The sequence below is a fragment of the Kribbella alba genome (assembly GCF_039529635.1).
Taxonomy (GTDB): Bacteria; Actinomycetota; Actinomycetes; order Propionibacteriales; family Kribbellaceae; genus Kribbella; species Kribbella alba.
In genome coordinates, this window is sequence record NZ_BAAANE010000002.1 from 338,260 (window position 1) to 394,516 (window position 56,257).

Annotated in this window: 54 protein-coding genes (2 of these 54 running past the window's edge); 25 read left to right on the top strand and 29 right to left on the bottom strand. The window is 66.8% G+C overall.

What is annotated here, in order from left to right:
- On the top strand, window positions 1–1,384 hold the 3' portion of the coding sequence (locus tag ABD210_RS03525) for a coiled-coil domain-containing protein (protein ID WP_344108608.1). It extends 266 nt beyond the left edge of the window; only the last 1,384 of its 1,650 coding nucleotides appear in the window; its start codon lies off the left edge, out of view; its stop codon occupies window positions 1,382–1,384.
- Window positions 1,381–2,697, top strand: a complete 1,317-nt coding sequence (locus tag ABD210_RS03530) for an AI-2E family transporter (RefSeq protein WP_344108610.1) — start codon at window positions 1,381–1,383, stop codon at window positions 2,695–2,697. The genes ABD210_RS03525 and ABD210_RS03530 overlap by 4 nt, the downstream gene beginning before the upstream one ends.
- A gap of 64 nt (window positions 2,698–2,761) precedes the next feature.
- Here ABD210_RS03530 and ABD210_RS03535 read toward each other — a convergent pair whose 3' ends face one another.
- The 4 genes from ABD210_RS03535 to ABD210_RS03550 form a co-directional block, all read right to left on the bottom strand.
- The gene (locus ABD210_RS03535; protein WP_344108613.1) at window positions 2,762–3,526 is read right to left on the bottom strand and encodes an alpha/beta fold hydrolase; all 765 of its coding nucleotides are present in this window, start codon (window positions 3,524–3,526) and stop codon (window positions 2,762–2,764) included.
- 31 nt (window positions 3,527–3,557) lie between these two features.
- Window positions 3,558–3,857, bottom strand: a complete 300-nt coding sequence (locus ABD210_RS03540; protein ID WP_344108616.1) for a hypothetical protein — start codon at window positions 3,855–3,857, stop codon at window positions 3,558–3,560.
- A 63-nt stretch (window positions 3,858–3,920) separates the two neighbouring features.
- A complete protein-coding gene (locus ABD210_RS03545) occupies window positions 3,921–5,312 on the bottom strand; it encodes a M28 family peptidase (RefSeq protein ID WP_344108618.1) in 1,392 nt (463 codons plus the stop codon).
- A 96-nt stretch (window positions 5,313–5,408) separates the two neighbouring features.
- Entirely contained in the window at window positions 5,409–6,473 is a 1,065-nt protein-coding gene (locus ABD210_RS03550; RefSeq protein ID WP_344108621.1) for a fatty acid desaturase family protein, read from the bottom strand.
- Between the two features lie 232 nt (window positions 6,474–6,705).
- Between ABD210_RS03550 and ABD210_RS03555 the strand changes: the two genes are divergently transcribed.
- From ABD210_RS03555 to ABD210_RS03565, 3 genes are all read left to right on the top strand, one after another.
- Window positions 6,706–8,004 carry a sensor histidine kinase gene (locus ABD210_RS03555; protein WP_344108623.1) on the top strand — a complete coding sequence of 433 codons (1,299 nt, stop codon included), beginning with the start codon at window positions 6,706–6,708 and terminating at the stop codon, window positions 8,002–8,004.
- The gene (locus tag ABD210_RS03560) at window positions 7,956–8,603 is read left to right on the top strand and encodes a response regulator (protein ID WP_344108625.1); all 648 of its coding nucleotides are present in this window, start codon (window positions 7,956–7,958) and stop codon (window positions 8,601–8,603) included. Before ABD210_RS03555 ends, ABD210_RS03560 begins: the two co-directional genes overlap by 49 nt.
- A gap of 79 nt (window positions 8,604–8,682) precedes the next feature.
- Complete coding sequence (locus ABD210_RS03565) at window positions 8,683–9,099, top strand: YciI family protein (protein WP_344108627.1); 417 nt, start codon at window positions 8,683–8,685, stop codon at window positions 9,097–9,099.
- 28 nt (window positions 9,100–9,127) lie between these two features.
- On the opposite strand, the gene ABD210_RS03570 is transcribed toward ABD210_RS03565, so the two are convergent.
- From ABD210_RS03570 to ABD210_RS03585, 4 genes are read right to left on the bottom strand one after another with little or no spacing between them, the layout of a single operon-like run.
- The gene (locus ABD210_RS03570) at window positions 9,128–9,859 is read right to left on the bottom strand and encodes an amino acid ABC transporter ATP-binding protein (protein ID WP_344108629.1); all 732 of its coding nucleotides are present in this window, start codon (window positions 9,857–9,859) and stop codon (window positions 9,128–9,130) included.
- Complete coding sequence (locus tag ABD210_RS03575) at window positions 9,856–10,707, bottom strand: amino acid ABC transporter permease (RefSeq protein ID WP_344108632.1); 852 nt, start codon at window positions 10,705–10,707, stop codon at window positions 9,856–9,858. The genes ABD210_RS03570 and ABD210_RS03575 overlap by 4 nt, the downstream gene beginning before the upstream one ends.
- Window positions 10,704–11,564 carry an ABC transporter substrate-binding protein gene (locus ABD210_RS03580; protein ID WP_344108634.1) on the bottom strand — a complete coding sequence of 287 codons (861 nt, stop codon included), beginning with the start codon at window positions 11,562–11,564 and terminating at the stop codon, window positions 10,704–10,706. The genes ABD210_RS03575 and ABD210_RS03580 overlap by 4 nt, the downstream gene beginning before the upstream one ends.
- Before the next feature lie 42 nt (window positions 11,565–11,606).
- Window positions 11,607–12,425 (bottom strand): helix-turn-helix domain-containing protein, encoded by an 819-nt coding sequence (locus ABD210_RS03585; RefSeq protein ID WP_344108637.1) that lies wholly within the window; start codon window positions 12,423–12,425, stop codon window positions 11,607–11,609.
- A gap of 50 nt (window positions 12,426–12,475) precedes the next feature.
- On the opposite strand from ABD210_RS03585, the gene ABD210_RS03590 reads away from it, so the two are divergent.
- Window positions 12,476–13,264, top strand: a complete 789-nt coding sequence (locus ABD210_RS03590) for a phytanoyl-CoA dioxygenase family protein (RefSeq protein ID WP_344108639.1) — start codon at window positions 12,476–12,478, stop codon at window positions 13,262–13,264.
- 152 nt (window positions 13,265–13,416) lie between these two features.
- Window positions 13,417–14,772 (top strand): sensor histidine kinase, encoded by a 1,356-nt coding sequence (locus ABD210_RS03595; protein WP_344108642.1) that lies wholly within the window; start codon window positions 13,417–13,419, stop codon window positions 14,770–14,772.
- Here ABD210_RS03595 and ABD210_RS03600 read toward each other — a convergent pair.
- Complete coding sequence (locus tag ABD210_RS03600) at window positions 14,769–15,446, bottom strand: response regulator transcription factor (protein WP_344108644.1); 678 nt, start codon at window positions 15,444–15,446, stop codon at window positions 14,769–14,771. The two genes, ABD210_RS03595 and ABD210_RS03600, sit on opposite strands and share 4 nt — an antisense overlap.
- A gap of 7 nt (window positions 15,447–15,453) precedes the next feature.
- A complete protein-coding gene (locus ABD210_RS03605) occupies window positions 15,454–16,137 on the bottom strand; it encodes a DedA family protein (protein WP_344108646.1) in 684 nt (227 codons plus the stop codon).
- Between the two features lie 226 nt (window positions 16,138–16,363).
- On the opposite strand from ABD210_RS03605, the gene ABD210_RS03610 reads away from it, so the two are divergent.
- Complete coding sequence (locus ABD210_RS03610; RefSeq protein WP_344108648.1) at window positions 16,364–16,750, top strand: hypothetical protein; 387 nt, start codon at window positions 16,364–16,366, stop codon at window positions 16,748–16,750.
- A 102-nt stretch (window positions 16,751–16,852) separates the two neighbouring features.
- Here the strand turns inward: ABD210_RS03610 and ABD210_RS03615 are convergent, their stop codons facing one another.
- The 4 genes from ABD210_RS03615 to ABD210_RS03630 form a co-directional block, all read right to left on the bottom strand.
- On the bottom strand, window positions 16,853–18,631 hold the full coding sequence (locus ABD210_RS03615; protein ID WP_344108650.1) for a 3-hydroxyacyl-CoA dehydrogenase family protein: 1,779 nt from the start codon (window positions 18,629–18,631) through the stop codon (window positions 16,853–16,855).
- Window positions 18,632–18,754: 123 nt separating this feature from the next.
- Complete coding sequence (locus ABD210_RS03620) at window positions 18,755–19,006, bottom strand: hypothetical protein (protein ID WP_344108652.1); 252 nt, start codon at window positions 19,004–19,006, stop codon at window positions 18,755–18,757.
- Window positions 19,007–19,178: 172 nt separating this feature from the next.
- Window positions 19,179–20,090, bottom strand: coding sequence for a class I SAM-dependent methyltransferase (locus ABD210_RS03625; RefSeq protein WP_344108655.1), 912 nt, complete (start codon window positions 20,088–20,090; stop codon window positions 19,179–19,181).
- Entirely contained in the window at window positions 20,087–20,410 is a 324-nt protein-coding gene (locus ABD210_RS03630) for a hypothetical protein (protein ID WP_344108658.1), read from the bottom strand. The genes ABD210_RS03625 and ABD210_RS03630 overlap by 4 nt, the downstream gene beginning before the upstream one ends.
- A gap of 230 nt (window positions 20,411–20,640) precedes the next feature.
- On the opposite strand from ABD210_RS03630, the gene ABD210_RS03635 reads away from it, so the two are divergent.
- From ABD210_RS03635 to ABD210_RS03645, 3 genes are read left to right on the top strand one after another with little or no spacing between them, the layout of a single operon-like run.
- On the top strand, window positions 20,641–20,835 hold the full coding sequence (locus ABD210_RS03635; protein ID WP_344108660.1) for a hypothetical protein: 195 nt from the start codon (window positions 20,641–20,643) through the stop codon (window positions 20,833–20,835).
- A 9-nt stretch (window positions 20,836–20,844) separates the two neighbouring features.
- Window positions 20,845–21,360: a DUF6879 family protein gene (locus tag ABD210_RS03640; protein ID WP_344108662.1), complete on the top strand. Its 516-nt coding sequence runs from the start codon at window positions 20,845–20,847 to the stop codon at window positions 21,358–21,360.
- A 28-nt stretch (window positions 21,361–21,388) separates the two neighbouring features.
- Entirely contained in the window at window positions 21,389–22,189 is an 801-nt protein-coding gene (locus ABD210_RS03645; RefSeq protein ID WP_344108664.1) for a helix-turn-helix domain-containing protein, read from the top strand.
- A gap of 330 nt (window positions 22,190–22,519) precedes the next feature.
- Here ABD210_RS03645 and ABD210_RS03650 read toward each other — a convergent pair whose 3' ends face one another.
- The 5 genes from ABD210_RS03650 to ABD210_RS03670 all read right to left on the bottom strand — a co-directional run bounded on the left by ABD210_RS03650 (window position 22,520) and on the right by ABD210_RS03670 (window position 29,585).
- On the bottom strand, window positions 22,520–23,392 hold the full coding sequence (locus ABD210_RS03650) for a COG1361 family protein (protein WP_344108666.1): 873 nt from the start codon (window positions 23,390–23,392) through the stop codon (window positions 22,520–22,522).
- A 36-nt stretch (window positions 23,393–23,428) separates the two neighbouring features.
- Entirely contained in the window at window positions 23,429–23,773 is a 345-nt protein-coding gene (locus tag ABD210_RS03655) for an HNH endonuclease (protein ID WP_344108668.1), read from the bottom strand.
- 281 nt (window positions 23,774–24,054) lie between these two features.
- Window positions 24,055–25,293 carry a phage major capsid protein gene (locus ABD210_RS03660; protein WP_344108671.1) on the bottom strand — a complete coding sequence of 413 codons (1,239 nt, stop codon included), beginning with the start codon at window positions 25,291–25,293 and terminating at the stop codon, window positions 24,055–24,057.
- Window positions 25,294–27,647: 2,354 nt separating this feature from the next.
- Window positions 27,648–27,857 carry a hypothetical protein gene (locus tag ABD210_RS03665; protein ID WP_344108674.1) on the bottom strand — a complete coding sequence of 70 codons (210 nt, stop codon included), beginning with the start codon at window positions 27,855–27,857 and terminating at the stop codon, window positions 27,648–27,650.
- A 315-nt stretch (window positions 27,858–28,172) separates the two neighbouring features.
- The gene (locus tag ABD210_RS03670) at window positions 28,173–29,585 is read right to left on the bottom strand and encodes a recombinase family protein (protein ID WP_344108676.1); all 1,413 of its coding nucleotides are present in this window, start codon (window positions 29,583–29,585) and stop codon (window positions 28,173–28,175) included.
- Between the two features lie 33 nt (window positions 29,586–29,618).
- On the opposite strand from ABD210_RS03670, the gene nucS reads away from it, so the two are divergent.
- Complete coding sequence (gene nucS, locus ABD210_RS03675) at window positions 29,619–30,278, top strand: endonuclease NucS (RefSeq protein WP_344108679.1); 660 nt, start codon at window positions 29,619–29,621, stop codon at window positions 30,276–30,278.
- 31 nt (window positions 30,279–30,309) lie between these two features.
- Here the strand turns inward: nucS and ABD210_RS03680 are convergent, their stop codons facing one another.
- The gene (locus ABD210_RS03680; RefSeq protein ID WP_344108681.1) at window positions 30,310–32,208 is read right to left on the bottom strand and encodes a M4 family metallopeptidase; all 1,899 of its coding nucleotides are present in this window, start codon (window positions 32,206–32,208) and stop codon (window positions 30,310–30,312) included.
- 259 nt (window positions 32,209–32,467) lie between these two features.
- Here ABD210_RS03680 and ABD210_RS03685 point away from each other — a divergent pair, with 259 nt between their 5' ends.
- From ABD210_RS03685 to mmuM, 6 genes are all read left to right on the top strand, one after another.
- Entirely contained in the window at window positions 32,468–32,743 is a 276-nt protein-coding gene (locus tag ABD210_RS03685; RefSeq protein ID WP_344108683.1) for an HU family DNA-binding protein, read from the top strand.
- Between the two features lie 29 nt (window positions 32,744–32,772).
- Window positions 32,773–34,593, top strand: coding sequence for a glutamine--fructose-6-phosphate transaminase (isomerizing) (gene glmS, locus ABD210_RS03690; RefSeq protein WP_344108685.1), 1,821 nt, complete (start codon window positions 32,773–32,775; stop codon window positions 34,591–34,593).
- Between the two features lie 202 nt (window positions 34,594–34,795).
- Complete coding sequence (locus ABD210_RS03695; protein ID WP_344108687.1) at window positions 34,796–36,589, top strand: hypothetical protein; 1,794 nt, start codon at window positions 34,796–34,798, stop codon at window positions 36,587–36,589.
- Between the two features lie 82 nt (window positions 36,590–36,671).
- The gene (locus ABD210_RS03700; RefSeq protein WP_344108689.1) at window positions 36,672–37,781 is read left to right on the top strand and encodes an esterase-like activity of phytase family protein; all 1,110 of its coding nucleotides are present in this window, start codon (window positions 36,672–36,674) and stop codon (window positions 37,779–37,781) included.
- A 116-nt stretch (window positions 37,782–37,897) separates the two neighbouring features.
- Entirely contained in the window at window positions 37,898–38,827 is a 930-nt protein-coding gene (locus tag ABD210_RS03705) for an FAD-dependent oxidoreductase (protein WP_344108692.1), read from the top strand.
- Between the two features lie 22 nt (window positions 38,828–38,849).
- Complete coding sequence (gene mmuM, locus ABD210_RS03710; protein WP_344108963.1) at window positions 38,850–39,731, top strand: homocysteine S-methyltransferase; 882 nt, start codon at window positions 38,850–38,852, stop codon at window positions 39,729–39,731.
- Here the strand turns inward: mmuM and pdxR are convergent.
- A complete protein-coding gene (gene pdxR, locus ABD210_RS03715; RefSeq protein ID WP_344108694.1) occupies window positions 39,717–41,111 on the bottom strand; it encodes a MocR-like pyridoxine biosynthesis transcription factor PdxR in 1,395 nt (464 codons plus the stop codon). The genes mmuM and pdxR overlap by 15 nt on opposite strands.
- A 47-nt stretch (window positions 41,112–41,158) precedes the next feature.
- On the opposite strand from pdxR, the gene ABD210_RS03720 reads away from it, so the two are divergent.
- Together ABD210_RS03720 and ABD210_RS03725 are read left to right on the top strand one after the other, a co-directional pair.
- A complete protein-coding gene (locus ABD210_RS03720; RefSeq protein ID WP_344108696.1) occupies window positions 41,159–41,623 on the top strand; it encodes a carboxymuconolactone decarboxylase family protein in 465 nt (154 codons plus the stop codon).
- Between the two features lie 14 nt (window positions 41,624–41,637).
- On the top strand, window positions 41,638–42,354 hold the full coding sequence (locus ABD210_RS03725; RefSeq protein WP_344108698.1) for an isocitrate lyase/PEP mutase family protein: 717 nt from the start codon (window positions 41,638–41,640) through the stop codon (window positions 42,352–42,354).
- Window positions 42,355–42,368: 14 nt separating this feature from the next.
- Here ABD210_RS03725 and ABD210_RS03730 read toward each other — a convergent pair whose 3' ends face one another.
- The 4 genes from ABD210_RS03730 to ABD210_RS03745 all read right to left on the bottom strand — a co-directional run bounded on the left by ABD210_RS03730 (window position 42,369) and on the right by ABD210_RS03745 (window position 46,441).
- Window positions 42,369–42,977: a CGNR zinc finger domain-containing protein gene (locus tag ABD210_RS03730; protein WP_344108700.1), complete on the bottom strand. Its 609-nt coding sequence runs from the start codon at window positions 42,975–42,977 to the stop codon at window positions 42,369–42,371.
- 450 nt (window positions 42,978–43,427) lie between these two features.
- The gene (locus tag ABD210_RS03735) at window positions 43,428–43,901 is read right to left on the bottom strand and encodes a pyridoxamine 5'-phosphate oxidase family protein (RefSeq protein ID WP_344108702.1); all 474 of its coding nucleotides are present in this window, start codon (window positions 43,899–43,901) and stop codon (window positions 43,428–43,430) included.
- Window positions 43,902–44,041: 140 nt separating this feature from the next.
- Window positions 44,042–46,021, bottom strand: coding sequence for a protein meaA (locus ABD210_RS03740; RefSeq protein ID WP_344108704.1), 1,980 nt, complete (start codon window positions 46,019–46,021; stop codon window positions 44,042–44,044).
- Window positions 46,022–46,108: 87 nt separating this feature from the next.
- Window positions 46,109–46,441, bottom strand: a complete 333-nt coding sequence (locus ABD210_RS03745; RefSeq protein WP_344108706.1) for an STAS domain-containing protein — start codon at window positions 46,439–46,441, stop codon at window positions 46,109–46,111.
- 121 nt (window positions 46,442–46,562) lie between these two features.
- On the opposite strand from ABD210_RS03745, the gene ABD210_RS03750 reads away from it, so the two are divergent.
- Both ABD210_RS03750 and ABD210_RS03755 read left to right on the top strand, forming a co-directional pair.
- On the top strand, window positions 46,563–46,895 hold the full coding sequence (locus tag ABD210_RS03750; RefSeq protein WP_344108708.1) for a hypothetical protein: 333 nt from the start codon (window positions 46,563–46,565) through the stop codon (window positions 46,893–46,895).
- A 45-nt stretch (window positions 46,896–46,940) separates the two neighbouring features.
- Window positions 46,941–49,442 carry a DEAD/DEAH box helicase gene (locus ABD210_RS03755; RefSeq protein ID WP_344108710.1) on the top strand — a complete coding sequence of 834 codons (2,502 nt, stop codon included), beginning with the start codon at window positions 46,941–46,943 and terminating at the stop codon, window positions 49,440–49,442.
- Here the strand turns inward: ABD210_RS03755 and fabV are convergent.
- Both fabV and murA read right to left on the bottom strand, forming a co-directional pair.
- Complete coding sequence (gene fabV / locus ABD210_RS03760) at window positions 49,439–50,632, bottom strand: enoyl-[acyl-carrier-protein] reductase FabV (RefSeq protein ID WP_344108712.1); 1,194 nt, start codon at window positions 50,630–50,632, stop codon at window positions 49,439–49,441. The genes ABD210_RS03755 and fabV overlap by 4 nt on opposite strands.
- Before the next feature lie 19 nt (window positions 50,633–50,651).
- Window positions 50,652–51,938, bottom strand: a complete 1,287-nt coding sequence (murA, locus tag ABD210_RS03765; protein WP_344108714.1) for a UDP-N-acetylglucosamine 1-carboxyvinyltransferase — start codon at window positions 51,936–51,938, stop codon at window positions 50,652–50,654.
- Between the two features lie 50 nt (window positions 51,939–51,988).
- On the opposite strand from murA, the gene ABD210_RS03770 reads away from it, so the two are divergent.
- The gene (locus tag ABD210_RS03770; RefSeq protein WP_344108716.1) at window positions 51,989–52,579 is read left to right on the top strand and encodes a cob(I)yrinic acid a,c-diamide adenosyltransferase; all 591 of its coding nucleotides are present in this window, start codon (window positions 51,989–51,991) and stop codon (window positions 52,577–52,579) included.
- A gap of 110 nt (window positions 52,580–52,689) precedes the next feature.
- Entirely contained in the window at window positions 52,690–54,381 is a 1,692-nt protein-coding gene (locus ABD210_RS03775; protein WP_344108718.1) for an HNH endonuclease signature motif containing protein, read from the top strand.
- A 15-nt stretch (window positions 54,382–54,396) separates the two neighbouring features.
- On the opposite strand, the gene ABD210_RS03780 is transcribed toward ABD210_RS03775, so the two are convergent.
- A complete protein-coding gene (locus tag ABD210_RS03780; protein ID WP_344108720.1) occupies window positions 54,397–55,260 on the bottom strand; it encodes an AraC family transcriptional regulator in 864 nt (287 codons plus the stop codon).
- Window positions 55,261–55,363: 103 nt separating this feature from the next.
- Here ABD210_RS03780 and ABD210_RS03785 point away from each other — a divergent pair, with 103 nt between their 5' ends.
- Window positions 55,364–56,191 carry a phytanoyl-CoA dioxygenase family protein gene (locus tag ABD210_RS03785; protein WP_344108723.1) on the top strand — a complete coding sequence of 276 codons (828 nt, stop codon included), beginning with the start codon at window positions 55,364–55,366 and terminating at the stop codon, window positions 56,189–56,191.
- An 11-nt stretch (window positions 56,192–56,202) separates the two neighbouring features.
- On the opposite strand, the gene sppA is transcribed toward ABD210_RS03785, so the two are convergent.
- A protein-coding gene (gene sppA / locus ABD210_RS03790) for a signal peptide peptidase SppA (RefSeq protein WP_344108726.1) crosses the window boundary here: on the bottom strand, window positions 56,203–56,257 show its 3' end. 1,604 nt of this gene lie beyond the right edge of the window; 55 of the gene's 1,659 nt are visible here — the last part of the coding sequence; its start codon lies beyond the right edge, outside the window; it ends in the stop codon at window positions 56,203–56,205.

The following is a 56,257-nucleotide window of genomic DNA, read 5'->3' on the forward strand; positions in this document are numbered from 1 at the left end:
CCTCCGGCTGGCACAGGACCAGGCCTCCGAGGCGCTCGAGGAGGCCAAGCGCGAGGCCGATGAGCAACGCGCCGCCGCCACCAAGGAAGCCGCGTCCACCCGGGCGACCGGCGAGCGCGAGGCGCAGGACATCCGGACAGTCGCGCTGAACGAGGCGGACAGCCTGCGCCGTACGGCCGAAGGCGACGCGGCCGAGATCCGTCGTACCGCGGAGACCGAGGCCGCCGAGGTGCTCGCGGCCGCGCGGCGCAAGGCCGAGCAGCTGCAGCTGACGGCCGAGTCGCAGTCCAGCACGCTGAAGAACGGCGCCCTGCACGAGGCCGAGAAGATCCGCACGGCGATCCAGCGCGAGTCCGCGGCACTGCGGGCGCGACTCGCCGACGAGCGCGAGCAGCAGGCCAAGGAGCTCGCCGACAAGCACCAGCAGATCGCGGCCGACACCGAGAACCTGACCACCCAGATGCGCGAGGCCGCTGAGGCATCCGAGCGCCGGGTCGCGGAGGCCACCGAGCAGGCACGCAAGATCCGTGCGGAGGCGGAGGAGTCTGCCGAGCGCACGCTGACCCGGGCCCGTCGCGAGGCCGAGCAACTGCTCACCACCGCGCGCACCCGGTCCGACTCGGAACTGGCCAACGCGGCCGACGAGGCCGAGCGCTCGCGCACGCTGATCGCCCGTGAGACCGAACGACTGGCCAAGCGCCGGGACGGGATCCTCGCGCAGATCGCCGGGCTGAACGACATCGCCAGCAACATCGCGCGCCAGGCGGCCGAGCTCGACGTGGAGACCGCCGCGCCGACGTACAGCCCGTTCGGAGCGCCCGGCGGCAACCGCGGCGCCGGTGGGAACAGCGCAGTGGGCAACAGCGCACTGGGGAACGAGAGCCCGTTCGCCAGGTCCGCCGGCGAGAGCCCGTTCAACGCGCCCGCGCCGGTCACGGACAACTCCTCGTACTCGACCGGAAGCTCCTACCGCAGCCCGAGCCCGAGCGCTCCGGCTGAGACGACGGCATCCGCGCGGACCGGACGCCGGTACGGCGGGGACAGCCCGTTCGTCGGCGCCGGGGCCGGTGAGGCGCGGGTCGACGAGACCCGCATCGACACCAACCTCAAGGTCGACGTGGCACGTCTCGACGGGGCGCGCACCGAGGAGCCGCGCGACGAGACCCGGATCGACGAGTTCCGGCTCGAGGACCTGACGGCGGACACGGACAAGTCGGACCGGACAGACCAGGACAAGGCCGAGCACAGGGCCGACGACAGGGCCGAGGACAGGGCCGACGACACCGGCACGGCCAAGGCGACAGACGACACGGTGCAGCTGGCCGCCTCGGACAAGGCGGACGACGCCGAGGTGACCACGCGCGCCTCCAAGGACAAGATGTGACGCCTTCTGGCGACGACAACTCCAGAGGGAAGGTCGCCGAGATCGAGCAGGCGACCCGGGAGGCGAAGGCCGCCGCGGCTGAGGCTGGCGCCGCGGCGGACGACGCCGAGCAGTCCGCGGAGAGCGCCGAGACCTCCGCCGAGCATGCGGAGGATTCGGCCGAGTCGGCCGATGCCTCCGCCGACCGGGCCCGCGTCGAGGTCGGCGAGTCGGACGACCTGGTCGGCGAGCTGCTGATCGAGGAGCGGCACCCGTCGGTCGGCATGGGTCCGGTCGGTCCGCCGCTGCGCCGGTCGCACCCGTTCGTCTTCGGGTTCTTCGCCGCGCTCGGCGTGCTGGTCGCGTGGGGGCTGTGGAATGCGCTGGGCCAGGCCCGATCCGTGCTGATCCTGCTGATCGTGTCGATGTTCATCGCGGTCGGCCTGAACCCGCTGGTCGAGTGGTTCATGCGTCGCGGACTGAAGCGCGGACTGGCCGTCGCCGTCGTGTTCCTGCTGATGATCCTGGCCGTGCTGGGAGTCGGCTTCGCGATCGTTCCGGTGGTGACCGAGCAGATCAACAATCTGATCACCAACGCGCCCGACTGGCTCAACCTGCTGAACAAGTCGAAGACGGTCGACCAGCTGAACAAGCGCTACGACTTCATCCAGAAGGCGCAGAACTACATCCAGGACCCGGCGCTGGCACAGAAGGCCTTCGGCGGCATCCTCGGCGTCGGCAAGGTGGTCGCGAACGCGCTCTTCTCGGCGTTCACCATCCTGATCCTGACCCTGTACTTCCTGGCCTCGCTGCCGTCGGTCAAGCGCGCGGCGTACAGCCTGGTGCCGGCCAGCCGGCGGACGCGGGTCTCGATCCTGGGCGACGAGGTCCTCAGCCGCGTCGGCGGGTACGTCAGCGGCCAGTTCCTCGTAGCGGCATGTGCCGGGTTCTCCATGTTCGTGTTCCTGGAGATCGTCGGCCTCGGGCAGTACGCATTGGCGCTGGCGATCGTGGTCATGTTCACCGCGTTCATCCCGATGGTCGGTGGGCTGATCGGAGTCGTGCTGGTCGCGCTGATCGGCTTCACCGACGGGCTCTGGACGGGCGTGGCCTGTCTCGCGTACGGCGTGATCTATCAGCAGATCGAGAATTACGTGATCGCTCCGCGCATCATGCGCCGCGCCGTCGACATCCCGGGTGCGGTGACGGTGATCGCCGCTCTGCTGGGAGGCGCGCTGCTCGGTGTGGTCGGTGCCCTGCTGGCGATCCCGACGGCCGCGGCCATCCTGCTGATCATCCGCGAAGTCTGGGTCCGCAAGGCCGACGCCTCCTAGAGTCCGGTGATCTCGGGGCCGCTCGGATCCGCGAAGGCGCAGGCCTCCTACCTAGAGCAAGGACTCAGGCGAGGAAAGGCGTGACGGCGGCCAGGAAGTCGTCCAGGCGTTCGGCGTGGACCCAGTGGCCCGCCTCGGGGATCTCGGCGTACCGCACATGCGGGAAATAGCGCTCGATGGTCGGCCGGTGATCCTGCTGCACGTAGTCGGACTTGCCGCCGAAAACGAACAGCGTTGGGCCTTCATAGGTCCCGGACTCGTCCTCGGGCCAGCCGGAGAGCGCGGGCAGGGCCGCCTCGATCACCGGCAGGTTCGGCCGCCAGCGCGCGCCTTCGTCGTCGAGGATCAGGTTCTGCAGCAGGAAGGCGCGGGTCCCCGCGCTGGGCACGGCATCGGCCAACTGGACATCAACGTCGGCGCGACGCTGCACGGAGGACAGGTCGGCATTGCGCATCGCCTGGGCGTACGCGACGAACGCCGGCGGATAGGTCACCGGGGCGGCGTCGACCACGACCAGGCGATCCACCACATCGGGATGCCGAAGCGCTGTCAGCATCGCCGTCTTGCCGCCCATCGAGTGCCCGACCAACCCGACCGGCCCAACCCCGAGGCTGGTGATCGTCTCGTAGACGTCCTCGGCCATCTCCGGATAGGTCATCGTGTCCACGTGCGGTGAGGTGCCGTGGTTCCGCAGATCCAGCGCGAAGACCCGGTGCTCGGAGGCGAGTCGGCGAGCGGCCGTCATCCAGTTCCGGCCGGAACCGAACAGTCCGTGCATCACCACAACCGGTGAACCAATCTCGCCGTACGCCGTGACCGGGAGCTTCATCGACACCTTCCTCGAACAATCAGACGACTGATCAGCGCCGGCGCTGCCAGCAGGCGGAGTGCCAGTGGCGCCGCTCGTCCAGCGACTGACCGCCACCGATGGCCGCCAGCAGACTGGGGTTCTCCGGCCACACGACCACGTGCGGCGTGGCCGGCAGGATCTGCTGGTCGCAGCCGGGGCAACGATAGGACTTCCCGGCCGCCGATCCACTCACCCGGCGAACCATCCACTCGCCGTCCACACGGGATTCCCGGACCTGGTGACCGCCCATCAGCGGCCGGTCGCTGACCGGTCGCGTGTGCTTCGAGGGTCTTCTCTTCCGGGGCGACATAGCGCCACCGAGCCTATCGGGGGCCTGGTGATCGTCTGTTCACCAGGCCCTCCGCTGGACACCTCAGGCGGTGCGGGCCACGGAGTACGCGGCGGTGCCGATCAGTTCCATCGAGACCTGGAGGCGTTCCAGGCTGACGTTCTTGGCGATGGTGTCCTCTGGCGAGTGGTAGGGCGGCTCCAGCAGCGCCGGTGACGACTCGCCGCGCCAGGAGAAGTTGGCCGCGGCGATACCGACCTCCTGGAACGACTGGTGGTCGGATGCTCCACGCTGCACGGGCCCCACCAACTGTGCGTCGTACCCGAGCCGCTGCCCCGCTGCCCGTACTGCGTTCGTCGCGGTGTTGGCGAGTCCGTCGAAGGACAGCAGCCAGTACACGACGGCCGGGTCCCAACTGGTCGCCACCATGTCGTTCTGGAACACAGCCCGATAGCGGTCGCGCTGGTCCTGCGGCAACTGCGCCACGTGATACCGCGAGCCGATCAGGCCCTGCTCCTCCGAACCCCACAAGGCGAACCGGAGCGTCGCCTCGGTCGGCAGCTTGCTCAGCACCCGGGCCAGCTCGAGCGTCAGGACCGTGCCCGAGCCGTCGTCGTTCGCCCCGGGCGCGCCGATCACCGTGTCGTAGTGACCGCTGACCATCACGATGGGCGAGTTGCCGCCGCGTCCCTTCCGCTCGCCGATCACGTTGTTCGACACCAGCCCGCGGTGCGCCGCAGTACTGATCGACAACGGCAGTGAGGTGACGACGGCCAGCGCTTCACGCAGCAACCGCTTCTGCACCTGGGCGACGCCCACCACCGGGATCGGCGCATCCGTCAGCCCGCTCGGCGCGAATGCCGACGCCCGGCGCGGGAACACCCCGTCAGCAGGAAGCAGTACTACGGCAACAGCCCCGCGGGCGGCGGCCTCCGCGACAAACGCGGGCCGAGCCGCCGCGGTGTCATCGGCGAGCACAACCGAACCGGCAACATCAGCAGGCCAGACCGGGGCGGTAGCCGGGCCGACGTCGCGAGCCGGCCCCTGCACCGTTACGCCGAGCTTGCCGCCAGGAGCGGCTCCGGCCTGCCAGCAAACGTCGTCGGGAAGCACATTGCGGACGTCACCGATCTGGGCGAGGAACTTGTCCGCGACCGGGAACGGCTCCAACCGGGTCCGGTAGCCGAACCGGTCGAGCTGATCGGCCAGGTAGTCCGCGGCCTGCTTCTCGCCGGCGGTTCCGCCGATCCGTGGACCGATCTGCTCGGACAGGACCTGTAGATGGCGCAGGGCTCGCTCCGACGAGAGTCCCGTGACCAGCTGCCGGTCGTACTTGTCCAGGGACGGGCTCCGCACCGCGCCAGGGCGTTGGTCGTCAGCGGCCCAGGCGGGCACGGCAGGGAGGGCGGTCGCGGCAGTGACACCGGCGACGGCTCCGAGCAGGCCGCGACGACTCAATCCGGATCTGTCTGTCATGCAAGGGTCTCCTTGGCAATCGGCGGCCCGAGACAGCCGACCGTAGCCGACACCGTCCGATGACGCTGCCCTTCGCGGAGTACCTGCCCGGTTTGCTCAGATCTGGGCGCGGGTCGTGCGGTCGTGCTCCCCGCGGAGCTCACTGCCGACCTCGTGCAGGTGGCCGAGACCCATCCGGTAGGACTCGATCACACCGGTGCTCACGTACGGCATGCCGATCCGCTCGCAGTACGACCGGACCATCGGCTGCGCGAATCGCAGGTTGGCGCGCGGCATGCTCGGGAACAGGTGGTGCTCGATCTGGTAGTTCAGCCCGCCCATCATCCAGTCGACGATCAGCCCGCCGTCCACGTTGCGCGAGGTCAGCACCTGCTTGTCCAGGTGTCCCCAGTCGCAGTTGCCATCCGGCATCTCCATGCCCTTGTGGTTCGGGGCGAAGACGCTGCCGAGGTGCAGGCCGAAGAGCGCGTGGTGCAGCGCGGCGAAGGCGATCGCCTTGCCCGGCGACATCAGCAGGAATAGAGCGCTGAAGTAGATCACCAGGTGGGCTGCGATCAGGCCGAGCTCGATCTGCGCCTCCCGGCGCCGCCTCTTGCCGACCAGGAAGATGACGCTGGAGACCTTCAGGTTCAGGCCCTCGAGGGTCAGCAGCGGGAAGAAGATCTTCGCCTGGTTGCGACTCAGCCAGCCGTACAGGCCGGTGCGGCCCTCAGCCTGCTCCATCGTCCAGACCAGCACACCCTCGCCGACGTCGGGATCCTTGTCTGTGTGGTTCGGGTTGGCGTGGTGCCGGTTGTGCTTGTCGTTCCACCAGCCGTAGCTCATGCCCAGGAACAGGTTGCCGTGCAGAATGCCGAGCCAGTCGTGCAGCTTGCGGGAGCTGCCGATCTGCTGGTGACCGGCATCGTGACCGAAGAAGGCGGCGCGGGTGGTGACGATCGCCAGCGGAATGGCCAGCAGGAGCTGCAGCCACGAATTGCCGAGCAGGATGATCCCGGCCCAGGTCGCCGCCATCAGCAGCAGGTTGAGGGTGATCGCGATGACGTAGGAAGCGGTGCGGCGCTCCAGCAGACCCGCTTCCTTGACCTCACGAAGCAGGGGGGAGAAGTCACTCCTCCGGCCGGTTCCAGCACGGGTGGAAGCAACGACGGGCTGTGCCATCAGGTCCTCTTCTCGGAACGGGGGAGGCCTAGGCGTACAGCCACGGCCAGCGTACGGCATCCACCCTCGCCGCACCGCGACACGAAAACACGCCGTCTACCACCCGGCCGCGGCGGGAGAAAGGCCCCGCCTCGATTGGGGGGTTAACACCACTGAGGGCGAGCTGACTCTCCGTCATGATGGTGATTGCCGGGCCGGACCGACCGCCGGCCATCATCGGGGAGAAACGAGCATGACGATCACCCAAGCGCCGCCCAAGGCGCCGATGCGGTTCCCGCGCCTGGCCCAACCGTTCATCGCGCTGTTCCTGGCCGTGCTGGCCGAGATCGGCATCGCCTTCTTCGTGCTCAACGTGGTGGCGGTGCCGTTGATCGCGGTTTGGGTCGGCATCCCGATGCTGCTGGTCTTCGTCCCGTGCACCCGCTGGTTCGCGAACTGTCACCGGACGATCTTCGCCGGCTTCACCGGCAGCCCGATCCCCCGGCCGTACAAGAAGCCCCCGATGCCGGGCGTGCTGATGTGGCTGCGCACCACCCTGACGGACCCGGCCACCTGGCGGGATGTCGCCTGGCTGCTGGTCAACGCCGTGATCGGTTTCACCCTGTCGCTGTTGTCCGCAGTACTGTTCCTCTCCACTGCCTTCTACCTGGTCTATCCGCTGCTGGTCGGGGTCACGCCGCACGGGGTGTTCGACCAGCCGTTCGGTGGCCTGGTCACGCTTAGCTTCTGGCAGAGCTTCCTGATGATGCCGCTCGGCCTGGTCGCCCTGCTCATCTGGTACGCCGCCGGCGAGCGCCTGCTCCGGGCCGACGCGTCCCTGGCGAAGTCGCTGCTCGGGCCGACCGAGAGCGCCAAGCTGGCGATCCGGGTCCGCGAGCTGGCCGACTCCCGCGCGGAGACCGTCGACACCCAGGCGGCCGAGCTGCGCCGGATCGAGCGCGACCTGCACGACGGCGCCCAGGCCCGCCTGGCCGCCCTGAGCATGAACCTCGGGATGGCCGAGGAGATGGTGAACCGCGATCCGGCCCAGGCCGCCGCCCTGCTCACCGAGGCCCGCGAGTCCGCGAGCACGGCGCTGTCGGAGCTCCGCGACCTGGTCCGCGGCATCCACCCGCCGGTGCTGGCCGACCGGGGGCTCGAAGGTGCCGTCAAGGCGCTCGCGCTGAGCTGCCCGTTCAAGGTGGACGTCAGCATCGACCTTCCGGGCCGGCCGCCCGCGCCGGTGGAGTCCGCGGCCTACTTCGCGGTCGCCGAGGCACTGGCCAACATCGTCAAGCACTCGGCCGCGACGACGGCCTGGATCCAGATCACGCACGAGCAGGAGCGGTTGCACCTCCTCGTCGGCGACGACGGGGTCGGCGGTGCCACCGTGCGACCCGGTGGCGGTCTGCACGGAATCGAGCGCCGGCTGGCCGCTTTCGACGGTACGTTGACCGTGGCCAGCCCGACCGGCGGGCCGACCACCGTGATCATGGAGTTGCCTTGCGAGTCGTCATCGCTGAAGATCACGCCCTCCTCCGGGACGGCCTGATCCGGTTGCTGGAAGCCCACGACTTCGAGGTCGTGGAAGCCGTCGACAACGGCCCCCGGCTGGTCCCGGCGCTCGTCGAGCACCGGCCGGACGTGGCCGTCGTCGACGTCCGGCTGCCCCCGACCTTCACCGACGAGGGCCTGAAGGCGGCGATCGAGGCCCGCCGCCAGGTCCCCGGGCTGCCGATCCTGGTGCTGTCCCAGTACGTCGAGCAGCTCTACGCCCGGGAACTCCTCACCGGAGGAGGCGGCGCGGTCGGCTACCTGCTGAAGGACCGGGTTTCCAAGGTGGCCGACTTCCTGGACTCCGTCCGCCGGGTCGCGGGCGGCGGCACCGCGATGGACCCGGACGTGATCGGTCAGCTACTCGCCCGCAACACCCGCGACGAGCCGATCGGCCGCCTCACCCCCCGCGAGTCCGAGGTCCTCGGCCTGATGGCGGAAGGCCGCTCGAACGCCGCCATCGCCAGCGCCCTGTTCGTCACCGAGAAGGCCGTCAGCAAACACACCAACAACATCTTCGCCAAGCTCGATCTGCCACCCTCGGAGGACGACAACCGCCGGGTGATGGCCGTGCTCACCTATCTGTCATCGCGGTGATGTAGAGAAAGTGCGACGAGCTTCGTCCCCCGGGTGAGCGCTCGCACACGAGGTGGGCGGAATCGATGGGAGATTCAGGATGACCAAGTTCCTGCTGGTTGTGGACTACAACGGTGGCGTCATCGACACGCCGATGACCGAGTGGACCCCTGAGGAGATCAAGGCGCACATGGACTACTACAACGCGCTGAACGAGGAGCTGAAGGCCAACGGGGAGCTGGTGGAGACGCGGGCGTTGACGGGACCCGAGCTGGCCAAGATGGTGACGTCGAACGGAGTGAACGCTCCGGTGGTGACGGACGGGCCGTTCCTGGAGTCGAAGGAGCTGCTCGCGGGGTACCAGCTGGTGGACGTCGAGTCCGAGGCGCGGGCGATCGAGATCGCGGCCAAAGTCTCGCAGGTCCCCGGCCCGGGCGGCGTACCGCTGGAGCAGCCGATCGCAGTACGCCGGGTGATGGAGGACGCCGATTTCGAGGAACTCAACCCCCTCGGCTGACCGCGCCCGAGGCACAATCGCCCACCCTTCAGAGCCGGATCCGCCGGAGGAATTCTCGGGTGCGGGGTTCGACCGGGTTCTCCAGGACCTGGGATGGTGGGCCGACCTCGAGCGGGCGGCCATTGTCGAGGAAGCAGATCTTGTCGGCTACTGAGCGGGCGAAGCCCATCTCGTGGGTGCAGATGAGCATCGTCATGCCGTCGTCCTTCAGTTCGCGGAGCAGGTCGAGCACCTCCCCGACGAGTTCGGGGTCCAGCGCCGAGGTCACCTCGTCGAGCAGCATCAGCGAGGGCGAGTTCACCAGCGCCCTGGCGATCGCGGCCCGCTGCTGCTGACCACCTGACAGCTCGTCCGGTCTGGCCGACGCCTTGTCGGCCAGACCGACGCGCTCCAGCATGTCCAGCGCACGCGCCCGCGCCACGTCCCGGCGTATGCGATGGACGCGGACGGGGGCCAGTGTCACGTTGTCGAGGACCGAGAGGTGCGGGAAGAGGTTGTAGGCCTGGAAGACGATGCCGATGCCCGAGCGGATCCGGTCGGCGTTGGCTCGGGGATCGGTGATGTCGATGCCGTCAAGCTCGATGACCCCGTCGTCGACGACCTCCAGCAGGTTCACGCAGCGGAGCAGGGTCGACTTGCCGGAGCCCGACGCGCCGATGAGGACGACACAGTCGCCCTCATCGACTTCGAGGCTGAACCCGTCGAGCACCAGGTTGCTGCCGAACGACTTCCGCACGTCGCAGATGGACAACAGGCTCACACCGGACCACCTCCCCCGCCGTACCAGCCCTGTCGCCGCGCCACCCAGTCCGTCAGCCGGGTCAGCGGGATCGTCAGGGCGACGAACAGCAACCCGGCCACGACGTACGGGGTGAAGTTGAAGTCCTCGGCGGTCTCCAGTTGCGCCGCGCGGATCGCGTCGATGACCCCCAGTACCGCGATCAGGCCGGAGTCCTTCTGCAGCGAGACGAAATCGTTCAGCAGCGGGGGCATCACCCGTCTGACGGCCTGCGGGAGTACTACGAATCGCAGCGTCTGGCGATACGACAACCCGAGCGAGCGGGCGGCCGCGCGCTGGGACGGGTGCACCGACTCGATCCCGGCCCGGAACACCTCGGCGACGTACGACGAATAGGTCAGCACCAGCGCGGCGCCACCCCAGATCACCGCTTGGTTCGGCAGTCCGCGCAACTGCAGAGCAGGCACGCCGAAGCCGAGCAGGAAGATCACCAGCAGCAGGGGCAGCCCGCGGAACACGTCGGTGTAGGCGGCGGCGAACACCCGCAGCGGGAAGAAGATCGCCCCGCGCAGCGTCCGCATGATCGCCAGCGCCAGCCCGAAGACGACGATCAGCACGGCGCAGACGAGCATCACCCGGATGTTCAGCCAGAGGCCCTGGGCAACGACCGGCAGCGCCTGCCAGCCGCGGTGGAAGTCGAAGAACGTCTGCCGGACCCGTGGCCAGCCCGGCGTGGAACCCACCCCGAACACCACCAGCGCCAGCACGAGCACCGAGCTCACCCCGGCGATCACCCCGGACCGAACGGTCTGGCGGCGCCGGTAGGCGAGGCGCTCCTGCTGGAGCTCCGAGGGCTGCCAGTCGCTCACGAAAGTTCCGGCGCGCCTTCCGCGGTCAGGAACTGCTCCTGCAGCTTCGTCAAGGTGCCGTCGGCCCTGAGCGCGTCGACCGCCTGTGAGACACACGGCGTCAACTTCGAGCCCTTCTCCAACACGAAGCCGAACTGCTCGGTCTGACTGCCACCCGGCAACTGGCCGATGATCTTGCCGTTGTCGAGCTGGGCTGCGGTCATGTAGAACCCGGTCGGCAGATCCACCACGATGCCGTCGAGCTGCCTGTTCTTCAAAGCCTGCACAGCCAGGTCATTGGTGTCGTAGGGGGCGGGCTGCTGCTTCGGCTTGATCACGTCGCGCAGGGCCGTGTAACTCGTCGTCCCGACCTGCGCGCCCAGCTTGGCACCTGCCAGGTCGGCGATCGACTTCGCGTTCGCGATCTTGCTGCCGGCCGTCGTGATCACGCTCTGCCGGACGTCGTAGTACCCGGTGGAGAAGTCGACGGCCTTGCGGCGGTCCTCGGAGATCGACACCTGGTTCACATCCAGGTCGAACTTCTTCGGCCCCGGCGCGAAGGCGGTGTTGAACTGCACGGTCTGCCACTTCACCTCGGCCGGCTCGAAGCCGAGCTTCTTCGCGACCGCATAGGTGACGGCCGACTCGTAGCCCTTGCCGTTCGTGGGGTCATCGCCGGAGAACCACGGCTCGTAGGCCGGTTTGTCGGTCCCGACGGCGAACGTGCCCGCGGTCTTCAGCGCGAGCTTGTCCTTGCTGCAGGCATCGGCCGAGGACGGGGTCGTAGTACCGCTGCCGGCGTTGTCCGCCGGCGCACACGCGGCAAGTCCGACAACGGCAAGCGTGGCCAGCACGGCCAGAGCTGAACGAGCAGTCATGGCAGGACACTAAGCCACCGCACCGACAACTGCACGCAGATCTCAGCGCCGCCTGTACTGCGTCGGGGTGAGGCCGGTGTGGCGGCGGAATCTGGTGGAGAAGTAGAGGGGGTTCGTGAAGCCGACCTGGGCTCCCACCGCCGCGACCGGGCGGGTGGTCAGCTCGAGTAGCCGGCAGGCGGCGTCCAGGCGGCGGCGCTCGACGAACTGCTGCGGCGTGACGCCGAGCTGGGTGCGGAACAGGTGGGCGAACCGCGAGGTCGACAGGTTGCTCGCCCGGGCCAGTCGGCTGACCTCCAGGTCGGCCGTCAGGTCACGGTCGACGAGCTCGATCGCACGCAGCAGGCGGTCGTCGATCTGGGCGGCTGATGGGTTCTGGGTGTCACACCACAGGAGGGCTGCCTCCAGGGCGTTGAGGCTGAGCAGTTCTCCCCGGGGCAGCACGCTGCGCTGGAATCTGACGCACTCGGCCAGACTTCCCGTGATTCGCTCGGCGGTCTGCTCGCTCGGTCTGAGCTGAAGGATGCCGGGGGCAACGGCCGGCCAGTCGAGCAGCGGCAGCCAGTCGGACCTGGGATGGAAGTGCGCGAAGAGGAAATGCCAGTCCTGCAGCTGCGGCTCGACGCCGTAGTCGTGCAGGGTTCCCGGCTGGATCAGCGTGGTGGTTCCGGGCGAGGCGATCACATCGGCTCGTGCTGTGCCGAAGCGCCCGCGGCCGCCGAGCGTATGGACGAGGAGCCAGTCGGTGGTCCCCCGGCTGCGGTAGGTGGCATAGCCGGGTCCTTCGGCGAACTCGCCCGCCAGCAACCGCCGTACGGTCGGCGTGAAGGACTCCTGGGTAGCAGGATCTCGAAGCTTCACAAGTCGATAGGCTATCCACAACGACCGGGCCGGGCGAGCACACTCGAAGCATGACGAGCACAGTTGCCGAGGTCTACGAGCGGGACGGGATCGTGCAGGTCCCGGGCCTGATCCCAGCGGCCGAAGTCGAACAGATCAAGGCCGCCTTCATGAGCCAGGTCGCCGCCGACCACTCGCTGGCGATCGATGACGGCGTGCCGGAAGGCGACCCGTTGGCGAGCTACCCACGCTTCGTCCACCCGCATCGGCGCGAGGACGTCGAGGCCGGGGAGATCGCGCTGGAGTTGATGCTCGACAGCCGGATCCTCGATGTCGTCATCACGTTGATCGGACCTGCGCTCGGAGCACAGTCGATGTTCTACTTCAAGCCGCCGGGTGCGCGCGGTCAGGCGATGCACCAGGACAACACCTTCCTGCGCGCTCACCCGGAGACGTGTCTGGCCGCGTGGGTCGCGATCGACGACGTGGATGCGGACAACGGCGGCCTGGCGGTCGTGCCGGGTTCCCACCGGGTCGATCTGGTCTGTCCGGAGCCTGCCGACCTGTCCGAGTCCTTCACCAGCGTGGAGGTGCCGATCCCGGCGGGCATGCAGAAGGTGCAGACGCGGATGCAGGCGGGCGACGTGCTCTTCTTCCACGGCAGCGTCGTCCACGGCTCGCGACCCAACACCAGCACCGACCGCTTCCGCCGTTCGCTGATCTTCCACTACATCCCCGAAGCCAGCACCGAGATCGCCGCCTTCTACGACCCGCTCGTCCGGCCGGACCGAAGGACTGTCTCGATCGCAGCAGCGATCGGCGGCGGCCCCTGCGGCGACTACGCCGACGCTGAACCGTGAGCTCGCAGGCTGCCGGCCGAGCGTGGTGCTGAGAGGGCGCTGAGCGTCACAGGTTTTTCTAAGGCCGCCCGCCGTAATCTGCAAAAGTGGCGGTGGGCGTGGGATCGTTCGGCTGGGTCGCCCCGTCAAGATTCTGGCGGCGGCACGCTGGCGTGCGCCTTCGATCCGCCCTCGCCTCGGTAGTCGTGGTTGCGGTGGCACTCGCGGCGGGCGCAGCGGTGCTGATCTGGCTACTCGACCGCTCCCTCACCCAGGGGGCGGCGGACGCGGCGCTCCAGCGAGCCCGTACGATCTCCACGTCGATCCCGGGCGGCGAGCTGAACGTGATCCGCCAGAACGTCGTGGCGGGGCCGAGCGAGCAGTCGGTCGCCCAGGTGATAGGGCCGAAGGGGACCATCATCGCCGCGTCCCCGCAGATCGACGGCGAACCGCCCCTGACCTCGTCGCGTCCGGGCCCAGGCGGCGTGGTGACCTTGACCAGGGAGCAACTGCCGGTCGGCGACGGCGAGTCTTACGTGGTCTCGTCCTTGGGAGTGGCCGGACCAGACGGCGCGTACGTCGTCCTCGTGGCGCAGTCGCTCAAGCCCGTGCAGTCCTCGGTGACGACGGTGACCGCGCTGGTCCTCACCGGGTTGCCGGTCCTGCTGCTGATCGTCGGCGGCGCCACCTTCGTCCTCGCCGGGTGGTCGCTGCGACCGGTCGAGGCGATTCGGCGGCGGGTTGCTGACATCTCCGGCCGGGACATCTCGGGCCGCGTGCCCGTACCGGAGGCCCAGGACGAGATCGCCAGGCTGGCCAACACGATGAACGCGATGCTGGCCAGACTGGAGTCGGCTCAAGCTGCCCAACGCCGCTTCGTGGCCGATGCCAGTCACGAGCTGCGCAGCCCGCTGGCCACACTGCGGGCCAACGTGGAACTTGGCGCGAACCCCCACACGGCCAGTGCGTCGTCCACCGAAACCGTACTGGCCGAGACGAACCGGCTCGAGCGTCTGGTGACGGACCTGTTGCTGCTGGCCAAGGCCGACGAGCACGGACTGCGGATCGATCGGACGGATGTCGACCTCGACGACCTGGTCCAGGCCGAACGCACTCGGCTGCGGGCGGAGCCAGGACTCACCGTCGGCGGGCGAGTCCAGGCCGTGCAGGTGCGCGGTGACCGGCACCAGTTGGGCCAGGCTCTGCGCAACCTGGTCGACAACGCTGTGCGGCACACCACCTCGCGGGTGGACCTCGATGTGCGGCCGGACGGTCGGTACGCCGTGATCGAGGTGGCCGACGACGGCCCGGGCGTTCCTGCGGACATGCGGGAGCGGGTGTTCGACCGGTTCGTCCGCCTGGACGACAGCCGGGCGCGGAGTGCCGGCGGTAGCGGACTCGGTCTGGCGATCGTCCGCGAGGTCATCACCGCCCACGGCGGCACGGTGACCGTCGAGGACACCACGACCGGTGGGGCAGTCTTCCGGATCCGACTCCCGATCGCTTCGGACGAACCCCCGCGCCGCTAGCCGCCGTCGGCGGCGAGGCGGTAGCCGATTCCGCGGACGGTCTCGATCGCCTTGCGCCCATACGGCGTATCGATCTTGCGGCGCAGATACCCCACATACACCTCGACCACGTTCGGATCGCCGTCGTAGTGCGCGTCCCACACGTTCTGCAGGATCTCGGTCTTGCTGACCACGTCGCCGCGATGCCGCATCAGGAACTCGAGCAACCCGAACTCCCGCGGTGTCAGCTCGATCTCCTGATCGCCGCGGCTGACCCTCCTTGGCGCCGGGTCCAGCTCCAGATCGCCGGCGACCAGCACGGTCGGGCGCTCGGGAGCTCCCCGGCGGATGATCGCGCGCAGCCGGGCGATCAGTACGACGAACGAGAACGGCTTGGTCAGGTAGTCGTCCGCGCCGAGGTCGAACGCGTCGGCCTGGTCGTACTCACCATCCTTCGCGGTGAGCATCAGAACCGGCGTCCACACGCCCGCGGCACGCAGCTCCCGACAGACCTTGTAGCCGTTGAGCTTGGGCAACATGATGTCGAGCAGAACGGCATCGTAGGCGTTCTCCTTCGCCGCCCAGAGACCTTCCTCGCCGTCGTACACCACGTCGACGTTGAAACCCTCCGCGGCAAGCCCACGGCGTACGGTCTCGGCGAGCCGGACCTCGTCCTCCACCACCAACACACGCATGGTCAGCTCATCTTCCGGCGTGCACGACGTCATCACCGAGGGGCTCGAGCTCGCTCAGGTCATCCGGTGGTCTGTTGCGCCGGCGGCGTTTCGCGACCAGCCGAGCGCATAACCACGCCGCGGCTGTCAGGGCCAGCAGAGACCCGAGGAAGAGGCTGCCGCGGCCCAGCCATTGGTTGATCAGGCCGAACGAACTGCCGGCGGCATAACCACCGAGGACGACAGCAGTCGCCCACGGGATGCCGCCGAGCACGTTGAAGATCAGGAATCGCCGGTATGGCATCCGGCCCATCCCCGCCAGGCTGGGAACCAGCGGTCGCATCACGCCGACCCAGCGGCCAAGGAAGACCGCGAGCCCACCTCGACGGGCGAGGAACTTCTCCGCCTGGGCCCAGCGACGGTCGCCGATCAGCCGGCCCAGCCGCGATCGCCGCAACGCCGGGCCACCCCGCCGCCCGACCTCGTACCCCACGGAATCGCCCGCCACCGCGGCGATGATCGCCAGCACCAGGAGGAGCGGCAGGCTGACCCGGCCCTGGGAGGCCAGTACGCCTCCCACCAGCAGGGCGGTCTCTCCCGGCAGGAACAACCCGACGAACGCGGCCGACTCCCCGAAGGCGAGAGCGACGATCAACAGATACGCGAGTGGACCGGACAGGCCGAGCACTGCGGCCACGACCGAGTTGACCACGTCTTCCGAACCTCCTGGGCAGAACCGAACCTCTTGACACCAGTGTTGTCAGTCAGGCCTGTGGAGAAGCTGAGCCAGCTTCTCCACAGGTGTGCCACAGGTGTGCTCAGTGTCTTGCCAGGCCGCGACCCGGAATCTGGATCCAGACCTGCCGCTTGGCAGGTCACAACTCATGGAGGTTCGACCACAGATGCGAATCCAACGCCGTACCGTCAAACTCGCAGGCGTGGGTGCAGCCGTTCTGCTTGCGGCCGCAGCCACTACCGGCGCGGCCTCGGCGACGGCCGGCTCCGCCGTCCACACCACCTACAAGGCCGCCAGCGTCAGCACCACTGCTGGCGACACCGACAACGTGCAGCAGGGCGACCAGACCACGCCGGACGTTCCTGGCGCGACCGACCCGGCCGAGGCCGGCGCCCCCGACGCGGCTGGCGCGGCGGGGTCGTCAAGCGCCAAGAAGCTGGCGACCGCGCAGACCCCGGCTCCTGCGGCTGCTGCCGAGACGCCCGGAACCGAAACGCCCGGAAGCGAGACCGGCCCGAGCGACGGCCCGGGTGGGCACGCCGACCCGGCCGGCAGCAACGTCGACCACCAGTTCCAGGGCAACGAGTGACGTCTCTGGTCTGACCAATAGCTGTGACCCAGCACTGATCTGATCAGCAGTCGTCATAGGGGCCGGGGCGAACGGACGACTCGCCCCGGCCCTGCCGGCAGGTCAGGCGCTGTAGTCGCGGAAGCCTCGGGCGGTCTTGCGGCCGAGGTAGCCGGCCGTGACCAGGTGCTCCAGCAGCGGCGCCGGGGCGAAGCCGGGCTCGCGGAACTCCAGGTAGAGCGTCCGCTGGATCGCGAGCGACACGTCCAGCCCGACCACGTCGAGCAACTCGAACGGTCCCATCGGCAACCGGCAGCCGAGCTTCATCGCCGCGTCGATGTCGTCCACGCCCGCGTAGTGCGCCTCGAGCATCCGGACCGCGTCGTTCAGGTACGGGAACAGCAGCGCGTTCACGATGAATCCGGCCCGGTCCCCGCAGCGCACCGGATGCTTGCCGGCGGCAACTGCCAACGCGGCAACCGCGTCCGCGACCTCGGGCGAGGTGCTGACCGTACTGACGACCTCGACCAGCTTCATCACCGGCGCCGGGTTGAAGAAGTGCAGCCCGACCACGTCCGCGGGCCGCTTGGTCGCCATCGCCAGGTCGATCACCGGCAGGCTCGACGTCGTGGTCGCCAGGATCGCGCCCGGCTTGCAGATCTCGTCGAACGTCTCGAACAGCGCCTGCTTGACGCTCAACTCCTCCACCACCGCCTCGATGACGAGATCCGCGGTGGCCAGATCGTCGAGCCTGGCAGTGCCGATGATCCGGCCGAGCGCCGCGTCGCGTTCCTCCGAGGACAGCTTGCCGCGCTGAACCCCCTTCTCCAGCGAGCGTTCCAGCGCCGCCCGGACCCGGTCGACCTTCTCGGTCCCCCGCGCCACGTACAGCACGTCGTACCCGGCCTTCGCGCAGACCTCGATGATGCCGACGGCCATGGTTCCGGAGCCGACCACCCCGACCTGCTGGACCCGGCGTACCGGCGCTGCATCGTCTGCCGCCCGGGGCGTGAGGTCGTCGTCGATGACGACGGGCGAGTCCGTGCCCTCGTAGGTGTAGAAGCCGCGGCCCGCCTTCCGGCCGAGCAGCCCCGCGGTGACCATCTGCTTGAGGATCGGCGCCGGCGCGTGCAGCCGGTTGCGGCCCTGCTTGTACATCGTGTCGAGAATCTCGTACGCCGTGTCGAGGCCGATCAGGTCCAGCAGCGCCAGCGGACCCATCGGATAACCGCAGCCCAGCCGCATCGCCGCGTCCACGTCCTCGCGGGTCGCGTAGCGCGACTCGACCATCGAGACGGCGTGGTTCAGGTAACCGAAGAGCAGCGCGTTCGCGATGAAGCCGGCGCGGTCGGCCGCGACCACCGGGACCTTGTCGAGGCGGCGGGCCAGCGCCGACACGTCCTCGACCACGTCCGGCTCGGTGATGACGGTCTTGATCACCTCGACGAACTCCTGCACCGGCGCCGGGTTGAAGAAGTGCATCCCGACCACGCGGCGCGGCCGCTCGGTGGCGACGGAGATCTCCGTGACCGAGAGCGAGGAGGTGTTGGTGGCAAGGATCGCGTCGTCTCGGACCACCTTGTCGAGGGCGGAGAAGATCTCCCGCTTGAGCTCGAGCCGCTCGATGACGGCCTCGATCACCAGATCGCAGTCGGCCAGTGCCTCCAGCTCGGTGGCGAACGTGACCCGGTCGAACAGCGCCTGCTGGTCCTCGACGGACAGCTTGCCGCGCTTGACGGCCCGATCAGTCGAGTGCTGGATGTGCCCACGGCCCCGCTCTGCCGCCTGCTCGTCGCGCTCGACGCCGACCACGCTCAGCCCGTTCCGGGCGAACACCTCCGCGATACCGGCACCCATCGTGCCGAGACCGACAACTCCCACCGTCTTCAGTTCGCGAGCCATGGCTCGAAGTGTGCCAGTCAGCACACTGGTCCGCACATGAGCTGCATCACCCGAGTGCAACCTCACACCAGCGCAGCCCGTACTACGAGCAGCCCCCGAGGGGCGGCGTACGGCCGGATGGGGTCAGTGTTCGTGGACGTGGTCGCCGTGTTGGTAGTGGCGGTGGCCATCGTGCATGTGGTCGACGTGATCCTCGTGCTGGACCGTGTCGCAGCCATCGCCTTCCTTGTGCGAGCCGTCGTGTGAGGAGTGCACCTTGCTTTCCTCGTGCTGCTCGCCGCCGTGGACGTGGTCCGTGTGGTCGTCGTGCGAAACCGTGGCGCACCCGTCACCCGGCAGATGCTCATGGTCCAGCTTCTCGGTATGCGCGTTCACAAGAACTCCTCAGCTAGCCGGATATTCGGCGTGCTGACCCCACCTTCAGCGCTCGGTGAAGGATGCCTGGGCAGCCAGCGCCCCAGCAGTTCCCCGGATCGGTCGCTTCATGCAGGGCTGCGGCGATGGGCGGCGATGCCGTGGTCCGAGGCGAGCTCGGTCCCGCCGCGCGTCACCCTCTGCGAGCCAGGATGTGGAACCAGCTGCCGACCTTGGTCTTGGCGCGCTGGAGGTGGTCGACGCTCCAGCTGGTTTCGGCGAGCAGCGCCCGTAGCGGTTCCTCCCGCCACTTCGTGATGTGCCTGGGAAGGTCGAGGTGTCTGTTCGACCACTCGGCGCCGTCGCCCTCGCGGGTTGTGAACGCGAGGAGACCGGCTGCCTTGTTCGCCTTGAGCAGCACTGTCCTCAACTGAGCCCGGTCGAAGTGCAGGAAGACGGCGTCCGCGAACACCAGGTCGTACGGTCCGCCGAAGTCGTCGGTCAGCGCGTTCAGCCGCTCCGCCTCGAAGCCGTCCGCCCGGATCATCTCGACGAACGACCTGGTCGCGTCGGTGCGCCGTACGCGATAGCCGCGTCGCTCGAGCTCGCCCGCGTCACGGCCGGTCCCGCTGCCGATCTCCAGCACGGTTGAGCCGGGTTCGAGAAGGTGGTCGAACAACTCGATCAAGGTGGTGTTCGGCTCGCGCGGGATCGATTCCCGGAACCGCTCCGCGGCCTGCTCGTACGTCGCCAACGTGACCTCGTTGTCGCCAGGCAGCACGGACCACCCGTCCCCGGTGTGCTCGATGACCACCTTCGCCTGCGGGCTGCCGATCCCGAGATCCAGCCCAGGGGCGACCACCACCACGGTTTCCCCCCGATGCTGGTCGGCGATCTCCCTCAGCGCCGCATCAGCCCGGCGTACAGAGTCTTCGTCAGCCAACTCCGGTACTACGGTCAGTCGGACGCCGAGGTCGTCGGCCAATCGCCCGGCCGGCTCCGCCGCGGCGGGGCACGCGTAGACCTGCGCGATCCGCTCCCCCGCCAGCTCCGCGCCTGAAGCACCGTCCAGCAGGATCAGGCGGGCCGGGCACATCAGATTCATACGCGGACGAATTCCAGCGCCTGCTCGGCATACTTCGGCCAGCTGGCCGAGTGCGCGAGCGGGACCACCACCCACTCCTTCATCGGCCGGCCCATCCCCGGATCGAAGTGCTCCGCTCCGTCCAGGGCGAGCGCCTCCTCCCGCGGCTCCGGCGGCAGCTTGAACGTCATCGCGTCGCCGTACAGCCCGGCCAGCATCTTCTTGTCGATCTTCAGGCACGGCATCCCGAACATGCTGCCCTGGACCACCCCGGCGGCCTCCAGCCCGGCCGCGACCGCGTCGTACTCGGACCTGGCCCGCAGGCTGATTCTCGGCTTCATCTCAGCAGCCTCCCACTGTCCCCCGGCCGGCCGCCAGCACGCCGGGCCGCGGAGTGGACTACCGTGCTTCCTCGTGCGCTTGGTGATAGCTCGATGACCTTCTAAGCACAACAGTCTACCGGAGCGTTCCGAATCCGTCGCAACTTTTCGCAACATCCATTGACGCTCAAGCAGCGCAACAGGAGACTTGAGCAAGCAATCATTCGCAACGAAATACGAGGGGATAAACCATGAAACTTACACTCATCGCCGGTGACCCGGACTCCGTACCTGAGAACTCCCCCACGCTCTACAAGACCGACCGGGGAAGCTGGGTCGTACAGGGTTGGGTCGTCACAGACCCGGAAGCGCTGGCCTCGCTCAAGCTCCCCGAAGGGGAAACCGTGGTCGAGATTCCAGACCGCATGATTCAGTTCTTCCAGTAAAGGCGGACCGTGGAAGACATTTCGCTAGACGAATTCAGGCGCTTGCTGAACGACTTCAAGCGGAGCGCTATTCATCTGGAAACCCGCGATGCCTACGGCACCGAAACCGAGATTCCGCACATGGCGAAATGGGCGGCCGGTGAACCGGACGACCTTGAATGGCTTCAGGGATGGTGCGACAACATCCGCAGTCACGTTGACGCGGGCGCATCCATCCGGCGCGCAAAGATCGTCTCTGAGCCCTTGAGCGACTATCAGCGCTGGGCATACACGGTCCTCACCCCGATTGCCGAAGCCGGGGAAGATATCCGCTGGACACCGAGACGCCTCGTGTCATCAATCGCTGTCCCCGGCAATGACTACTACGTCCTAGACGATGAACTCGTCATCTTCATGCACTTCAGCGGGAACGGTCTAGCAACCGCACACACTGTCTCGACCGACCCAAGCGATATCGAGAAATGCCGCACGGCATTTGAACAAGTGTGGGCGCTGGCGACACCGCACAGTGAATACAAACCCTAATAGCGCGGCCCGGAAGGCGCAGGAAGTATTGGGCCTGCGCCTCCGGGGATTGCGTAAAGATGCTGGCTTCACCGGTCGCGCCTTAGCTGACGCGATCGGTTGGCATTTCACGCGCATAAGCAAAATCGAGAATGCCGTTCAAGCACCATCGGATCTTGATATCCGCGTTTGGTGTGCAGCGTGCGGCGCAGAAGATCAGGTAACAGACCTGATAGCGCAGGCCCGGACGATTCAATCCATGTACATGGAATTCCGGCACCGCACACGCTCCGGCATGAAACAACTAATGCTGTCAGCACAACCGCTGTACGAGCAGACAACACGCTTCCGGATCTACGAACACAACGCGATTCCCGGGATCCTCCAGACGCCGGACTATGTCCGCGCCATGCTTGAATTCTGGTTCCGCTTCCTCGACATACAGAACGACATTGACGATGCCGTCTCGGCTCGAATGGCCCGAGCAACGGTCCTTTATCAGAGCTCTAAGACCTTCGCTATCGTGCTAGAAGAAGCAGCGTTGTATACCCGCTTTGGCGGGACAGACACAATGACCAGTCAGCTTGACCGCCTACTGACGGCCGCCAGCTTGCCGAATGTTTCTCTCGGCATCGTGCCCAGGACCGTTGACCGGGAAGTCATCGGCACCGCAGGGTTCTGGATATTCGATGACAAGCTAGTCAAGCTTGAGACACCGACAGCGAGTATCGAAGTCAGCCAGCCGCAAGAGATAGCGCTCTACGTGCGAATGTTCGAGACCCTGCGGAAGCCAGCCGTCTACGGGCACGGTGCACGAGACCTCATCGTCAACGCGCTAGACGCGATGTAGCAATTAATCGCAACAACGTAGCGGCAGCGCGAACGCGCTTCCTACCGTTTCAATATGACAGAAGCGGGAGCTACCGAATTCCTCGGAGTGGAGTGGGTAGGGCAACCATCGCATAGCCAGCGAAGTAACCTCGGCTGGCCGGAATTGCGAGCCGCCGAGCGTTGCGACGGCGAGAACCCAATGACGGGCAGGCCCTGTATAAACGGCACTCACAAGGGCTATCACCGTGACAATTCCGGTGCCGAGTGGCTGGATGACTAAGCGGCAATGTCACCCCTGACCGGTCAGCCGGTGCCTTGATCCCAGCATCGGCACCGGCTGACCGTTCCACTATCGGCGTCCGCGTCGGCGTCTTGGTCGGCTGCGAGGATGACCGCGCTTTCTAAAGCGCCGCGTGATTGACTCATTCGGTGGTAGCTGAGTTTCGTGATCCACAGCTACCTTGTTCTCAACCCAATCCGAACTCATCTGCAGCTCAGTCCACTCTGAGATAACGGATCCATCCTCCCGACGATTAGTCGCGAGTCGCCGGTTAATCTCATCCATTTCCTCCCTTTGACGCTTATCCTTAGCTTCCCCGTCACGAGTGAAAACCGACAGGCCGTGCAGGCCCTCGGTCCACCGCGCGACGGTCTCCCGAATCTTCCGGAGATCCTGCGAGACATCGTGAATGTCCTGAAGCCCTACATTGCGGATTCCAAAGAAGATATCCAGGTCCAGGCGGTACGGCAGGGAGTACTTCCGCCCCTGGCTATCGCGATAGGTAACCGTGACGTCGTATGCCCTCGGCAGGTCGTCTCGCGCGTAGCGGTCGGGCCCACGCTCATAGAGCGCCGCCCATGTTCGTCCTGGCGGCATCGTCGGAATGCCCTTGACGATAAATAGCGATTCAGCAAGCGTGGGCTTGCGCGTATCGTCAAACGTGCTGATCAGTGGCGGATCAAAGGTGAGCTTCACATCGTGAGCTACGGTCAGCCCGGTATTTCTGACCACTAGATTGATCAGGATATTTCGAGACGACTCGAAATCCACCACGACATAAGGTTGCGCCTGCTCTTCACGAAGCTTCCGCGCGTGCCTTACCTGCTGCCAGGCAAACACAGCAGCAGCTAGCGCGATGAACGCGGTTGCCATAGTCCCCACGGCTTGCCATTGCTCGGGCGTGTATCCGCCCAATCCCACCCACTCGCCAAGATCACCCATAGAGCGAGAATAGCGCGCGTACGCGCGTCCAGCTGGTTAGCACGCCGCTCTATCCGCCAGGCGCTCATAGAGGCCGAGAGAGGGACGGATCGTCACTAGGTGAGCCTGCCAATTCTTGTCCCGCATCCGGCGCGTGTTCTCCTCCCGCGTCACAACATCCAGATGCTTTGGATTACTGCAAGCCTTCCGCTCGCACAGATGGTCAACCGTCAGTCCGTCAAGATCTCGCCCATGCGCCTTGAGCATCACGCGGTGGACATAATCTTGCTTGCGGTCACCGAGCCACATGAGGCCATAACCGGCAGGGGTGCAACCCTGGATCCATTCGAGGCATCCGGACTCTGTGTAATAGACCGAGCCGGCCTCGATACGTTCAATCATTTCTGTTGGTATCACTAGCCTTTGTCCACCTTCTTAATCCTAGCGCGATAAGCGCGCATGAGGCCCCTGTGACATTCCTTGCAGATTCGGTAGCGGCCTTGCTCGCCGCGTGTCTTGTCTCGGTAGAACTCGCTTGCTGGCTTTGCATTCCCGCACCGCGGGCAGCATTTCTTCATGTGCGTTATTCCAATCAGGCAAAGAGAAAGGGCCCCGAAGGGCCCTCAGGCTCTGGAATCAAATCCAGCACGACTGAGGACCCCGCAGGGCCCAGACTCAAATCCTCACAGCACGCCGTTGGTGACGTGGAACGCATCCGTACGGAACGGCTGAACGTCCGCACGCATCCACCCGATAAAGCCAACCTGGCCATTATCCGCGTAACGCTCCGTCAGAACCTTGAGCTCAAAGCTGGTGCGGATGCCAATACCCAGCAGCCCGAAATCACCAGTGATGATGTCGGAGGCGAGATTCGACGTGCCCTGAGTCAAGTTGATTGGCACATTCGCGGAACGAACCTGCTTAACACCATCCAGGTAAGCCGGAGGCGTCAGGTACTGCCCATTGGCAGTCGCCTTAAGGTTAGCCAGGCTCGCAGCGGTACGCTCAGCGATCACATACGCAGTCGGCTCATAATTCGCACCACGAACCGCAGCCGCACCGGTAATGATCGGACCGTAATCCGTCAACGCAGCACCATTAGCGCCCATAGACGCCTTAGTGATACCGGAGACCTTAGTGAGACCCTTAGGCTCGGTCGCCGTGCCAGCGCCATACAGCGCAGCCTTATCGAGCGCCACAGCGAAGAACTTAGCGAACGAATCCCGCAGGGTCGCACCGAAGTCCACAATATTGTCCTCCATGAGTTCCCACGGAGCCTTAACCACAACCGAGAGACTCTTAGACGTGAACGTCACTGGAGCAAAAGCCGCCTGCGACTCAGAAATAGCGCCATTCTCCGCACGCCACGCCGCAACAGCGTCACCAGTCAGAACCGGGAAGTCATTCGTCTTGGACGCCAACGGAACAATGGCCGCACCAGCCTGAGCAGTAGCGCTCTTAGCCCGAGCCAGGTCCAGCACCGAGGCTGAAAGCTTCTGCGGAACCAGAATGCCACCCTCTGAACCCACACCCTCGGACTGCGCCCGAGTGGTGAAGCCATAGGCCATATCCCGGAGGTATTCACCGAACTCGTCATCCGTGGCAGTACCAGCGATATCACCGAACGACTGCCCCGAACGCATCGGGACATTCATGCGAACCTCAGAACGCTTGCTGCCGCCACCAGGGATAACCAGATTGCCAGCCTTGCCAAAAAGGTCCCGAGCCTCAGCCTCCCGCTCGCCGTCCGAAACCGCAGCCTCAGCCTCGACCTCAAGCGCCCGAATGTCAGCCTCTAGGTTCTGGGCGCGCTCACGCCGCTCATCCTGAGACAGATTCCGGTCCGCCATGACCGAACGGTGTTCCTCAACCAGCTTTGTCCGCTGCTCAAGCGCAGCCAACGCCATAGCCTTGTAACTCATGTTTGTGTTTTCTCCTAAAAGGTCAGATAGATAAAACGTGCAATCGTCTGACCTCCCGGTCATACGCAATTGCCCATGCCAAAGGCGGGGACAGCCGTAGCTGACCCATGCGTTATGGCGGGATGTGATCCGCTTCCGTCCGCTATCGGTCCGGCCCGCGTAGCTGTCGGCAGGGCTGGCAAAAGCTCTGCGTTTAAACGGCGCGAATGGTTTCCTCGGATTGGTTCGCCGGTGGAGTCCGTAGGAGTCCGGCCAGCTGGGCGCAGCGTGCGCCCGTATGCCCCTGAGACCGCCTGTCGGCGCTCGGCTAGGGGAAGCTGTGGGAGAGAGCTAGAAAGCCCTCAGATCGACGCTTAGCGCGTCTCGGAATGCAAACCGCTACGCGGCCACGGGCAGATATCGCCAATCTTCGCCTGTGCTCTGCTCGCGCGCTTTCTGATCTTGCGGCTATGCCGCTCACACGAGTGGTGGCAGTACACGGCAGGGCGGCCTCTGCCCGCTCTCTGCTCAAACGTCTTAGAACAGACGGAGCAAATGCGAGTGTTGGTGTCAGTCATGGGTGGTTCCTTTCGGAACGCGAAACGGCGCAGTCAACCAGATGCCGAAGGTGCAGGGAGGATTAGCCCCTTTTGTTCGGCTGTTGACTGCGCCTCGCGCATTCGTGCTATTCAGTTGTGACCGGCAGGTCAGCCCCGTACAGGCTGAGGAACCGCCGTAATTGTGATCGCAGGGCAGCCATTCTGCCCTACACATATGAGATCCCTGTCGATTTTCGGTGACAGACCTCAGCAGGGCCACTTTGTGGCGCAGATCACCTATCCGCTCCTAGCGCGCCTATGGGCGCAGTCATCAGAGCCATAGCCGGGAGTCTCGTAGCACTCCGGACATTCCCCAATCAGAACGATTGCCGTTCTAGCCATTTGCGGGCCCTCAGGGGCCCTCTCGGGCTCTTTCGCAGCCGGGGCCGACACTGGGTCAAGCTCAGCCTGCTCAGCCCGCTTACGGGCCCTGGCCGCCCGCTGACGCTCAGCAGCCGCAGCGCGTTTACACGCCTCATCTCCGCAATAGCGGCGGGCTGCACCGGGCAGAGTGCGCCCGCAATTGGCGCATTTGTAGTTGCTCAATGTGCCTCCAATCCTTGAGCGTGACACCCGAAGTGTCACGCGGTTTGTCACGCTGATTAATGAATATTCACGCTCTGACCTGCGGTTTTATCCATGGCTGTCACGTTTCGTCACAATGTCACGCTCACGCGGAGAGACCTAAAGACGTGGGATCTAGAAAGTGCTTCACTGAACTTTTGAACCCCCCTACCCCCAGTGACCAATGGATGATTATTCATCGAGGAAGGCGAGCCTTCCGTCTAGGCGCTCCGCGATTACAGGCTGAATGCTCGGGCCCCGTGTAAACGCTCCGGTCGTGGTCGTCATGCCCTAAATCCCATGGCTCGTGAGGATGAATGAACGCTTTGCATCTCGCGCAGCGAACCGTTCCGCTTGCCACTATCGGAGCTAGTTCGGCTCTGAGTTTGCGATGGGCTGAGCCGTAGCCGCGTGCTGTTGCACTCGGTCTTTCAGGTCTGGGCTTTGGCTTTACCTCGTGCTTCGCACAACGGGACTGACCCAGCGGGATAAGCGTTGGGCACTTGGTGCAGGTGCTATAGGGCATGGGTGTATTACCTATCGCTGAATAGGCGAGAGCGTAGCTCTCTAGCCTTGGATGAATTACTTAGACCTAGCTAGCCGGCATCACATTAAGTGATGCTCGGTATTGATTCTGGTAATAGGTAAGGGCCCCCCAGCGGGGCCCATTGCCTAGCTCCCTGACTGACTGGCCTAGGAGACACTGATAGATATGAGAGGGGATCTGCGTTTCCGCAGGTCAGACGGCATATGGGTTGACCTTAGGAGTCAACTCGGTTGACCTCAGGAGTCAACTTCTGGGCAAAAGGTTGACCTCAGAAGTCAATCCGCCTAGGAGGCTATGCCGTGAGTACGACACGACACGCTGCCTATCCCTGCTTTCTGAAACAACCGCGACGACAGGACTAGACACCTAGCCTGAGACTCGGGAGCCAGTAGCCCGGCATCCTTTGCCCGCTTAATCGTGCGGGACACCACAGCTTTATCAGCCGGAAAGAACTCTCCCGTAGCCGTATTCACGGAACCTAGGAAGTCCCGCAGGGCTCCGGGGCGGAACTCAGCATGGCCAATGCGGTTGGCCTTGCTCATAGCCAGCAGCCATATCCGGATGTAGCCGGGGCCGACCGACGCCTGTTGGGCGATTAGCTGTAGCTCAGTCTGATTCACGCCACCCCACGGGGTATTGCTGCCGAAATCAATTCGCTCAGTCATTCACCGGCCCGACCAGGGTTCGTGACGCGGGGCGGGATCAATCGCGCGGGCAGCCGTCATCTGGCGGTCAATCTCCGCATCCAGAAGCGCGACAGCCCCGTCAGAATTCCCCGCCCGGATCTCGGCCAGGGCAAGCGCCATGCCCTCAATGGCGGAGTCGATAGCGTCACATGCCGTGGCGCAGTTCTCAGCAAGCTCGTTTTTCGTCATTTCGGTAACCCTCCGTGGATTGTATTGGACGAGACAGGACGCTAGAGCCGTGTCCGGCATCGTCGCAATACTCGTATTTGATAATTCAGTCGCAAAGTCGTGTTGGGCATTGGGCCCGCGTGGGCCCTGACCTGCATTACTAGACGTTGATAGTGACGCTGGTCTCGTTGGGCGGCCCTCAGAGCGAACACGCAGAAACTATCCCGCTCTCCTGTCCACTTTCTCGGGACCGTTTACACGGCCTGAGGCTGGGTTAGCCAGGTCACGAAAAAGGGCCCCGGTTGCCCAGGGCCCTTGATCTAGCTAACTCAGTGTTTAAACGACCTGCACTCCCTCGCCGTCCAGGACCAGCGGAGTTTCATGCACTTGCCCAGCCTTGGACTCCCAACGGAACCCGAGCCCTTCGGGCAGAACCACGACATTGTCTAGAACCTGCCTGACGCCCATTGCCGTAGCGCCATCCTCGGTCAGCATGGATTCCCGGACCGTGCGATGCCAGGAGGCAGCCTCTACAGATTCAGCCTCGTAGGCCGCCTGAGCGGCCCTCAGAGCGTCTAGGCGCTGGTTCAGGTCTCTCAGTACCGGAATGGCGTCCGAGGTCCTCATATCGCCAGCCACGAGCGCAGAGCGAACCTCCGCAACCTGCTCCTCTGTCTCGGTAATTGCAGACCCATCAAACGGAGCCCTCTCCGGGGTCGGTTCACCCTGCTGGGACTGAATGAATTGGTTAGCCACCAGGAACGCGATCCCGTCTAGCAGCTTCCCTCTCACACGGGCACCACAACCGCCACGGCGCTTATCGCAGCAGAAATAGTGGTTCCTGCCGTTACCCGGATTCTGAGCCCGCATGACTTTTAGGTCACAGCCAGGCGTGCCACACAACACGAGTCCGGCAAGCACGTACTTTCGCGCCTTGCGTTCGCCGTGACCCTTGTCACTAGTGCGCCTGGCGGCAATAGCAGCACAGAACCTATCCCGCTCAGCCTCGGACACGATCGGCTCCCAATTGCCTTTACCGATCACCTCGCCCTTATAGGTGAGCAAGCCAGCGATAGCTGGGTTTCTCAGCGCGTACAGCACAGACGTAACCGAGTAGAACTCATTCCCTCTAGCAGTTAAGACCTTATTGGCCCTGAACTCATCAAAAATCTCTTTGCTCGATACGCCATCATTGAGCACGGCGTCATACGCCCATCGAATCCACTCAGCCTGATCCGGCTTCACAACCCCTTTAGGCCCGTAGCCGAACGTTGCCGAATACGGCCAGTTCCCTTTAGCTCGACTGGTCTCCTGACCCCGCCGCGTCCTAGCGGCGATCAATCGCGCCTCGAAAGCCGCAAACAAGGAACGCATTCCAGCGTTCAGCATGCCGATTTCCGAGTGAAGATTTAGGTTGCCAGCCTCAACCGTGTGGACCTCAACGCCAGCAAGAACAGCCATTGCGGAGAACTCGAACCACTCGCGCTCATCTCGGGTGATGCGGTCCTGCTTGCTAACCAAGACCACTTGGATATCGGCGTTCGCCATTGCGTCAACAAGCGCGTTCCACTTCGGCCGGTCAAGCCCCTTGCTGGCCGATACGCCATCCTCCACGAACTCGACCATGGCCCACCCCATGCGGTCGGCGTACCGCTGGCAGTCGGCTCGCTGACCCTCAATCGACAGACTCTCGCCCTGGCGTCCGTCGTCGTTGCTGAGCCGTAGGTAGGCTCCCGCACTAGTGCTCACGCTCATCAGTCTCCCCCACAAGAAGGTGTTGTCTTGAGGTTGGTCATCGCTCGTTGCTCCGTGGACTACTCCGGCCGGCTGACCGCCCATCTCCCGATGGCGCCGCGGCTGCTGATGGTGAAGGCGGACGGGTCCGTGCTGATCCACGCCGACGGCGGCTCGTACAAGCCGCTCAACTGGATGTCTCCCCCGTGCAAGCTGGAGGAGGAAGAAGGCGTCTGGAGCGTCACGAACAAGGCCGGCGAGGAACTGCGGATCACGTTCGAGGAGGTCCTCAGCGACACCTCGTACGAGCTCGGCCTGGACCCCGGGCTGATCAAGGACGGCGTCGAGGCGCATCTGCAGGAGCTGCTGGCCGAGCACGTGCACACCTTCGGCGAGGGCTTCACGCTCGTACGGCGCGAGTACCCGACCGCGATCGGCCCGGTGGACCTGCTCTGCCGCGACGCGGCCGGCAAGCACGTCGCGGTCGAGATCAAGCGCCGCGGCGAGATCGACGGCGTCGAACAGCTCACCCGGTACGTCGAGCTGCTGAACCGCGACCCGCTGCTCGCCCCGGTCCGTGGCATCTTCGCCGCCCAGCTGATCAAGCCTCAGGCCCAGTTCCTCGCCACCGACCGCGGCCTCGAGTGCGTCACCGTCGACTACGACGCCCTCCGGGGAATGGAATCCGACATCCTCAGGCTCTTCTGAGCATCGGGCCGACGCGGACGCCCTCGCGCGGTCAGCAGGCGACCACCGCGTCGACGGTGAAGCCCTGCGCGACGGCTCCGGCGTCGCTTGTCAGCTGCACCGAACCTGTAGGCGTCGCGATGCACGGTGATGTCGCCCCATCCGGGTGGGGGCCCGTGTAGGTGGCCAGCACCTTTCCGTCGCCGTCCGAAACGATCACGTTGTCGAACCCCTGTTCTGTGTCGAGCACGCTGAAGTGGAACGCGATTCCACCGGTCCCGTTGTCGTAGGTCCAGGTGCAGTCGCTCCTGTTGCCATACGGATGCGGCGATCCGAAGGGGATCTCCGCGTTCGGGTCGCTGAGACACGGCGGAGGCGGCGGGGTCCCCGGAGTACAGCCGGAATGCACGCCGACCGCTGCCCAGGCGGAGCTGACGCGTGCCGCCGTGCGGCGGCTACCGGCGACGGCGACCGTGGCGTTCCGCGCGTCGCACAGGTTCGCGTATTCGGGCAGGCTGGTGAAGCCGTCGTAGAACACCTGCGCGGCAGTGTCCACGCCCAGCGCGCGCACCCTCACGTTGCAGTCGGCGGTGTGCCGGTGGCCGTTCGATCCTGCCGCGTCGCAGCCGGCGTTCCTGCCGCCGTTGACGGCGAGGTAGTAGGCGTGGTTCGGGATGCCGCTGTTGCTGTGCACGAAGCCGTTGTCGTCTGGACCGACCAGGAGCTCGCTGTAGTGGTCCGGATCATCGCGCTCGCGTGGATCCGCCATGTTGCGGAAGCCCGGCTTGCCCGCGGTCGGTACAACGTCCTCTCCGATCAGCCAGTCCGGCGCTGCGGCCGGATCCAGCCCGCGCTTCGCCGCGTAGAACTCGATCGTGTTGCCCATCATGTCGCTGAAGGACTCATTCAGCGCGCCGGACTCGTTCTCGTAGATCAGGTTCGAGGTGTACTGCGTGACGCCGTGGGTGAGCTCGTGCCCAACCACGTCCAGTCCACCCGACAGCGGCAGGCAGGTCGTGCCATTGCCGTCGCCGTAGACCATCTGGGTGCCGTTCCAGAAGGCGTTGCAGTAGCCGGTCGTGTAGTGCACGGTCGACACGATCGGGAGGCCGTTGTCGTCGATGCTGTTCCGGCCGAAGGTGTTCGCGTAGAAGTCGTCGGTCACCCCGGCGTAGTAGTGCGCGTCCACGGCGGCCGACTGACTCGGCGACTTGGTGATGTCGCCAACCAGGTTCCAGTGGTTGTCGGCATCCGTCAGCTGGGTGCCGGGCAGTGCGGCGAGGTTGCGCGCGTCGTACGTTCGCTGACGGCCGTCCGCGGTCTGCAGCAGATAGGTCCCGCCCCGCCGGACAGTGTCGAGCCGCTTGACGTCGCCCTTCACCCCGATGCCGTCACCGTGCCCTACTGCGTCGTACTGCTTCTTGACCGCACCGGAGGTGGTGTCGACCCACTGCACCCACCGGTGCTCCGCCCGCTGGTTCACGACCTCGTGGAAGGTTCGCCCGTCCTTGGGGTCGATCCGCAGCGTAGACGACCAACTGCCCGTGCCACCGATCCGCTTCGCCGCGACCCCGCGGGCGCGGGCGGCTGTCACCGAGGCGCTGTTCTTCGCCTTCAGGCCCGGGAAGTACGCGCCGACCACGGCGGTGGTACGACCGGAGTTGTCGGCCAGCACGGTCAACTGACCGCCGAACACCTTGGCGGCGCCGACCAACTGCTGATAGCGGGTCTGCGTTGCGCCGTTCGCAAGCTTGGCCGACCAGACCTTGACCACGTCCTTGGGTACGGCGAAGGCGCTGGCATCGGCCCCGGTCAGGGTGAAGGACCCGCCGCGGGCAAATGAGCCGGTCGACCCGGGCGATGCTTCCAGTGGCTGAGCGCTGGCGGTGAATCCGCCCGCGGCGACCAGTGCCGCGGTGGCTAGTGCAGCGAGGACAACGGGACGTTTCATGGCGGGGACCTCCCCCAAGGTCGGGACATGGGCCAGGGTCGGCCGACCTCAGGTCCCCCAGGGGCGCCCTGTACCGCCCTTCGTACGCCAGGCGGACGGTCGCTGCAAGAGTGAGGCGCCTTCGACATGGGAGGACGAAGGGGGTAAGGTCCTCCGACGTTGCCGGCATCAGCAATTTCCGGTCCAGGTGACAGTATTTGCCCGATTTCGGGCAGGATGTTGGCTTTGAACCGTGAATCACTGCACAGTAGGTCGGGTGATGAGCGAGGCGGTTGACCCCAGCGACGAGCTCGCCGAACAGGTCAGCCGCACCACCGGCCTGAGTCCGGAGGACGCCCGCCGCGTCGTCGCGGACGTGCTGGCCTATTTCACCGAGACGACCGAGGAATACGTCCGGCGCCGGCATCGCGAACTGCAGACCTACGGCGCGCGCAACGACGAGATCTTCGAACGGCTCGGCGCGGAGCTCCGGCACTGGCCGGTCCGCTCCCCTGAACTGTCTGCCCGGCAGCTGCGACGCATCGTCTACGGCTGACCACGAACTGCTGCGAAAGGAACCACTCCATGTGCGGAATCGTCGGGTACGTCGGCACCAAGCCGGCCGCACCCATCCTGGTGGACGGCCTGGCCCGGCTGGAGTACCGCGGCTACGACTCGGCGGGTGTCGCCGTGGTCGGGTCGAGCGAACTGCGGGTGCACAAGGACGCCGGCCGGGTCCGTGAACTGGAGGCCTCGCTGCCCAAGCGGTTCGGCGGCAAGCTCGGCATCGGGCACACCCGATGGGCCACCCACGGCGGTCCGAGCAAGGACAACGCGCACCCGCACGTGAGCGCCGACGAGCGGATCGCGGTCGTGCACAACGGCATCATCGACAACGCCGCCGCGCTCCGGAACCAGCTCGAGGAAGCCGGCGTCAAGCTGCGCTCGGAGACCGACACCGAGGTCCTCGCGCACCTGATCGAGCAGGCCGCCGGTGACACGCTCGAGGAGAAGGTGCTCGCGGCACTCCGCCGGATCGACGGCACCTACGGCATCGCCGTGATCGACCTGGCCTTCCCGGACCGGATCGTGGTCGCCCGCAACGGCAGCCCGATCATCCTCGGCGTCGGCGACGGCGAGATGCACGTCGCCTCCGACGCGGCCGCGCTGATCCGCTACACCCGCCAGGTCGTGCACCTGGACGACGGCGAGCTCGCCACCGTCCGCGCCGACGGCTACCGCACCTTCACCCAGGACGCCCGGGCCACCACGAAGACCGCCGAGACCGTCGAGTGGACCGCCGACGAGTACGAGCGCGGCATCCACGAGCACTTCATGGTCAAGGAGATCCACGAGCAGCCGGAGGCAGTCCAGCGCGCCATCCGCGGCCGCCTCGACGAGCGCTTCCACACCGTCCACCTGGGCGGCCTGAACATGGACGCCCGCGAGGCTCGCGAGATCAAGCGAGTGAAGATCCTCGGCTGCGGTTCGGCGTATTACGCGGGCCAGCTGGGCGCGCAGTTCATCGAGGAGGTCGCCCGGATCCCCGCCGATGCCGAGCCGGCGTCGGAGTTCCGCTACCGCAACCCCGTGGTCGAGCGAGACACCCTGTACGTCGCGGTCAGCCAGTCCGGGGAGACCCTCGACACCCTGGTCGCAGTACAGGAGCTGAAGCGCAAGGGCGGTCGGGTGATCGGCCTGGTCAACGCGGTCGGGTCCAGCATCGCCCGCGAGGTCGACGGCGGCGTCTACCTGCACGCCGGCCCCGAGGTGTCCGTCGCGTCGACGAAGGCGCTCACCAACATGGCGGTCGGATTCGCGATGCTCGGCATCCACCTCGGCCGGATCCGGGACGTCTCCCCCGCCGATGGCCGCCGCTTGATCGAGGGCCTGAAGAGGATCCCGGCGCAGATCCAGTCGATCGTCGACCAGGAGGCGGAGCTGGCCAAGATCGCCGGCCGGCTGTCGAAGCACCAGAGCCTGTTCTTCGTCGGGCGCACCCGCGGCTACCCGGTCGCACGCGAGGGCGCGCAGAAGCTGAAGGAGATCTCCTACCTGCACGCCGAGGCGTACCAGACCTCTGAGCTCAAGCACGGCCCGCTCGCGCTGATCTCGCCCGACGTGCCGACCGTGGCGATCGTGCCGAAGGACGAACTGCTGGACCGCAACATCGGCGCCCTGCACGAGATCGCGGCCCGCTCCGGCCCCCTGTACGTCGTGACGCACCCCGGCGTGGAGATCCCGGACGGCGCGGCCGCGGTGATCGAGGTACCGAAGAACGAGCCGGAGCTCGACCCGATCCTGCTCACGATCCCGCTGCAGTTGCTGGCCTACCACGCGTCCGTCGCCCTCGGCCACGACGTCGACAAGCCCCGCAACCTGGCCAAGTCCGTCACCGTCGAGTAGCAGCTCTCCTCGCGTTATCGAACGGTCCGCATCTGCTCGGCTGGGTGCGGACCGTTGGGCACGCCTAGTCACGTTGGGCAACCGACTAGCCGTCTACACGCCCTCGCTGTCCGATGGGTGTGAGGTTTCCCCTTGTGGACAAGGGAAAATGGCCTGTCTGCTGGTTTGCGTCCGGTCGGTTACGGGGCGTAGTATCGAACACATGTTCGCAGGGGATGTGACCGGGTTGGACGCGGCCGAGACGCTCGCCGCGACCGGCGAGTGGCATGCGCTGCAGCGCGAGTCCGAGGTCAGGCTGCTGCAGCTCGCGGTGCACTACGCCGACCTGTATCCCAGTCCGGCCAGGGTTCCCGACGATCAGCCGGTCCCGGGCGGGGAGCGGGGTGTGGTCTACGGTGGGGCGGGCTGTCCGGCGGTGGCGGAGTTCGCGGTCGCCGAGTTCGCCGCCATCATCGGCGTCGCGGCCGAGTCGGGTGCGAGGTTCCTCGGTCAGGCGCTGGCGCTGCGGCACCGGTTGCCGTTGACCTGGGCGCGGGTGGTCGCGGGTGAGGCGACCGGGTGGAGGGCGCGGCTGATCGCGACCGCGTGCCTGCCCCTGACGGTGCAGGCGGCGGCGCTGGTCGATGCCCGGGTCGCGGGGGTCGTGGACTCGTTGAGCGCGCATCAGGTGAACAACATCGTCAAGGCCGCGGTCTGGGACGCCGACCCGGCCGCGGCCCGGGCCGCGGCGGAGCAGAAGGCCCGCGAACGCGGCGTGTGGCCGGGGCGTTCCGACGAGTACGGCACCACCAAGCTGTTCGTGAAGGCAGCCACCGGCGACGTGATCCGCTTCGACGCCACCATCGCCCAGGTCGCCGACGCACTCGCCGTCCTGGGTGACACCGACCCGCTGGATCAGCGCCGCGCCAAGGCGATCGGGATCCTCGCCGACCCCGCCTTCGCCAACGAACTCCTCCAGGTCGCCCAATACCTGGCCACCCGCCACCACACCACCCGCCACGACACCACCGCCTCCGACGGCGCCGCCTCCGACCGCGCCACCCCGGCCGCAACCGGCCACCCGGCCAAGGCCGACGACCCGGCACCGACACGCGACGCGCCGGCTGAGGCTGCCTCAGGCGGCGATGCGCAGGCCGACGAACCCCCGGGCGCAGGTGAAGCCGCGCAGGCCGACGACGCGTGGGCCGGCGAGGTGACCGGGGATGGGCAGCCGGCCGGTGACTTGTTCCTGGCCGACGAACCCGGCCCCGACACCGACGCCGACCGGGATGCGCCGCACCCCGGCCACCCGGACCAGCCGCTGGACGCGGCCAGCCGCTACGGACCCCGCACCGGCCGCGGCAGGGCCGAGCAGATCGTGTGGGGCATGGACGCCGCCGCACGCCAGGACCTGGCCGCGAAACTCGCCGCGATCAAACACGCCGCCGACACCAACACCACCAGCACCAGCACCAGCAGCAGCGGCAGCAGCGGCAGCGGTGGTGGTGGTGGGTCCGGTGGGCGTAGACCCGGGCGGACCAAGCTCTACCTGCACATCACCGACGAGACCCTGCTCGCCGGTGCAGGCACCGCGCGCGTCGAAGCCTTCGGACCCGTGTTCGCCGCCAAACTGGCCGAACTACTCGGCCACGACCGCATCACCGTCCAGCCCGTGATCGACCTGAACGACCACGTCAGCGTCAACGCCTACGAGATCCCGCACCGGATCAGAGAACGCGTCAAGCTGACCTACCCCGTCGAGCAGTTCCCCTACGGCACCGGGGAGACCACCACCGGCACCGACCTCGACCACGTCGTCCCGTTCGACCCGACCGGGCCACCAGGACAAACCAGCACCAGCAACCTCCGGCCACTGCGACGCTTCAGCCACCGGGTCAAGACCCACGCCGACTGGACAGTCCGCACCCTCGACGACCACGCCCTGGAATGGACCACCAAACACGGCTACAAATTCCGCGTCGACCACACCGGCACCCACCCCATCACCGACGACTGACGGGCATGGATAGATTTCGACAGGCAACGACTTCATCGCTAGCCCGCCACCCCGACGATCTCGTCGTACCGGAGGAAACCTGATGCGTTGGCAGACCCCTCTCGCCGCAGCTGTAGCACTCACCGCGCTGACCACCTCTCTGACCGCGGCTGCGGTGGACAAGGGCAGCGAACCGGCTCCACCGGCAGGCGGAGGTTGTTCGCCGGACGCGTGGTTCCGGGGTTTCAGCGACAGCTTGGACAAGACGACGTACGCCGGGCAGCCGGTGGCGGGCCTTTCCGCGCTCAACGTGACCCGGCCGGGGCACGCGCTTGCGCTGGTGGACAACGTCGGCACGACGCCCGCCCGCGTCTTCGGGCTGAAGCTAGGCGACCAGCACGGGCAGCCGCAGGTGGGCGTCGAGAGCATGACGATCCTCAAGCGGCCCGACGGGACTCCGTTCACCGGTGCCGACTTCGACGGAGAGGGCCTGGTCGCCGAGCGCGGGGGCAGGACGATCCTCGCGACCTCCGAGCGGGAGCCGTCGATCCGCCGGTTCCGGTTGTCCGACGGCAAGCAGGTCGACTCGTTGCCGGTGCCCGCACGCTTCCAGGTCGCACCTGCGGGTGAGGCGACCTCCAACGCCACCTTCGAGTCGCTGGCCGTCAGCCCCGACGGGCATTCGCTCTTCGCCGGGATGGAAGGTCCGCTGGCGCCCGACGGCACGGACGCGGATGGCCGCAGCCGCAACCGCATCCTCCGGTACGCCGGTCTGTCAGGCGGCGGGTACCACGTCGTCGCGCAGTACGCGTACAAGCCCGATCCAGGGCTGTCGCTGGTCGAGCTGGCGGTGGTCGACCGGGACGAGCTCGTCTCGATGGAGCGGACCTTCGTCCCCGGGATCGGGAACACGATCAGGGTGTTCACGGTCTCGATCCACCAGGCGGCCGACGTGAGTTGGCGGGCCTCGTTGGCGGACGCTCCGGAGAAGGTGTTCCTGCAGAAGAAGTTGCTGTTCGACCTGGTGGACTGCCCGCCCTCCGGCGCGGTCGCCAAGCAGCCGCAGCCGAATCCCCTGCTGGACAACGTCGAAGCCCTCGCACTCGGCGGCTGGCTCCCCGGCGGGCGTCGTCAGCTCTACCTACTCTCCGACGACAACAACGGCGCCAGCCAGATCACGCGCTTCTACTCCCTCGCCGTCAACCTGCAGTAGTGACTAGATGAGCGATCGCATCCGCCACGTCCGCCTCTCCTCCGTGGTCCTTCCACTCGACCAGCCGATCACCTGCTCCAGTGGCGGGCCGGGTTGAGCCGCGACACAATGCGGGGATGCGCGTGATCGTGGTGGGTGCCGGCGTGATCGGGCTCAGTTGTGCCGTCCGGCTGGCCGAGTCCGGGTACGACGTGGCGGTGCTGGCCCGGGATCTTCCGCTGGAGACCACCTCTGCGGTTGCGGCTGCTGTCTGGTACCCGTATCTCTCGGCCCCGAAGGAACGTGTCGCCGCCTGGTCGAGGACGACGTACGACGAGCTCGTGAAGCTGGCCGGCAGCGAGCCGTCCGTGCAACTGCGGCATGGCCGGCAGTTCCTGGTCGAGCCGGCGCCTGATCCGGTCTGGTCGGACGCGCTCAGCGATCTCCGTCGGGTCGGGTCGCCGCCGCCCGGGTTCAAGGACGGCTGGTCGTTCACCGCGCCTGTCATCGAGATGCCGATGTACCTGCAGTACTTGGTGAAACGCCTCGAAGCGGCCGGTGGAACCCTCAGCCGTGCGGCATTGTCGGCACTCCCGAACAGCGCCGACGTCGTCGTCAACTGCGCGGGACTCGGCGCGCGACTGACAGCCGGCGACCCGACCGTCACGCCCGTTCGCGGCCAGGTGATGACGTTCGAGCAGTTCGGACAGACCGAGTGGCTCATCGCCGATCGCGGCCCGCAGGACCTCACCTACGTCGTCCCGAGATCGCACGACGTCGTGGTGGGCGGGACGAGCCAACCCGACAGCTGGGACCTCGCGGTCAATCCTCAGACGGCCAAGGAGATCCTCGACCGCGCGGCGGAACTGGTGCCCGGTCTGCGAAAGGCCAAGCTGATCCGCCACCGCGTCGGCCTGCGGCCCGCGCGTCCGGCTGTTCGCTGCGAAGGCATCCAGACCGGCGATCGCCTGGTCGTGCACTGCTACGGCCATGGCGGCTCGGGCATCACCCTGTCCTGGGGCTGCGCCGACGAGGTTGCCGAGATAGTTCGTGCCGGTGTTGGTTAGTGGGGCGGCTCTCGAGCATCCAGTGGTCCTGGATGGCGGGATGTCGAACGCGCTGGAGGACCGTGGCCACGACCTGTCCGATGCGCTCTGGTCCGCCCGGTTGCTGAAGGATGCGCCCGGCGATATCGCCGCCGTGCATCGCGCGTACTACGAGGCGGGTGCTGCCGTCGCGACGACGGCCAGCTATCAGGCTAGTGTCGCCGGCTTCGAGCACGCCGGTGTGCCGCGCGACGAGGCAGAGCGGTTGATCGCGAGCAGCGTCGACATTGCCTGCCAGGTGCGTGACGAGTTGGCCGACGATGGGCAGCAGCGCTGGGTCGCAGCATCCGTCGGCCCGTACGGCGCGGTCCTGGCCGACGGCTCGGAGTACCGGGGTCGCTACGGGCTGACCGCTGCCGCACTGCGCGAGTTCCACCTGCCTCGCCTCGAACTGCTCGTCGCGGCCGGGCCCGATATGCTCGCTGTCGAGACGATCCCTGACCTGGACGAGGCGGAGGTCCTCGTCGAACTGCTGGACGAGCTGGGCTTCCCGGCCTGGCTCTCCTATTCCATCCAGGGAGATCAGACCCGCGCCGGGCAGCCGTTGGAGGATGCCTTCGCCGTGGCGGCACGGAGTACGTCGATCGTTGCCGTCGGCATCAACTGCTGCGCGCCGACCGACGTACAGGCTGCTGTTGAGACGGCAGTGGCCGTGACCGACAAGCCGGCCGTCGCGTATCCCAACAGCGGCGAGGCGTGGGATGCAGGCGGTCGTCGGTGGACCGGCGGAGCGTCGGACAGCACGGCCCTGGCGCAGGGTTGGACCGCTGCCGGAGCAAAGTATGTCGGTGGGTGTTGCCGAGTCGGCCCCGACGACATCAACGCCCTGGCCCGGGCAATCTCGCGGCACCTACCTGGCTCCTAGGATCTGGCAGAGCAGGTCGAGGGCACCCGAGTACGCGTGGTCGGGCGGGGTGCCGTAGCCCACGATCAACGCCTGCCGCGTGGACGGGTCCGGCGTGAAGCGGTAGCGGTCGAGCGCCGCCAGCCCCAGACCCTGCCGAGCTGCCCGGGCAACCACCTCTTGAGCATCACCTTGTACGTCGAGCAGCACGTGCAGCCCGGCCGAGATTCCCGCGACGTTCACCTCGGGCGCGCGAACGGCCAGCAACTCGACCAGGCGGTCCCGCCGGCGCCGATAGTGCAGGCGGCTCCGGCGTACGTGCCGGTCATAGTGGCCGGAGGCAACGAACTCGGCGAGTACCAACTGCTCCAGCGTCGCCGTCTGCAGGTCGGCCGTTCGCTTCGCGGCCAGCACGGGCTCCATCAGCCGTTGCGGCACTACCATCCACGCGAGTCGCAACCCCGGTGCGAGGCTCTTGCTCGCAGTACCGGTGTAGGCCACCCGCTCAGGATCCAAGGCCTGCAAGGCGCCAACCGGCTGCCGGTCATACCGGAACTCACCGTCATAGTCGTCCTCGAGCAGCACCGCACCGGTCTCCCGGGCCCACTCCACCGCCGCGCTCCGCCGATCCGGAGCCAGCGGAACTCCAGTCGGCATCTGGTGAGCCGGAGTGAGCAGCGCCGCCTCCCCCGTGAGCAGCTCAGCCCGTACTCCGTGCTCGTCGACCGGAACCGGAACCGGTTCGAGCCCGCGGGACCGGATCACATCCCAGTGCAGGTCATACCCGAACTCCTCTACCGCCATCGTCGTCGCACCCTGGCCGCGAAGGACCTCGCTCAGCAGGTTCAGCGCTTGCACATACCCCGAGCAGATCAGGATGCGTTCCGGATCAGCCCGTACGCCGCGCGCCCGGGCGAGGTAGTCGGCCAGGGCCTTGCGCAGCTCGATCCGCCCGCGCGGGTCGCCGTACCCGAAGGCGTCGTTGGGTGCCGCCAGCAACGCCTTGCGGGCGGCGGCGAGCCACTCGCTGCGTGGAAAGGTGGACAGGTCGGGCGAACCCGGTGTGAGGTCGTAGCGGTACTTCTTTGCTTCGGGCAACGGTTGAGGCGACACCGGCTCGGGTGCCTGCCGGCCGGCCACGACCGTGCCGGATCCCTGCCGGGCGGTCAGCCAGCCCTCCGCGACGAGCTGCCCGTAAGCGTCGGCCACGGTGTTGCGGGCGATCCCGAGATCCTTCGCGAGCGAACGCGACGAGGGCAACCGGGTCCCGGCCGGCAGCCGTCCGGTCCGGATCGACTCGTGCAACGCCTCGACCAGGTCCCCGCGCCCCCGGCTCGACGCGAGCTCCAGATGCAGGTCCGCGCCAGCTCCATCGGCAGAATTGGCCCGTGGATCTTCCATGGAAGTGGACCATACACCTGGGCCGATCTGGCCATAGCGTTGTCTGCATGAGCACAACGACACACCGCCGAGTCAAGATCGCCACCCTGGCCCCCGACTTCTACCAGGCCTTGATCGACCTGGACGCGCAGTCCGCCACCGGGCTGGACCCGCGCCTCGCCGACATCGTGCGGATCCGCGCCTCCCAGCTGAACGGCTGCGCGTACTGCGTGGACATGCACACGCTGGACGCCCGGCACGCCGGTGACTCCGAGCAGCGGATGAACCTGATCGCCACCTGGCGCGAGGCCCGTAAGTTCTACAGCGAGCAGGAGCAGGCCGCGCTGGAACTGACCGAGGCGATCACCCTGATCAGCGTCGACCACGTCCCCGACGAGGTGTACGCGATCGCCGCCGCGGCGTTCGACGACAAGGAACTGGCCCAGTTGATCGGCCTGATCATCACCATCAACGCCTGGAACCGGGTCGGCGTCTCCGGCCGCCTGGAACCCGGTCACTACAGCCCGAGCTGATGAGTCCCGAGCTGATGAGTGCTCAACCGACCCGCGCGGAGAGCTTCCGGGCCCTGCACCACGGAACCACTCCCCTGGTCCTGCCGAACGTCTGGGACCCGGTAAGCGCGCGGGTCGTCGCCGAGGCCGGCTACCCGGCGATCGCCACCAGCAGTGGTGCGGTCGCCCGGGTGATCGGCTACGACGACGGCCAACTGACTCCCCCGGCCGACATGTTCACCGCGATCCGCCGCATCGCCGACGCCGTCGATCTGCCCGTGACCGCCGACATGGAAGCCGGCTACGGCCTGCCTGCCAAGGAGTTCGTCGAGCGATTGCTGGAGACCGGCGCCGTCGGCTGCAACCTCGAGGACTCGGTTGACGGCGCGATGCTGGACCTGGAGCGGCAGGCCGACTACCTGTCAGAGGTCCGAGCGGCTGCCGGCGCGGACCTGGTCATCAACGCCCGGATCGACAACTTCCTGTACGGCGGGGCCGTCGAGGATGCCGTAACGAGAGGCCGGGCATATCGGCGAGCCGGAGCGGACTGCGTCTACCCGATCTTCGCGCCCACCGCCCTCCTGGCGACGCTCGCCGACGGCATCGGCGGTCCCCTCAACGCCCACGCCAGACCAAACGGCCCGACGCCCGCCGACCTCATCGCCCGCGGAGCGACCCGCATCTCCTACGGCACCAGCCTGCACACCTTCGTCACCAACGCATTGCGAGAACTGCTACCCGACCTGACTTGAGAGGCGAAACCGCCTCACCGGGCCTTCCTGCCAGCACGGGAGGCCCGGAGGTTGGCGGCGTTGCCGCAGACGCTGGAGTCGTGCCAGACGCGAGTCTGATTCGGCGACCCGTCGAAGAAACATGCTCCGCAGATCGGTGCAGCGCACGCCTTCAGCCGTGACAGCGAGCCGGCGGCCTGGGCGAGCAGCATCTCGACCGAGATCAAAGCGGCCGCACCCTCCCAGCCTTGCGCCACCGGTTGGTAGTCAACCTGCCCGTCAGCGCGCAGCGTCAGCCCGATGCTCGAGTCCAGCGGCTCATGCGGCCTTCTCCCAGCCGCGTCGACGTGGGCCGCGTTCGCCCGCAGCGACTGCCTCAGCTGTTCGCGCAACTTCCGCAGGGGCAGGAGATCTCGCTGCCGCAAGGAGAGTTCCGGGACCGGCCTGCCGGTAGCGGCAGACCAAGCTGCCAAGGCCTCGCCGAACCAGAAGTCCGCTGTCGGCAGATCCATCAGGTAATCCGAGCCGAGATAGCCCTGGTTCACACTCAATGACGTATTCACCAGGTCCTGGGCCAGTCTGAGCCCGCCCGGCGCCGGCTCAAGTCCGAACCGCCCGACCCAGGACCCCTTGCTCGCCACCATTCCGCCCCCTCCGCCCCCGCTCTTCCTTGCCCCCGCTCCTCCTCGACCCACCGCTCCTCCTCGACCCACCACTCCTCCTCGACCCCGCGCTCTCCCTTGCCCCCCGCTCTTCCTTGAGCCCCGGCCGTCAGCTCGAGCTCTTGGCGCCACTTGGCCGCGACATCGCCAAACGCTCTGGTTCTGTCATCTCCGTCCCCCTCAGCTCGGGGACGATTCTCCGTCCGTCCCCCTTCAGAACCGGGACGATCGAGTTGATCTGGTGGCACCCGAGCCACCCATCGATGACATAGGCAGACGCCATCTGGTTATGTCAGCTGTACATGAGGTGTGGATGGATCAGGCTGTGACACCACCACGCGTGAGTCCGCGCTCGCCGGGTCCGGGAGTCGCGACCGCATGACATAAGCAAACGCCAACTGGTTATGTCACCCGTTCATAAGGTGTGGAGGGTCAGGCGAGCGACACGACCAAGCGTGAGTCAGCGCCCTTGCCGAACTCGGGGTCGCCGCCACGGATGAGGACCGAGTGCTCGACCGCCATCGCCTCATACAGCCGGAACAGCCCCGGCGCGACCAACTCCGTCGACTCGAAGTGTTTCGCCGCCGGCAGGCGACCGTTGTAGAGCGCCACAACCGATTCCAACTCCTCGTCGGGCACTTGCCGAGCCGTCGCGGACATATAGATGGCCTCGGCAGTCCCGACAACCACACGCGAGTCAAAGATCGCGATGCTGACCTCTGCCCGTCCAGCGATGTTCTTCGAGTGCCGCGTCTCCGGCGAGGAGACCCAATAGAACGCGGTGTACTCATGCGGCGTGAAATACACCGGGCTCACCCAAGGCACACCGCTGGCGTCGGCCGTACCGAGCGCCATGTAGAGGTTGTCGTCGATCAGCTTCCGCGCCAACGCGACATGGTCGGTCATCGGTGTCTCCCCTCGTCGAGGCTCAAGACACTAGCCGAGACCGCACAACCGCAACGTTTCGGTTCGACAGGTCGCCCAGGACGAGCAAGTCGGTGCCACAGCGGCCCGAGATGGGTTATCACCCTGCCCAATCTGCCGGGCTAGAGGCGGTTGGCGTGGCGGATGACCTCGACTACGTCGGCCATCATGCCGGTGAGGTCGTAGTCCTTGGGGGTGTAGACGGCCGCGACACCCGCGGACAGCAGCGAGCGGGCGTCGCCCTCGGGGACGATGCCGCCGACGACGACCGGGACGTCCTCGAGGCCGGCTTCGCGGAGGCCGGCGACGACCTGCGGTACCAGTTCCATGTGTGAGCCGGACAGAATCGACAAGCCGACGCAGTGCACGTCCTCTGCGACGGCCGCCGCGACGATCTGCTCGGGCGTCAACCGGATGCCCTGGTAGATCACTTCGAACCCGACATCACGAGCCCGTACTGCGACCTGTTCGGCGCCGTTCGAGTGTCCGTCCAGACCAGGCTTGCCGACCAGCAACCGCAACCGCCCGCCCAGCTCCTCCGAGGTCGACGCCACCTTGGCACGAACCGCGGCGATCGCCTCGCCACCGCCCGAGATCCCGACCGAGCCCGAAACCCCGGTGGGTGCGCGGTATTCGCCGAACACCTCCCGCAGTACTCCGGCCCACTCCCCTGTCGTCGCGCCGGCGCGAACGCAGGTGAGGGTCGCCTGCATCAGGTTGTCCGTGCCCTTCGCCGCCTCGCGCAGCTTCGCCAGCGCGTCCTCGACCGCCTCGTTGTCGCGCTGCTCGCGCCATTTGACCAGAGACTCGAGGGCCGCGGCCTCGGCGGCGGGGTCGACCGTCTGGATCGCGGTGTCGAGATCCGCGGTCAGCGGCGACGGCTCGGTGTTCTCGAACTTGTTCACGCCGACGACGATCTGCTCGCCCGATTCGATCCGCTGCCGCCGCTCGGCGTGCGAAGCGACCAGCGCCTGCTTCAGATAGCCGCTCTCGACCGCGGCGACCGCACCACCCATCGCCTGGACCCGGTCGATCTCTTCCCGTGCGCCGGCGACGAGCTCGTCCACCTTCGCCTCGATGACGTGCGACCCCTCGAAGATGTCGTCGTACTCGAGCAGGTCCGACTCATAAGCGAGCACCTGCTGCATACGCAACGACCACTGCTGGTCCCACGGACGCGGCAGTCCGAGCGCTTCGTTCCACGCGGGCAGCTGAACAGCCCGGGCCCGCGCGTTCTTGGACAGCGTGACGCCGAGCATCTCCAGCACGATTCGCTGCACATTGTTCTCGGGTTGCGCCTCGGTCAGGCCGAGCGAGTTCACCTGTACTCCGTAGCGCAGGCGGCGAGCCTTGGCGTCCGTCACGCCGTACCGGTTGACACAGACGTCGTCCCACAGCCGCACGAACGCCCGCATCTTGCAGGTCTCCTCGATGAAGCGCACCCCGGCGTTAACAAAGAACGAGATCCGCTGCACCACGTCACTGAACCGCTCGGGCGGCACCTGACCCCCGTCGCGAACCCGGTCCAGTACTGCGATCGCCGTCGACAGCGCGAACGCCAACTCCTGCACGGGAGTCGCGCCGGCCTCCTGCAGGTGGTAGCTGCAGATGTTGATCGGGTTCCATTTCGGCACGTTGGAGACCGTGTAGGCGATCAGGTCGGTGCTAAGTCGCAGCGACGCGTCCGGCGGGAACGCATACGTGCCGCGGGACAGGTATTCCTTGACGATGTCGTTCTGCGTCGTCCCCGTGAGCTCGTCCGGGAGCGCGCCCTGCTCCTGCGCCGCGACCTGGTAGAGCGCGAGGAGCCACATCGCGGTGGCGTTGATCGTCATCGACGTGTTCATCTGGGCGAGCGGGATCTGCTCGAACAGAGCGCGCACGTCCCCGAGGTGAGCCACCGGCACCCCGACCTTGCCGACCTCCCCCTTCGCCAGCGGGTGGTCCGCGTCGTACCCGGTCTGGGTGGGCAGGTCGAAGGCGACCGACAGCCCGGTCTGCCCCTTGGCCAGGTTGCGCCGGAACAGCGCGTTGGACTCCGCCGCCGACGAGTGGCCGGCGTACGTCCGCATCACCCAGGGGCGATCCTTCTCGGTCGTCATGTACCCGAGAGTAAGACTGTGTGTGCTTGTGAGTCCGCCCCTCGTGACGGGTGTCACCAGCGGTCTACGTCACGTTCGGAGCCCGGGTCAGGCCGAGATCGGGAGTGGGGTGCGCTCCACGTGGAGGATGCGGTGCAGGCGGGTGACCGCGAGGATTCGGACCACCGAGGGCACCGGATGGCGCAGTACGAGTTGTCGGCCGAGTAGTTGGGTGCGCCGGTGGGTCGCGACCAGTAGGCCGAGGCCGGTCGCGTCCAGCGCATCGACCGCCTCGAGATCGACGATCACGTCGCCCTCGGAGGAGTCGATCAGTTGGTTGAGAGTCTGGCGGACGTCGCCGACCGAACGGACGTCCAGCAGCCCGGCGAGGCGGACCACGTTCTCCTTGTGCCTGATTGCGTTATGGGTCGGTGAGTGCATCCGTGCCCCTCCGCTCTTCCAGCGACCCCCGAAGTACGGCCGCACTGCAGCGTGTGTTGGTAAAGACTCCCTGAGAGGTGTCAGGTTGCCAAGACCTCGAGATCTTCCATTTCGCGAGAGAATGGTGTTCGTGTTCGCGGACGAGTACTTCCTCTTCCCGATCGTCGCACTGGCTTTCGTCGGCGGCATGGTTTTGTTGTGTCGCTGGGCGTTCTCCAGGCCGCGCGGTGGGTCGCTGGTGCGCCGAACTGATCACGCGCCCGCCGATCGCGACACTTTCGGACTACTCGTCGATGTGAAGACGGCGAGCACCTACAACGAGGCACGCGTGAGCGTCTCGATGCTGAAGGATCTCGGCATCCGGGCGACCGCGGCGCGGACCAACGACGGCTGGTCCGTCTACGTCTGGCCCGCCGACGAGGCCTCCGCCCGCGGCTTCCTGGACGCTTCCTGACCCCATCTGTCCTCCGGAGCCGGGCTAGGCGGGACAATGGCACGGATGACGCTTACTGAGAAGCTGCCGGGTTCTACTGATGCTGATGCCCTGTATGACGCCTTTGCCACCTGGGTGGGCGAGCAGGGCATCTCGCTGTACCCGGCGCAGGAGGAAGCGCTGATCGAGGTGATGACGGGCTCGAACGTGATTCTGTCGACGCCGACCGGGTCGGGGAAGAGCCTGGTGGCGACCGGTTCGCACTTCGCGGCGCTGGCGAACGGGAAGCGGACCTTCTACACCGCCCCGATCAAGGCGCTGGTGTCGGAGAAGTTCTTCGCGCTGTGCGACATCTTCGGCGCGGACAAGGTCGGCATGCTCACCGGCGACGCGTCCGTGAACGCCGCAGCGCCGATCATCTGCTGCACGGCCGAGGTGCTCGCGAACATCGCGCTCCGCGAAGGCGACGCCGCCGATGTCGGTCAGGTGGTGATGGACGAGTTCCACTTCTACTCCGAGCCGGATCGCGGCTGGGCCTGGCAGGTTCCGCTACTGGAGATACCGAAGGCGCAGTTCATCCTGATGTCGGCAACCCTCGGCGATGTCGAACGCTTCAAGATCGACCTGAACCGCCGGACCGGCCGGCCGACGGCGATCGTGTCATCCGCCGAGCGGCCGGTGCCGCTGATCTACAAGTACGTCACGACCGCGCTGCACGAGACCCTCGAAGAGCTGCTCACCACCCACCAGTCCCCTGTCTACGTCGTCCACTTCACCCAGGCCGCGGCCCTGGAGCGCGCGCAGGCGCTGACGAGCATCAACGTCTGCACGAAGGAGGAGAAGGAGAAGATCAACGAGCTGATCGGGCACTTCCGCTTCAGCCCGGGCTTCGGGAAAACCCTGCAGCGACTGGTGAAGCACGGCATCGGGGTGCACCACGCGGGCATGCTGCCGAAGTACCGCCGCCTGGTCGAGCAGCTCGCCCAGGCCGGTCTGCTCAAGGTCATCTGCGGCACGGATACCCTCGGCGTCGGCATCAACGTCCCGATCCGCACGGTCGTCCTCACCGCCCTCAGCAAGTACGACGGACGCCGGCAGCGCATCCTCAAGGCGCGCGAGTTCCACCAGATCGCGGGACGCGCCGGCCGGGCCGGATACGACACGTCCGGCACCGTGGTCGTGCAGGCGCCGGATCACGTGGTGGAGAACGTCAAGGCGCTCGCCAAGGCCGGCGACGACGTGAAGAAGCAGCGCAAGGTGCAGCGGAAGAAGCCGCCGGAGGGATTCGTCACCTGGGGCGAGGACACCTTCGACCGGCTGGTCGCGGCCGAACCGGAGGCGCTGCAGTCGCGGATGCGGGTCAGCCACGCGATGCTGCTGAACGTGATCGCCCGCGACGGCGACGCGTTCGCGAGCATGCGGCATCTGTTGCAGGACAACCACGAGGACTCGAAGGCGCAGCTCCGGCTGATCCGCCGGGCGATCCAGATCTACCGGACGCTGCTCACCGCTGGCGTTGTCGAGCGGTTGGATGAGCCGGACGAGAACGGCAGGTCCCTGCGGCTCACGGTCGATCTGCAGAAGGACTTCAGCCTGAACCAGCCGCTGTCCACCTTCGCTCTCGCCGCCCTGGATCTCCTCGACCCCGAAGACCCAGCGTACGCGCTCGACGTGGTGTCGGTGGTCGAGGCGACGCTGGAGGACCCGCGCGCGGTGCTGCTCTCGCAACTGCACCACGCGAAGGGCGAAGCGGTGAACGCGATGAAGTCCGAGGGCATCGAGTACGACGAGCGGATGGAACTGCTCGAGGACGTCACCTGGCCGAAGCCGCTCAACGAGTTGCTAGAGGCAACTTTCGAGATGTACCGGCAGACGCATCCGTGGATCGCGGACACCGGGTTGTCGCCGAAGTCGGTGGTCCGGGACATCTTCGAGCGGGCGATGACGTTCGGCGAGTTCATCGGGTTCTACGGACTCGCGCGCTCCGAGGGCGTCGTACTGCGCTATCTGAGCGACGCGTACAAGGCACTCCGGCAGACCGTGCCACCGCACAAGCACACCGAGGAGCTCACCGACCTGATCGAGTGGCTCGGCGAGGTGGTCCGCCAGACCGACTCCAGCCTGCTCGACGAGTGGGAGGAGTTGACGAACCCCACCACCGAGGAGGTCGTCGCGGCCGTCCCGGTCGGACCGCGCCGGATCACCTTGAACAGCAGGGCTTTCCGGGTGCTCGTCCGCAACGCGATGTTCCGCCGGGTGGAGTTGGTGTCACTGCACCGCTGGGCCGAGCTGGGTCAGCTGGACACGGAGTCCGGCTGGGACGCGGGCCGCTGGGCAGAAGCCGGTACTGCGTACTACGCCGAGCACTCCACGCTGAACACCGGCCCCGCCGCGCGCGGTCCCGCACTGTTCATCGTGGAGGAGCACCCGGGCTACTGGGAGGTGCAGCAAATCATCGACGACCCCGAGGGCAACCACGACTGGCGAATCACCGCGACTGTCGACCTGGACGCCTCCGACGAAGCCGGTGACCTCGTGCTGGAACTGGTCGCCTTCAAACCGCTCTAAGCCTTGGCAGGCCAGTCCACGTCGACCTCGGTGGGCTGGTCATAGTCGACGCCCGGCACGTCGAAGCCGTAGAGGCGGCGGACCTCGGAGTAGAACCACGCGGCGTCGGCGACCTCACCGATGTTGTCCTCGGTCGCGGCTTCCCACTTCTCCCGTACTGCGGCCTGCACGCTCGGGTCCAGCTCCCACCGGTCGAGGCGCAGGCGACCCTCCTCGTCCAGGACCGGCTCGACCTCGCCGGTGAGCTGATCCCACAACGCGATCGACTGCTGGATCGGCGTCTGCATCTTCTCGCCGAGCACCTTGTGCAGCAGGCTCACATACAGCCCGATGCCGGGGATCGCCGATGACGCCTGGGTGACGGCCGCTCCGTTCACCGACGTCCTTGCCTGGATTCCCTTGGCGCTGAGGGTGCGGGCCGTCTCCTCGAGATGAGCCTTGGCCGCACCGATCGAGCCCTGCCGGTAGATCGGCCCGGTCAACTCGGACCCGATGTACGTCAGAGCGACAGTGCTGAACCCGTCCTTGAGCAGCTTCCGCTCCTCCAGGGCATCCACCCAGCGGACCCAGTCCTCGCCGCCCATCACCTGCACGGTCTCGGCCACCTCGGCATCGGTGGCCACCTCGATCTCGACCTCCTGCAGCAGCGGGTTGCCGTCCTCGAAGGCGATGCTCTTGGTCCGGTGTGGCCGGCCGATCGCCTTGATGGCCGACTGGTACGTCGTGTCGGTGCGCGGGTCGACCCGTCGCGGCGCGGCGACGCTGTAGATCAGGTAGTCCACTCCCCCGAAGCGTTCCGCGATCAGATCGAGCACGTCCGCCTTCGTCGTGTCAGCGAAGGCGTCCGCATTGACGAAGTGGAACTCGCTGCCACGCTCTGCCGCATAAGCCGCGGTGGCTGCCGTGCGATACCACCCGGCCGTGGCGGTCCGGCGTACGGTCGGGGCCTTCTCGAAGGACACCCCGACGCCGTCGATCCCGTAACGAGCCAGGCCTGCGAGGGTCGCCGAAAGCCCATAGCCGGAGCTCGAACCGACCACCAGGGCGACCGGGCGCGACTCCAAAGTACGGGCCTCAGTACGGGCCTCGACCTGGTCGGTCAGGTCCTGGACCAGCTGGGCGCACCCGGCTGGATGCGAGTCCAGAAAGAGGAAACCACGGCCGACGGGCTTGATCAGGCGGTCAGTCATGGGCTCGACCCTAGCCTGATCAGTTCCAGTAAAGCTCGGCGTCGTCGGGCTCGAGCGTGACATCAGCCCCTAGGCGGCGGAGGTTGCCCGCGAAGTCGGTGTAGCCGCGGTGGACGTGGTGCGCGGCCGAGACGAGCGTCTCTCCCTCCGCAGCCAGGCCGGCGATCACCAGCGCGGCTCCGGCGCGGATGTCGCTGGCGACCACCGGCGCACCTGACAACCGTGGTACACCCCGTACTACGGCGTGGTGGCCGTCGGTCTGGATGTGCGCGCCTAGACGGGTCAGCTCCTGGGCGAAGGTGAACCGGCCCTCGAAGAGGTTCTCCGTCACCATCGCTGCGCCGTCGCTGACCGCGTTCAAGGCGATCACGAACGCCTGTAGATCGGTCGCGAAGCCCGGGTAGGGCAGCGTCACCACGTCCACCGGCTTCGGCCGGTCGTTCATGACCACCCGGAAGCCGGACTCGAGCACGCTGATCTCGGCTCCGGCCTTGTGCAGCTTGTCGAGCGGCAGTTCGAGGTGCTGGGCGAGACCGTTGGAGATCGTCACGTCGCCCTTGGTGATCGCGGCGGCGAACGCCCAACTCCCGGCCACGATCCGGTCCGGCACCACGACGTGGTCGACCGGTTTGAGCAGGCCGTCCACCCCGGTCACCTCGATCCGCGGCGAACCGGCGCCGTCGATCTGCGCGCCCATCTCGACCAGCATCTTGGCGATATCCTGGATCTCGGGCTCACGGGCCGCGTTCTCGATCACCGTGGTGCCCTTGGCCAGCACCGCCGCCATCATGATCGTCTCGGTCGCGCCGACGCTCGGGAAGTCCAGCCAGACCTCGGCGCCGTGCAGGCCCTGCGGTGCCTCGGCGATGACGAAACCGTGTTCGATGTGAACCTTCGCCCCCATCGCCTCCAGCCCCGCGACGTGCATGTTCAGCCCGCGGGAGCCGATGTTGTCGCCACCCGGCAGCGCCACCTCGGCCTGACCGCACCGGCCGAGCAGGGGTCCGAGCACCGAGATCGAAGCTCTCAGCTTGCGGACGAGCTCGTAGTCACACTGGTGCCCGATCTCGGCCGGCACCGCGATCGTCGCAGTACAGGCGTCCGCATCGACCTTGACCGAACAACCCAGGGTGTCCAGCAGTTGGGCCATGAAGGTGACGTCCAGAATGCTCGGCACCTGCCGCAGCGTCGTCGTTCCCTCGGCCAGCAAAGCCGCCGCCATCAGCTTCAGCACGCTGTTCTTCGCGCCTGCCACCTCGACAGCGCCTTCGAGCCGTGCCTCACCTGCGATCCGAAACCGTTCCACCCGCCGACTGTATCTGCTGCGCGTCTCGGGCCTGCGTAGAGTGCCTTGACATGGCTGTGAACTTGACGCGGATCTACACCCGGACCGGCGACGCCGGCGAGACCCGCCTGGGCGACATGAGCAAGACCACGAAGACCGATCCGCGGCTGGCGGCGTACGGCGAGGTCGACGAGGCGAACTCCTCGATCGGCGTCGCGATCGCAGCGGGTTACCTGAACAGTGCACTCGTGCTGCTGCTCACGCGGATCCAGAACGACCTGTTCGACGTGGGCGCCGATCTGTGTAACCCGATCACCCAGAGCCCGGAGTACCCGCCGCTGCGCATCACCCAGGAATACATCGACCGGCTGGAATCCTGGTGCGACGAATACAACAACCGGCTCACCAAACTCCGCTCGTTCATCCTCCCGGGCGGTACGCCGGGCGCTGCGTACCTGAACGTTGCACGCACAGTCACCAGGCGGGCCGAACGAGCCGGCTGGGCAGCTGTCGAGGCCCACGGTCCGACCGTCAACCTGCTCGCGCTGACCTACCTCAACCGCCTGTCCGATCTCCTCTTCATCCTCGGCCGGGTAGCCAACCTCTCCTCCGGTGGCGACGTCCTCTGGGTCCCCGGCGGCGACCGCGAGGATCAAGGCTGAACCGACCAGCTCAGCCCGCGATCCACCGAGCGCCGGGCTTCGTAACGGGCCCCGCATCAACTGAGCGTGACAGATTTGCGTCGGAGCGTATTCGAACATAGTATCGATTTATGAGCAGACGCCCCGATCAGCCGACGGACGGGCAGCTGCGCCCGGTGCCGCAGCTGAGCGCGCGTCCACAGCTGAAAAGCTTGTCGCGGCACGACGTGGAGAACGACCCCCACCGCGGATCCTTGCTCTATGAGGCGGTGGTGTTCCAAGACACCTCTGAGCTGAGCGATCACGGCTGGCTCGACCGGCTCGAGGCGATCGTCCGGCTCAGAGCTCGCCTCGCCGCTCTCGAAGCCGAGACCGTCGCCGGGTTCGACGACGCCCTGCATGGTGTTTCGGCGGATCTGGGACACCGGCACCCGGAGCCGGGTGACCGGGACGCGACCGCGGGCGAGCGTCGCTGGATCGCCGGTGACCTGCGGTCGGTCGCCGACGAGGTTGCCCTGATACTCACCCTGCGCCGGGGACACGCGACAACTCGGATCCACACCTCCTGCGAGCTGGTGCACAACTTTCCCGCCACCCTGCACGCGTTGACCGAAGGCGAGCTGACCGAGCGGGCCGCGTTCACGATCGTGTCCGAACTGTCGGTGCTGGACGACATCGATGACATCCGTGCCGCCGAAGCCGCCATCCTGGATTGGGCCCGTACCCATCCGCTGGTGGACATCAAGAAGGCCTGCCGTCGCGAGGCCGCCCGCCGATCCCCGGCCGCGACCGACAAAGCCCACCAGCGCGCCCGGGACGGACGTTCGGTGCGGATGTACGCCGACGATCTGGGTGGCGCTGACCTGATCCACAGCCAGGACGCCGTCGACGCCGCCGCTGTGATGACCAGCCTGTCCCGCGCCGCCGCCCATCGCCGCCGCCACGGCGACACCCGCACCATGGACCAGCTCCGCGCCGACATCGCCCTGGCCCGTCTCCTCCCCCGCACCAAGCAAGCCGGCGCCGACCCGGTCGACATCCCTGAGGCTGCCAACGACCCGTACGGCGCCCCTGGCCGCGACGCCGATCACGGCGATCACGGGATGCATCAGCAGGACGGTCAGGAGCACGACGTTCAGGAGCATGGCGAGGGCTCCAGCGATCGTGATTCCGACGCGATGGACGGGGCGGCGGCGGTCGGGGCCGAGGCGACGGTTGTCATCCACGCGACTGGGGCTGAGGTGCGTGCCCTGATCAACGGGGAGGAAGGGACCGGCGGGGAAGCTGACCACCACGGGCCGATCCCACAGAGCTCGCTGCGCAAGCATCTCCTCAGAGCCCTCGCGCAAACCCTCCTGCCGAACCTGCCCACCACCCCCAGCAGCTCACGCCCAGGCGCAGCGGTTCACCGCGCCCGCACCACGACCGGCAAGAGCGGCGAGCTACGCGCGAGCAGCGAAAGCAGCGAGGTAGGCGGGACGTGCGGTGGTTCACGGATCGAGCTCCGGGTCACCGACCAACCACCCACCAGCGATCCCAACAGCTACACACCGTCAGCCGCAATGGACAGGTATGTCCGGCTGCGAGATCGGACCTGCCAGTTCCCGGGCTGCAACCGGCCCGCGGAATTCACCGACCTCGACCACCGAGTCGCGTTCGCCGCCGGCGGGCGAACCACCGCGGCCAACCTGTGGTGCCTCTGCCGGCACCACCACCGCCTCAAGCACGAAGGCGGCTGGCTGCTCCACCCGAACCGCGACGGCACCTACACCTGGACCAGCCCCACCGGTCGTCGCTACCGCAACAACGCCACCGATCCCTAGCCAAGCCGGCCTCGCTCAGGGGCGGGTACGGGTGCGGTATTGGGTGGGAGTAGAGCCGACCAGGCTGCGGAACCGGCGGGCGAAGTACGTCGGGTCGTCCCAGCCGACCGCTGCGCCGACGCGGGCGGCCGGTAGGTCTGAGTGGGCCAGCAGGGTCGCGGCACGCTCCGCACGCAGCCGGGCCAGGAATCCCAACGGGCTCAGTCCGGTGTGCCGCCGGAAGAGCCTGCTGAGGTAGGCCGGATCCAGGTTGACTGCCTCGGCTAAGTCATCCAGCCGCCACGCCTCGGCCGGCGTCGCATCCAACCGCGCGACCGTTGCCGCCACCGCAGGATGAACCACCTGCCCAGCTGATGCCGGCTTGTCCACGCGTCCATCGGCCAAGATCCCCAGCACCGTCACCAGCCTGCCCAGGACGCGCCCTGGCTTCCCGGCCGCGGGTCTGTTGTCGAGGTCGTGCGTCAGTTGAGTGATCTCCCCGATCGCCTCGTCGGCGGCTTCCGGTTCGACCTGCATCGTGCCCACCCCATGAGGTCCACGGGCGACCGGTGCGGTCCACAGCAACTCGCGCAGCAGCGGGATCTGCTGGAGCGCGGACAACTCGGTTCGCAAGCTCTGTGCCGACACGCAGCAGTTGGCGACGACGAGATCAGAACACTGGCGAAACGCATGCCAGGCGCCGGGCCGAAGAACGACCACGTCGCCCCGCCCCACCGGGCGGTCACCCTGACTGGTGGTGTGCCGACCGGCTCCCGTTCCAACCACGGCGATCTCGAGAAAGTCGTGCGCATGCGGCTCGACGCCCGCATCCAGCCGGTGTACTCCGCCCCAGACCGGACCGCCGAGGAACAACTGCGACTCGTGCAAGGTCGTCCGCATGTCCGAATCGTACGACCACTCGCCAGGATCAGCCTGGCCAGCTGCTCGGCCGGGGAACGAACCTGGAGAGGTCAGTCACACAGCTCACAGGAGACCGATCACCATGAAAACGTCCACCCAGCAAGAAATCACCGATGCCGCAGCGACGCCCAGCGCGCAGTACTGGTCCGATCTCGGAGCCGACGGCCGCGTGCCAGAGCAGCTGGTCGAGTCCTACCGGCAGAACGGGTTCGTCCGAGTTCGCGGGATTCTCACTCCGCAGGAAGCGACGCGGTTCAGCGACCGGGCGGCCGGCTATCTGGAAGAACACCGGGCCGAGCGCCTCCAGCAGGACAAGATCTTCAGCCAACTGGTGAACGTCTGGCAGCACGACGAAACGCTGCGAGAACTCACCTTGCACCCACGCATCGGACGGATCGCCGAGCAGCTGGCCGGATTCGACCTGCGCCTGTGGCACGACCAGATGCTGGTCAAGGAGCCGAGGAGCAACGCGGCCACCCACTTCCACCAGGACCGCCCCTACTGGCCGCACGCGAACGACCAGCTCCCCCTGTCAGCCTGGATCGCGCTCGTTGACGTACCACCGGAGCGCGGCTGCATGACCTTCCTGCCCGGCACCCACGCCCGCACCGACCTGCAACCCCAGAACCTCAGCGAGGAAGAGGACCTCTTCACCAAGGCGCCCGACCTCCGCTGGACCCACCGCGTCACCGTCCCCCTCCGCGCCGGCGACTGCACCTTCCACAGCGGCTACACCGCTCACATGGCCCTCCCCAACACCACAGACCAAGCCCGCCTCGCCCACGTCAACATCTACATGGACCGACACACCACCTACTCCGGGCGGCCCCACATCGTCACCGACCCGCTCCAACTAACAGCCGGAGACAACCTCGCCGGGGACACCTTTCCCCGCCCATGGGCAAGCTGAACAGACTGGGTTCAGCCCAGGTGCCAGTTCAGAGGCATGGTGAGGACGCCGGTGGGTGGGAGGCCC

Excerpts from the sequence above, each read along its gene's own strand:
- ABD210_RS03540 (WP_344108616.1), bottom strand. The coding sequence starts at position 3,857 with ATGTCGCCCCGGAAGAGAAGACCCTCGAAGCACACGCGACCGGTCAGC.
- ABD210_RS03565 (WP_344108627.1), top strand. The coding sequence starts at position 8,683 with ATGACCAAGTTCCTGCTGGTTGTGGACTACAACGGTGGCGTCATCGAC.
- ABD210_RS03630 (WP_344108658.1), bottom strand. The coding sequence starts at position 20,410 with ATGAAGCCGAGAATCAGCCTGCGGGCCAGGTCCGAGTACGACGCGGTC.
- glmS (WP_344108685.1), top strand. The coding sequence starts at position 32,773 with ATGTGCGGAATCGTCGGGTACGTCGGCACCAAGCCGGCCGCACCCATC.
- ABD210_RS03705 (WP_344108692.1), top strand. The coding sequence starts at position 37,898 with ATGCGCGTGATCGTGGTGGGTGCCGGCGTGATCGGGCTCAGTTGTGCC.
- ABD210_RS03745 (WP_344108706.1), bottom strand. The coding sequence starts at position 46,441 with ATGCACTCACCGACCCATAACGCAATCAGGCACAAGGAGAACGTGGTC.
- ABD210_RS03720 (WP_344108696.1), top strand. The coding sequence starts at position 41,159 with ATGAGCACAACGACACACCGCCGAGTCAAGATCGCCACCCTGGCCCCC.
- ABD210_RS03770 (WP_344108716.1), top strand. The coding sequence starts at position 51,989 with ATGGCTGTGAACTTGACGCGGATCTACACCCGGACCGGCGACGCCGGC.
- ABD210_RS03555 (WP_344108623.1), top strand. The coding sequence starts at position 6,706 with ATGACGATCACCCAAGCGCCGCCCAAGGCGCCGATGCGGTTCCCGCGC.
- ABD210_RS03600 (WP_344108644.1), bottom strand. The coding sequence starts at position 15,446 with ATGCGTGTGTTGGTGGTGGAGGACGAGGTCCGGCTCGCCGAGACCGTA.
- ABD210_RS03735 (WP_344108702.1), bottom strand. The coding sequence starts at position 43,901 with ATGACCGACCATGTCGCGTTGGCGCGGAAGCTGATCGACGACAACCTC.
- ABD210_RS03590 (WP_344108639.1), top strand. The coding sequence starts at position 12,476 with ATGACGAGCACAGTTGCCGAGGTCTACGAGCGGGACGGGATCGTGCAG.
- ABD210_RS03730 (WP_344108700.1), bottom strand. The coding sequence starts at position 42,977 with ATGGTGGCGAGCAAGGGGTCCTGGGTCGGGCGGTTCGGACTTGAGCCG.
- ABD210_RS03550 (WP_344108621.1), bottom strand. The coding sequence starts at position 6,473 with ATGGCACAGCCCGTCGTTGCTTCCACCCGTGCTGGAACCGGCCGGAGG.
- ABD210_RS03535 (WP_344108613.1), bottom strand. The coding sequence starts at position 3,526 with ATGAAGCTCCCGGTCACGGCGTACGGCGAGATTGGTTCACCGGTTGTG.
- fabV (WP_344108712.1), bottom strand. The coding sequence starts at position 50,632 with ATGACTGACCGCCTGATCAAGCCCGTCGGCCGTGGTTTCCTCTTTCTG.
- ABD210_RS03545 (WP_344108618.1), bottom strand. The coding sequence starts at position 5,312 with ATGACAGACAGATCCGGATTGAGTCGTCGCGGCCTGCTCGGAGCCGTC.
- ABD210_RS03725 (WP_344108698.1), top strand. The coding sequence starts at position 41,638 with ATGAGTGCTCAACCGACCCGCGCGGAGAGCTTCCGGGCCCTGCACCAC.
- ABD210_RS03660 (WP_344108671.1), bottom strand. The coding sequence starts at position 25,293 with ATGAGTTACAAGGCTATGGCGTTGGCTGCGCTTGAGCAGCGGACAAAG.
- ABD210_RS03775 (WP_344108718.1), top strand. The coding sequence starts at position 52,690 with ATGAGCAGACGCCCCGATCAGCCGACGGACGGGCAGCTGCGCCCGGTG.
- ABD210_RS03700 (WP_344108689.1), top strand. The coding sequence starts at position 36,672 with ATGCGTTGGCAGACCCCTCTCGCCGCAGCTGTAGCACTCACCGCGCTG.
- ABD210_RS03625 (WP_344108655.1), bottom strand. The coding sequence starts at position 20,090 with ATGAATCTGATGTGCCCGGCCCGCCTGATCCTGCTGGACGGTGCTTCA.
- ABD210_RS03740 (WP_344108704.1), bottom strand. The coding sequence starts at position 46,021 with ATGACGACCGAGAAGGATCGCCCCTGGGTGATGCGGACGTACGCCGGC.
- ABD210_RS03755 (WP_344108710.1), top strand. The coding sequence starts at position 46,941 with ATGACGCTTACTGAGAAGCTGCCGGGTTCTACTGATGCTGATGCCCTG.
- ABD210_RS03685 (WP_344108683.1), top strand. The coding sequence starts at position 32,468 with ATGAGCGAGGCGGTTGACCCCAGCGACGAGCTCGCCGAACAGGTCAGC.
- ABD210_RS03650 (WP_344108666.1), bottom strand. The coding sequence starts at position 23,392 with ATGGGTGATCTTGGCGAGTGGGTGGGATTGGGCGGATACACGCCCGAG.
- pdxR (WP_344108694.1), bottom strand. The coding sequence starts at position 41,111 with ATGGAAGATCCACGGGCCAATTCTGCCGATGGAGCTGGCGCGGACCTG.
- ABD210_RS03580 (WP_344108634.1), bottom strand. The coding sequence starts at position 11,564 with ATGACTGCTCGTTCAGCTCTGGCCGTGCTGGCCACGCTTGCCGTTGTC.
- ABD210_RS03655 (WP_344108668.1), bottom strand. The coding sequence starts at position 23,773 with ATGATTGAACGTATCGAGGCCGGCTCGGTCTATTACACAGAGTCCGGA.
- ABD210_RS03780 (WP_344108720.1), bottom strand. The coding sequence starts at position 55,260 with ATGCGGACGACCTTGCACGAGTCGCAGTTGTTCCTCGGCGGTCCGGTC.
- ABD210_RS03665 (WP_344108674.1), bottom strand. The coding sequence starts at position 27,857 with ATGACGAAAAACGAGCTTGCTGAGAACTGCGCCACGGCATGTGACGCT.
- ABD210_RS03615 (WP_344108650.1), bottom strand. The coding sequence starts at position 18,631 with ATGGCTCGCGAACTGAAGACGGTGGGAGTTGTCGGTCTCGGCACGATG.
- ABD210_RS03680 (WP_344108681.1), bottom strand. The coding sequence starts at position 32,208 with ATGAAACGTCCCGTTGTCCTCGCTGCACTAGCCACCGCGGCACTGGTC.
- ABD210_RS03750 (WP_344108708.1), top strand. The coding sequence starts at position 46,563 with ATGGTGTTCGTGTTCGCGGACGAGTACTTCCTCTTCCCGATCGTCGCA.
- ABD210_RS03635 (WP_344108660.1), top strand. The coding sequence starts at position 20,641 with ATGAAACTTACACTCATCGCCGGTGACCCGGACTCCGTACCTGAGAAC.
- ABD210_RS03695 (WP_344108687.1), top strand. The coding sequence starts at position 34,796 with ATGTTCGCAGGGGATGTGACCGGGTTGGACGCGGCCGAGACGCTCGCC.
- ABD210_RS03785 (WP_344108723.1), top strand. The coding sequence starts at position 55,364 with ATGAAAACGTCCACCCAGCAAGAAATCACCGATGCCGCAGCGACGCCC.